The sequence below is a fragment of the Robiginitalea sp. SC105 genome, assembly GCF_014243345.1.
Classification (GTDB): domain Bacteria; phylum Bacteroidota; class Bacteroidia; order Flavobacteriales; family Flavobacteriaceae; genus Robiginitalea.
In genome coordinates, this window is the sequence record NZ_JACLZF010000001.1 from 1,031,430 (window position 1) to 1,089,100 (window position 57,671).

The window sequence follows — 57,671 nt, forward strand, 5'->3', positions numbered from 1 at the left end:
CTGCTGCTGCTATGTATTTCGAAAGGGCTTCTTTCCCGGCTAACAGGGTCCCGTTTCCGGTAGTTGTCAGGACATCTTCCGTTAAAAAGGAAAGCACGAGTTCGTTGTTATACGCCCTGAGCGCCTCATTGGATGCCTGCCTGATGTTCCGGATTTGTTGTTCGTGGTCCTGGGCAAATGTTTTTGAAACGGGTAGGGTTGATAGCAACATTATCAAACAAATAACAGCGGCGGGTTTCCTTGTATTTTTTTTCATTTGTTTCATAGCTTCTTTAGACTACCGTTCTCGTCCATTTCAAATAGATATGTTGTGCTTTCGATGTTTGTTCCCAAAGCCCATAGGGTGCAATATTTTATAAATATCTTATTCGTAAGCCGATATTGCTTCGTCAAGCATCGGAAGAATTTCCTGAATCTTCCTGGCCCCATTCTGCAAAGCTGCCAAGGTGCTTTCTGCGTTTTTGATGTTTAGTTTTAAACAGGTAAGAAAATATTGGTCGGACTTTAGTTGTTCATAATCGGCAGGTACGCCTCCTTCACTATAATTCCAATCGAGAAAATGGTTGCGGGCATAGGGAAGGAAAACGGTTAGGAACTCATAGTCGTCGTCTTCGGTGTCATCAATGATGTTTTTCGTGGAATTGGTGTAGTAGTATATCAATTCATTTCTGAGTTTCAGATTCTTTAATAGCTCCAATCCGAATTTTTTCATCAATTGATAGCCGTTGTCGAGAAAAACGATTCGTCTTGCGATCATTACCCTCCCAAGATGATACTCGAGAGAGTCATAAGGAATAGCTCTATTTTCCAATGCACGGATGACGGTGGACTGGATGTGGATATCGTCCAACTTTTTTATACGGGTATCGCGAATACTCAGACTATCGCTGATGAGGTTGCTGCGGATCTCCGTCAGTGCTTTCAAGATTTCTCCGTCCACTTTCCTTTGTTCGTTCCAATTATCTATTTGGAGGGCAATCAAAATCCCTATAACCACAAGTAAAATTTCCCCGAATGCGTAGAGCAAATATTTACTGAATTTATTCTCAGTGAGAAATCGTTGCCGGATTTTCCGAAAGAATCTGATCATTTAGTAATGGGTTGGTCAAAAAGGAGCATTGCGTCCCGGCACACACGAAGTCCCGGTTGAAAAACGTTTTTTGCTTGACTGAAAGTTAGCGAAAAGAACCGGGCCATGGCTGATGGATTCCAGCCCCTTTTTGACAACCGTTTTTAAAGACACCATCGCATAGACGGCAAACCAGAAAATCAGGCCTGAACAAGTCAGGAAATGCAGGCTGCGCAGCCGGATGATATCATATACAAAAAGCGAAATCCAAAGGATCAGCCAGATGATCGGGGCTACCACGGCGGCATCCGTCCCCGTATTCATGCCTACCCGGCTCAGCAGGGGCTCCATCATCAATAGGACCCCAACGAAGATGGCATGTTTGTGCAGTTCCGGTTTATTCCTTTGTGCATATCCAAGCGCAAGAAGCAGGATGAATACCGGAAAGAAGATCCGGTTGGCCTTACCGAAAAACGGCAGTTCAGCGTAGGAAACATCCATGTAGTTTAAATAGGCGATACTAACGACGACCAAAACCGCAATGCCAAAACCTAACAGGCCAAGTCTTTTATGGGCCTTTACATTCAATTTCCGGATGTGGTTGGTTTGGATCACGAGTATCGTATACCAGGAGAACATGATGAGCCCGTGGATGACTTTGAAGGGGTCGCTGTTGCTTTCCTGATGGATGTCGAAGAGGTAGTTGTCCGAAAACGCGATCAACCCCAGGGCGAGGATGGTCAGGCTTAAGACAAAAAAGTAATTTTTGGTAAATGCGTTGTTCCTTTTGGGTTTTCTGCTTTTTTTCATGGTTGGTGCAGCAGTCATATGGTTGATATTGGGTTCTTCATATATCAGGCTTTGGCGTTGCTTTCGTCATTGTGCGTTCATAAAGTCCCCGATCCCTTTTCTCAGATCTTCCCCTAAAGCAATGTGGTAACCGTATTGTTGGATAATGGATCGGGTAATCAGTTTACCCCGTTGGAACAGCGATAACATGGGCGGATTTTCAATGAATGACTTTTCAAAATCCATAGAAAAGTCCAGGATTTCCTGATCGGTGGCTGCATCGATTTCCTTACCGGCATAGGACAGGCTGAACACCAGATCGGAATACTCGTATAATTCCAGGATAGAGCCGTCTTTGGACATTTCGATTTCCATTTCCTCAATGGATTCATTGAGCTTTTTTTCAAGGCCCTTGATGCGCTGATAATTGGCCTGGTAGTTCTTTATTTTTTCTCTGATGGACTGGAATTGAGGGGATTCATAAATGGGGGATGCCAGTAACCTTTCAAATCCATTGCTGTTCATTTCAAAGGATTTCCAAAGCATGATTTCGGAATTTTCAAAAATCTCGCGGGCCGATAGATTTTTTCGTTCGTCCACAGCCTGCAGGATGAAGTCGGCTTTATCCAAAACGCGCTTTCTTTCCTGTATCAGCCGGGTCAGGTCCGATTTGTCCTGTTCCAGGTCCTCCATGGCAAATTGCAGGTTGCTTTCGAAGGTTCCTTTAGCAATTCTTTCGGAATTCCAGTTATCGATCTGAAGTGCGAGCAGGATCCCGATAATCACCAGGAATATTTCGCCAATGGCGTATTTCAAGTACTTTCCTGTTTTACCTTCCGAAAGGAGGTTTTGCCGGATGCGTCTGAAGAATTTTATCATCCTTTTTTCATTATGAGGTGGTTGTATGCATAACGCCCCCGGGGGAGTCGGTTCAGGAAGTTCTGGAATTGCTCCGATAAATCAAACTCCTTGTTGATTGCCGAGATGAAACTTCTTGCCTTCAGGACCTCGTCGGGTACTTCCAGCGCCTTTTGATCGTAGTAATAGTCAGATTCCAACTCCCAGAATGAGGCGGTTTTCGGGCCACCGGCATCGATGGATTCAAAAGTAGTTGTGGTCCCGTCCAACCCGCGGATGCAATCCTCGATGGCATCGCAGTCTTTCAGGCGCTCAAAGCCTTTGTCCCTGAACTCTTCCATTAGTCCCCTGGCCGTCGATGGCGGGATACGGATTTTCTGAACAATGGAATCTTTTTGGACCTCCTTTCGATTGGACTTCCAAACCCGATTGGTCAACACCCCCTGGTGCGTGGCATTATTTAATTCAATGAGTTCCAAAACCTGATAATCCGCAACCTGTACCCGATAAATCCGGCAATGTTTTTCGGAGTCAAATGGAGTCAGGCCTTGCTGGCCTTCAGGGCCAGCTTGCGCATATCCGCACTGGATCCCCAAAAACAGAAATAGTAGTATGTAACCGGTTCTTTTCAAATGTCCATCAAGGGTTATATCAGATTTTTGAAAGTGCCTGGTCAAAATCGGCTATAAGGTCCTCAATATTTTCGATCCCCACCGCACAGCGAATCAGGTTTTCGGGAATGCCCAGTTGCTTTCGTTCTTCTTCGGTGGCTTCCACATGGCTTGTGACCTTTGGCGGGCCGATCAGGGTGCTCACCGAGCCCAGGCTTGCTGCCAGATGGGCCAGTTCCAGGCCATTCAGGAATACCTTCACCTTGTCGAAACCGCCTTTAACGGAAAATGAAAGTACGCCCCCAAACCCTGTCATTTGCCCCGAGGCGATTTGGTGCCCGGGATGGGACGCCAGCCCCGGATAGAATACCTGTTCAATTTTAGGGTGCTTTTCCAGGTGCTGCGCCAGCTTCAGCGCATTTTCATTTTGCCGCAAAACCCTTAACTCCAGGGTTTGGATGCCCCTCAGCAACATATAGGCCGTATTTGCATGCAGGCTGGCCCCGTTGATTTCCCGGTAATGGAATATTTGCTGTACCAAAGCTTGCCTGCCGCAGACGACCCCTCCCATGGCATCGGAATGACCGCCGAGGTATTTTGTGGCACTGTGCAATACGATGTCGGCGCCAAGTTCCAGGGGGTGTTGGTTGATTGGGGTGGCAAACGTATTGTCTACAACAACCAGTGCCCCGGCTGCGTGGGCCGCTTTGATGAGCCGTTTTAAATCCAGTATTTTCAGGGTTGGGTTGGTGGGCGTTTCCAGGTAAAGCAATTTGCAGCCCTTTTTTACCTCGGCTTCGATTTCCTCGTGATTCGTGGTCTCGCAAAGGCTTACCTCCACGCCGTTTTTGGGAAGGAATTCCAGGAAAATGATACTGGTACCCCCGTAGGTGTCCCTGACAGAAACCACACGGTCTCCCTTGGCCAAAAAGGTGGACAGGGTGTTGCTGATCGCCGCCATCCCGGTTGAGAAGCTGGTGGCTGCTTCGGCATTTTCGAGGACCCGTACTTTTTCTTCGAAAACCGCCACGGTGGGATTGGTGTTCCTGCTATAGATGTGTCCTTCTTTTTTCCCAACGGCCACATCAAACCAATCATCCACATTGTCGTATCCGAAGGTTACGCTGTTTACGACCGGTACCTGGGTGGCTCCCTGGTAAAACAGTTCGTCCTGTCCGCCCCATACTGCATTTGTTCCCTGTTTCCTGTTGTTCATTTTGCAATCCTTCATCTGTTCGTTAATATATTTTTGATTATTCCCCGGAACATGGCCATCCCCGTTTCGATCAGTTCGTCCGGGAAGTCATAGTCGGCCTGATGCAGGGCAGGGGATTCCAACCCGGCCCCCAGGCCAAACATCGCCGCCTGGTATTTTTCAGAAAACCAGCCGAAGTCTTCCCCGAATTTAAAAGCTGCGCCTTTCTCAATGACTTCCAACTTGCAGGTGTCTGCCGCCTCCCGGATCGCCTGGTTGCAGAACCCGTCATTCACCACGGCGGGAAAATATTCAAACCAGTTTACTGAATAAGGCAATTGGTGTTTTGGGCAAACTTCCCGGAGGATGTGGTCCAGGTCCTCCTTTAACCGTTCCATTTTCGCTGAGGTTTTGGTCCGCAGGGTGTAATGGATCTCCCCGAACCCCGCAGAAATACCATAGGATTGCACACCCATGTTGGAATAGATGGGCACGCACAGCCGGAAATCTCCCCGGGAAGCATCATTGATATTCAGCCGGTCAATTTTTTGTGTCAGCTCCGCCATGCACAGTGCCGGATTCACCCCGTGTTCGGGCTCGGCAGAATGCGACTCGACCCCTTTGAGTCGGATAGCAACACTCTGGACGGTGGCAGAAAAACTGTCCTTAAGGGTTATAACCGAGTGGAGCGGCTGGCCCGGGATATTGTGCAAGGCAAAGATGTAATCGGGGTTCAGGCCGGTAAACCGGGCATCGTTCAGCACGCCCGGGGCACCGGCACCTGTTTCTTCGGCAGGTTGAAAAAGCAGGACCACTTTGCCGCTCCCAAAATCCTGGTCATTCAACCAGAATGCCAGCCCGGCCAGAATGGCCATATGGCCGTCGTGCCCGCATTTGTGGGAGACGCCCTCGTTGCGGGAACGGTGCTCAAAATCATTTGCCTCTTCAATGGGAAGCGCATCCAGTTCGCAGCGGATGACGATCGTGGGGCCGCTGGCTGAGTACGTATAAACAACGGCCAATCCGTTTCCCCCGATATTTTCAATGACCTCTGCGTTGTGGTGGGCTGCGATGAATTTCCTGATCCTTCCGGCTGTTTCTTTCTCATGACCCGACAGCTCCGGATACCTGTGGAGTTCCTTCCGGAGCACTTTTAATTTATCGATGGTCATTAGTTTACGTCTTCTGCTTGTTCTTGGGATGGTTAACTAAGGTCAGGTATATATGCATCGGAGGGAATAGGACGGTTAATCGTCATAGGTTTTAAAACCCTCCAGGTGTTTGGCAGCCTCTTCCAGATCCATGATCAGAAACCCAAATCCGACGCCGGGCTCCGTATTGTCCTTACCAATCTGGAAAGCCATGTATTTGCCATCGTCCGAAATCACGCCCTGGTTGGCCTTGTAGCCCTTATAGTCCCTGAAATGCGTCAACCGTTGCATTTCCCCGGACCCATCCAGTTTCAGCTTATACAGATCCAGCAGGGGCCAGGCATTGGTCTCGGAGGACCCGTGTTCGACCAGCGTATGCAACCCGTCGGGGAATATGCCTTCCGGCTCGTCGTAGCAGCAGGGGGAATTCGTGATCGTGCTGTAGGCTCCGGTTTCGCTGTCTACCATATAGACATCTGTATTATTTCCCTCGTTGATGGTATAAACCGCAAAGGTCACTTTTAAGTCTTCCGGCGGGACCAGGCTTTGTGTTTCCAGGCTTGCATGGCCCAGGGTAAAGGGCAGCTGCTTTGAATCAAATATCTCCCTTTGGTTATCCAGCCTGGGTACCCCGTCCTCATACACTATTTCGGCCATCAATAACTTGGCCCTGTTTTTACCCAGCTCGGGCAACTGCCGATCCCGGTGGGTCCAGGCAATCCGCATCCGGTTCCTGGAAACAGCCGGCCCTTCCGCACAGAGGGTATTCAAAGGGACCGGGGGCGTTTCACCGCTTTTATCCAGGACGTACAACCAGGTTAGGTCCCGTGCCTTATCCCTTTGGGCGTTGTCCGTCGGGTCAAACAGCTCCCTGGGGCCGGAGAGGAGGATATCCCCATTGGATAAATACATGGCCCGGGTAAAGCCGTAATGGTTGAAATGCCGGGTTTTCGGACGGACGATCCCGGTGGCCAGTTCCATTTCATAAACCTCGCCCATGGGTTTGTCCAAAAACAAAAGGAACCGGCCGTCATGCGACCAATCCGGGCGCTCCCCAAAACCGCTTACAAGTTTTATATAGGGGGGTAAATCATCGATGGGGCTGCCGATTTTTAAACCGGTTTCCGCATTTTCTGGAACTTGTCCGGAAGCAACTACGGGCTGTAGAAAAATGCATAAAAGGAGGAATCGCAGGTAGGGTATGGTTTTATTCATTGATGCAATAAAGTTAAATTTTAAAGGTGCGCCCCGGATATAGGTTCGTGTGAAATGGCCGCTGACGGATGAATATAGTGAATTGTGCACTTTGTACGCCGATTGATGGAGTTATCAAATCCGCAATTTTCGCGACGGGCTTTGCCGGTTCGGGTTCGCCATTGAGTTGTCCCGATAACCCGGTACCGGTTGCCAAGTACCTGAAAAAACCCCGCCATACAGGCGGGGTTTTCAAAATTGTGTTCGCAACCGAATCGGGTTTGATGTCCCAGGAGGTGTGCCCACCGGCAGGTCAGGAGCCAAATGGCGGGCCGCTGATGTTTTCCACCTTCCATACCTCACCGGCCAGGTTGACGATATAGGCGGTGTTGTCGATAATCTCCAGGGAGGTAGGCAGGTTTATGGGCGTGACGACCGTGCTGAATGTACCGTCCGCATTGGCGCGCATCAGGGAGCCGCTGTCTGCCGTGGCGGGGGTTCCGTCATCAGTTTCCGGATCGCCTTCCCAAATGCCCTGGGCAAGCCCGAACAGCGTCCGGCCGAGGCCCATTTCCACATCGACCAGCAAGGGTGCCCCGGTGGCCACGGTGCTCACCGATGCCCCGTCGGGCCCGAATGCCAGAATCCTACCGTCTTCCGGGAGGTGGGGCGCCATCCCGGCATGTGCCATATAGATAGTGTTCCCTGAAACGTCCAGCCCGGTCGGGACGATGTTGTCAAACGATTTCAGGATGCTGATCTCCCCGTCCAGGGTAACGTGCAGCATGCGGTTCAGGTGGCCATCGGTCACCAGGAACCCGCCCCGGTAGGCCTGGATGGAGTAGAGAACGCCTGTTTGCAGTATGATATCGAAGCCTGTGGGCTGATTGTCGAGATTGAACTGGCCGATATCGGCGATCACCGTAAAGCTTTCAGGCCCGTCCACCCTGTAGATGCCGTTGACCAACCCGGTGGGAAAGAGCGGATCGTCCACTATTGTGACCAGTACATAGGCCGTCCCTCCCAGGAAGGCGATGTCCCAGGCCCCGCCAATCCCGATGATCGTCGGGGGCAACCCGCTCGCATAGGTCGTTACATTTCCGGTTTTCGGGTCAATCCTGGAAATCCTGCTGTAGGGATCCCCCCCGTCCGAAACATTGTTCTCGGTAACGTAAAGCGCTCCGCCGGGCCCGACTGTGCTGCCTGCGGTGCCCTGAAGGCCAGACGCGAATAGTTCAGGGGTTCCCGGTTCCTGGATGTTTTTGCTCTTTAGCGAATACATCTCCTCCGGCCCGGGTGCCGTCAGTGCGGTATCCTTCTCGCAGCCGAGCAATAGGGTAGTAAGGAGGAGTCCAAGGGCCCAGAGCGTAATTTTTGCACGGCTATTGGTTGCGGGGTACAGTAATCCTGCATGCTTGTTCATAATGATGGTATTTAATTGGTTAGGGTTGAAATTTCCGGATATCCGGAATAAAAATTTTGGGGGATCACGAAAATTGCATTTTCGGAAGGGTCGCAGGGCAACTAACCTGAAAGGGTTGCAGCAATAAAGATTTCACCAGCCAGTTGGCATATTAATGGGATACCTAATATTAACGAATACCTGCCTGATAGACAATCATTTGGCGCCATATTGTACTAGTGGTCGGATTCCCTGTACGGATGGGGTATTTCATAGTACATTTAAAGCATCCCACCGGCTAGTAGTAGGCAGTAAACCAGTTGATTGCACCCGATTGTTGCGCACTGGACCGCCCGGGCGGGAAAGTCCGGTGCGTGCTAACCCTTTCAGTATTCCTGAACACCATGGATTGGTTCAGAGTTGTTTGTGTCTCAAAACCATCAGCGTAGTTGGGTCAGTCAAAATTTTCCGAGGTCACGATGGCGTCAACTTCAATCTCTATCAGCCAATCCGGGTTGATGAAACGGGACACCTGCATGACGGTATCCACAGGTTTAATGTCCCTGAAATAGGAGGCCCTGATTTCCGCAACGCTTTTCCAGTCTGCTATATTCACCAGTAACATCCGGGTCCTGACCACGTCGGCCATTCCCGAACCGGCCTTTTCCAGGGCGGTTTTGATGGTTTCCAGGCATTGCCTGGTTTGCAGGGAGATATCACCAATGCCCACGGTATTGCCGTTTTCATCCAAAGGGGCCGTGCCCCCGATGGTGATGTAGGGGCCGACACGCACCGCGCGGCTGAATCCGATAATCGATTCATAGGGACTTCCGCCCGATATTAAGACTCGTTTCATATTTCCATTGGATTATAAAAACCAGGACTAACCGTTGTTCAACCTTCTCATCCGCTCATTCTCCATTTTAAAAATGTTGCGGATTACCTCCCCGTTGGAGGGCGCTTCCAGGAGGGTTTCCGCATCCCACTGACTTCGCTCGGTGGCAAAAAAATCGCCGCCGTAAATGTGTAGGCCCCCGGTGAACCTGGGCAGCGGATTGGTTACCGAGTGGATGGCATTTGCGTCCAGGGTAGCTACATCCCCGGCAAATAAACAGCGCACATCATTGGCTGCCAGCCCCCGTTGGTCCCGTCCCCATAAAATATTGTCTTCACGGCCCGTGTAAATCCCAATATTCGCCCACATCAGGTGGTTGTGCGGCATCAGGTTCATCTGGGGGGTCCAGGTGGCCGCGAAAATGGTCAAATCCCTGGAGCGCAGAAAGACCTTCAGGCCGGCTTCCCGGGGTTCGCCGATAGCCTTCAACATGGCCGAAGGGTCGGACACCCCCCTTTTCAGGACTTCCTTTACCGCTTCCTGCGGGTTTGATTCTTTGCTGGCCGCAATACAGTCTTCGATAAACTTTTGCATTTGGATCAAGTCCCTTTCTGCAACCGGGATAATGCGCTCTCCATGGTCCAACGCATCTGTTGGCACCTCCGTTTTGGCCGAAGCCATGAAGGAAGGGAGCGCGGTCAATCCCAATCCCAGGCCCAAGGTCCTGATCATCCCTCTCCTGGACACGTCCGGGAGCCTTTCTTTTAAAGTTGCCATAGTACCTTCCTTTTAGTTTGACATCATTTTGCCATGCTGCTATTCCGTTTGGTGGTAGGCTTCGTAAAATCGTTCATTCAGCGGTTTCGCCTTTAACGATGCTTCGATGTGATCAAGATTTGCCAGTATGGCAAGGTCTTCTTGCAGCAATTCGTACAACGCATGTTCGCAGCTGTCCCAAATTTGTTCCAGTTGCGGCATGAGATCCAGTGATTTTTGGGTGAGCCTGACGTTTTGTTTTCGTTTGTCATCAGGATCAGTTTCTGAGGTCAAATAGCCCTTTGCCGTCATCTTTTTGAGCAGGACCACCATGGAGGGGTGGGTGTACCCCAACTGATCGGCCATTTCCACCATGGTAAGCGTTTCGTTCTCCTTCAATAATTTGAAAACCAGATGCCAGTTGGGCTCTACGTCCATGTCAATGAGTTTGAAGAACTTCCTCGTGTCGTGCATCATTTTGTCGCTAAGCCGCTTCAGCCGGTTATCCAGCGCCCTGTAGCCCAGCGCCTTTATAAAATCTTTGTCCATTTTTTGTCAGAAATCCTTATAAAACTAGCAAATAGTTAGTGAACTACGTAGTTAATTAAGTTAAATGTTGTATTCCGGTGGGAAGGATACTGGAATGCGGCCTGGCCGGCGTCCGTCAGTTTACTTATATATCAGGACAAGAAAGCATAGTGAATCGCTAATTCGCGCCGGGTAACGCTGAGGGATGGATTGGGGGCATCTACGTACGGGCCCCCATTCACGGACATCAAAATGGTTCCCTTTTTCAAATCCGATGGCATCCATCAGGTCTTTTCCCCAAATCCTGTAGGGAAGATCTTCTGTTACCAGGGTTCCGAGATCAATGATTTCACTTGGAGAACCCGGATTAACTTCTTCAACAGGGTTTTCCTGACAAGAAATAAATGCCACCAATAATAACGTTGCGCAACATTTCAACATAATTATTCGATTTCCTTGATCCACTGGCGCTATCCTGACCATTTACGATGGATTACCTGACTGCCAATTGAAAACCTGCAGGGGGTTACAAGACCTTATTGAGAAGCTTTGAGGGCCTGACCCAGGCCTGTTATTTTTTCATCGGCATCCAGGAAATTCCATTTAACCGTATCCCCGAACTGGCCCAGCATCCGGGTTTTGAACGATGTACCTATCCGTTCGGGCCAGTTGGAATGTTTCACGGTATACAACAGGAGCCCATCTTTGAATTCAATGTCCCCATATTCAGAAAACTGCCTCTTTGTATCGGTATTGGTATAGGACCAGATAAACTGGTCCATATTGATTATGGCGTGTCCTTCCACGGGAGGAAGATAGGTGTAAACCCCATTGGCGGAGGCCTTCTCCAGTTGTTCCGCGAGGTCACTGTTTCCCCATTCCCCGGAAATCATCCCGGCATCATCCCGTTCGCTTATGATCGTACTTTGCCATGTTATCGCATTATTCAGTGGCAGGTACCCCATAAATGGTGCCCTGTGCGTCCCTTTATGGGTTCGGATCCAGGCCTGCATCTTTCCGTTTTGCACTTTGTTTTCAACAGATACCTCAAGGTCCGGAAAAGCCGTCCTGAGGTTGGTGACAAAATCCTTTACTGCATCCGGGCCCATATTATTGTAGTCGGACGCAAAAAGGGAATCTGCAAAAGCAATGTTGCCCTGGTTCAGCAACTTGTCGTTCGATTCTTCCAGACTTAACCGGAAGTCTTTTCCTTCGGAACTTTTATCCTGATTATGACAACCGATAAACAGCATAAAAATGAACAGGTAATACGGTTTGCATTTCATTTCCCTGGGTTTAAGTTGTTATGAGTAAAGAAGTTACATAAGTTAGTTAAAAATCTTTTTGGTTCAGTTGCCTGAAGGAAATATTTGCAGATCGCTGAAACGGGCTTTCAACCTATCGAATTATAAGGGGTTTTGAGCGGCTTATAACTACGGATAAAGGATATAAGGGAAAAACAGTATCTTTAATAGGCTTACTAAAGGGTGACTTATAAGCGATTGGCTTACCAACACTTCCAATTAAGATCAAAAAATGGGAGATAACCAAAGACTAAGCACGATTGTCTTCGGCGACATTAAGGGGTATACGGCCCTGATGCAGGATGACGAGGCAAACGCCATGGCACTTCTCGGGATTTTCAAGGAACAACTGGAAGAATGTGTTCCAACCTATGGGGGAAAGATCGTCCAGTACTTCGGGGATGCCTGCCTGCTCTCGTTTGAAAGCACCAGCCAGGCGGTGCGGTGTACCCTGAAACTTCAGCCCGTATTCAGTAAAAAACAAGTACCTGTAAGGTTCGGCATCCACCTGGGCGAGGTGATTTTTACCGAAGACAATGTTTTCGGCGACGGGGTCAATGTGGCTTCCCGCATTGAATCCATGGGTGTTGCCGGGGGCATCCTGGTTTCCAAATCCGTAAGGGACCAGATTATCAATAAACCAGAATTCTCTCTCAAACCGATGGGCTCCTTCGACTTCAAGAACGTGGAGGAACCGCTCGAGGTCTTTGCCCTGACAAACGAAGGGATCGTTGTGCCCCGGCGGGAGGATCTTCAAGGCAAGTTCAAGCCTCCTAAACGCCGCCTCATCCGGCGGGAGGTGTTGCTGGCAGTAGCTGCCCTGCTGGTAGCGGTTTCCGGGATCTGGTTTTTGCGCCCCGACAGTCCCTCCCTGACCGAGGAGCAGCGCAACAGTTACCTGGCCATTCTCCCGTTTGAAAACGAAACCAACCAGGCCGGCCTTGACGGTTTTGGTCCCATGGTTTCCGGCTGGCTTACCTCGGAGCTGATGGAAACGGGAGAGGTGAAGATCGTGGGGGCCGATAAGCTGAAGGAGGTAGTGTCAGAGGCCGGAATTGCTCCCCCTGATATCGCAGCGCTTTTTGCCGAAAGCGGCATCGGGATACTGATCATCGGGAAATACTATATCCAGGATAACCAGCTCTTTGTGCAGGCAAACATCATGGATACCCAGACGGGCCTCATCGTGCACGCCCCCAGACCGATTATCCGCCCTCAAACACAAAAAAGTGATATCCTGGAAGAACTGTCTGAGGAAATTCTCGGATATTGGGAGGTTCGGGACCTGTCCCGGTTCCGGCAAAACCCGCCCCGTTTTGAAGCGTATCAGGAATATCAGGAGGGTCTGGAGGATTTTAATCAGGGACATAAGACAGGCGACGACAAATATTTTGCGATGTCGGAAGTGCATTTTCTGAAGGCCTTTGAATTGGATACCACCTTCCGGACCCCGCTGCTGAAACTCCATGTTGCTTATCACAACATGGGGCGTTACGGCGAAAAAGATTCCTTGTTTACTGTACTCGGGGAACTGAAGAGCCAAATGACCACCTGGGAGCGGAAAAACTATGAATTCGAATGGGAAAGGAATTATGGTGAGAATCTTGAGGCGGCACGAATAGCCGAAGAAATGTTCGAGATGGACCCGAGCGACGAAGTTTCATTTTCCAGGGCCATGGGGCAATATGTAAGAGCCAATTATCCCAGCAGGGCGCTTCAACTCCGAAATAAATGGGATTCCTTATACATCGGGCAGGCAGGCGATCAGTTACATTTTAGTGACGGGAGGGATGTACCGCTATATATGCTCAAGGAATTCGATTCCATTTATACCATGTATCAAAAGGACCTTCAAATCGTCAACGATCCCTGGAAAAACAGAATGTATGCCCAGGTACTGATTCAGACCGGTCGCTACGGGGAATTGCCGGAACGGATCCTGGCGGCCCCGGAACGAGGTCCGGTGGGAAAGCCTGCCCTTCTGTACCGGATTTGCAATACACTTATGCTTAAAGGGAAAGACAGCCTCGCCCGTATCTATGGAGGTCAGCTAAAGGATTTTGCCCTGGCCAACCGGGATAAAACTAATTATCTGCAATGGCTGGGAACAGCCGAGATGTTCATGGGAAACCATGAAGCAGCGGCACGGCATTTGGAATCTTACCGGGAAATTGATGATGATTCCGATATAATGGCGGATCTAATCCCCTGTTATGCCCGTATGGGAGCAACCGGAAAGATCGACAATTTGATTGAACATTACTGGGGTCCACGAATTAATGGTTTTTCTGCCTACTTACGCGCACTGGCCGAAACCATCCGGGGCAACCCCGACCAGGCACTTGAATATTTGGCAACTTCAATCCGGGAGGGATATGGTTTTGACGCATGGAGTTACGCCTATGATTACCATTTCAGGCCCCTGTTCGACGACCCCAGGTTCCAGCAGCTGGTGCGCCCCAAAGGCTAAGTATTTTTTGTTTAAATTTAAGTCAGTTCTCCCCACTAAGCTCAACCCCCTGGTCCCAGTCACCGATAGGTAACGGTGGGGCCTGGAAGGAATACTAAATCAACCAACAGTAATTGGCATTGGCCTTTACTGACCATAACCAATTGCCATAAAGACCATTCTGACAAATTTTGCCGTAGCCGTGCTGATCTTTTCAGGTTCATCTGTATGGACTCAGGAAAAGATCATTACAGGACAGGTACGGGATAATTTCAACCAGCCATTGCCGGGTGCCAATGTGGTTGTGCAGGGCACTGGCCGGGGGACGATAACGAATTTCGATGGGGATTATCAGATACAGGCAGCAGAGGGGGAAACCCTCGTATTCAGTTACGTGGGATTTAATTCAAGGCAAATCCAGGTGGCAGTGGCAACCACGTTAAACGTAACCTTGCTGCCCGGTTATAATCTTGACGAAGTCCTTTTGATTGGCTATGGAACGGCCACCCGCGCCCAGCTTACAGACAATATTGCCGTAATCAATTCGGATCAAATCGAAGAAATACCCGTCACTTCCCTGCAGGGAACCTTGGCCGGGAAGGCTGCCGGCGTGCAGATCGAACAGATTGGGGGAAGGGCTGAGAGTGGCTTCAGGATTCGCGTGCGGGGTGGTGCCACCATTTCAGGCAGCCAGGAACCACTCTATGTCCTGGACGGCATCCCCCTGCAAAAGGCTGATTTCAGCATCGAAGATTCGGCTTCCCCCATCAATGACCTTATTGCGTTGAACCCGGCTGACATCGAGTCTGTGGAGATTTTGAAAGATGCTTCTGCGGCGGCCATCTACGGGTCCCGGGCAACCAATGGCGTAGTGCTTATTAACACAAAGAGCGGCAGAAAAGGGGAGACTAGGTTTTCGCTTCAGACCGCTTACGGCTGGAGTGAGCCCACCAGTAAGCTCGATTGGCTGAACACCAAGGAATACGTGGAGCTGTATACGGAAGCTGCCCTGAATTCAGGATGGACGGAAGCCGAAATTGCTGCGTTCTTTAACAGCTACGCGAGGGATGAGGCCGACTGGAGGGAAGGAAGGGTCGATACGGACTGGGAGGACCTGGCCAGTGTATCCGGGAGTATTTACGACCTGAATTTCAGTGCGGCCGGAGGTGGCGACAAAACCACTTTTTACCTTTCGACAGGCTACAATAATACGCAGGGTATTGTGTTGGGAAATGCCATGGAACGCTACTCGCTAAGGGCCCGGATCGAGCACCAGGCGAAAGATTGGCTTACCCTGGGGGTAATTTCGAACCTCAGCAAAACACAGCTTTCCAGAGTCGAAAATGATCGCTTTTTCGGCAATCCCTATACCATGGTTTCACAAATCCCTTTCAGTCGTCCCTACGAAGAGGACGGGGTTACCCCGAATACAAATACCCTTGTCTACAATGCCCTGATGGATCAGTACAACGGGGAGTTTGAGACGAATATCTGGCGTGGTTTTGCCAAACTCCACTTAGAGGCTTATTTGGCCAGAAACCTGAATTTCCGTTCCGAATTCGGCTATGATTATACGGACCAGTTGGAGGAACGTTTTTGGGGAAGCCTTTCCCAGGCGGCAGCAGTGGATGGTTTCGGAGACGCCCTGGACGTTAAGGAGGAGAAGTACGTCCTGAACAATTATTTCGGCTATCGCTTTGATACGGAGGATTGGGATTTCGATGCCACCCTGGGTATGTCCTACGAGGAACTCCTGGTAAAGGGCCTCTATCTGGAGGGCCAGAACTTTCCTTCGGATCAACTTCGGAAACTGGACAGCGCCGGCGAAATAACAGGGGGTTATTCCAGCGAATGGCGGGCCAGCCTGGTGTCCTATTTTGCAAGGTTCAGCGCTACCTTACTAAACCGGTGGCTGTTTAAGGCCAGCCTGCGAATGGATGGATCTTCCCGCTTCGGGATGGATTCGCAATACGGAACCTTTCCGGCCGCTTCCCTGGGTTGGATAGCTTCCAATGAACCCTTTTTAAGGGATAGCAGGACGCTTTCCAACCTTAAATTGCGAGTGAGTTGGGGAATTACGGGCAATTCCAATACCAACCCTTTTGCCAGTAAAACGCAATTCGGTATCCGGACTTACAACCAGGAGCCGGGATTCGTGCTGGACCGGTTGGGAGATCCAGCCCTGAGCTGGGAGGAGACTTCCCAATATAATTTTGGGGCGGACTTCGGGCTCTTCGGAAATCGCCTGAACACCTCGCTGGACTATTACGTCAAATCCACCCGGGATCTGTTGTTTTCTACCCCTATCCCGGTTACCAATGGATGGTTCGAAACTGAGCGGAACACGGGAAAGATTCGCAATTCGGGTTTGGAGTGGACACTGGATAGTCAGAACATCATATCCGAAAATTTCACCTGGAATACCTCGTTCAACCTGGCCTTTAACCGCAACCGGGTCATTGCGCTTCCCAATGGTGCAGACATCACAAATATTTTGAGGCTGGTCAGGGAAGGAGAAGCTCTGGCCTCCTTCTATATGGTGGAATATGCAGGGGTGGATCCGGATAATGGGAATGCGCTGTTCTACCGGAACACGGTGCTCCCGGATGGCAGTCTGGACCGTTCCACCACCACAAACTGGAATGAGGCCAACCGCAGGGTTGTGGGCAACCCTTTTCCGGATGTGTTCGGCGGGATGACCCATAACCTTCGTTTCGGGGGAATTGACTTTTCTTTCACCCTTCAGGGTCAGTGGGGCGCGCAGATTTATAATCCACCTGGTAAATGGCAATCCTCAAATGCCAATGTTTTCAACAATCAAACCAGGGACCAGCTGAATCGCTGGCAGCAGCCCGGAGACATTACCAATGTTCCCCAGGCCCGGCTTTTCGGGGGGAATGGCAACCAGGAATCCACCCGCTATTTGCAAGACGCCGATTTTATACGGTTGCGCAATGCGACCCTGGGGTATACCCTGCCGGCAAGCGTTGCGGAAAAGGCAGGAATGGACCGCGTCCGGGTATATCTGACCGGGGTAAACCTGCTGACCTTTACGGACTTTACGGGCCGGGACCCGGAATCCACGGCGGATTTCCTTCAAGGCGCTTCGTTACTTACTGGTGCAACTTATAATTCGCCCCCCCCTGCAAGGACCATCACATTAGGCTTTAATATCGATTTTTAAGACGTTGATATGAAAATAAATCCGGTCTATATCTTTCTGTTTTTGTTTTTACTGGCCTGTAACGACAATCTGGATTTGGAACCCACGGATTCCCTGACTCCCGACGAACTGCTGTCCGACCCGGCCAACCTGGATAAACTGCTTTTGGGAGCATACGCCTATGCAGATGATGAACTCGCAGGAGGTTTCCAAACCGCGACAGAATTATTGGCCGATGAGGGCAACCTTGCCTATCAGGGTATTATTACGCCGCTCCAGGCGTTTCAAAGAAAGGAAATTAATGTGGACAATTCCTTTGTTTACGAATTCTGGAGTACGGCGTATATCGCAATCAACCTCTGCAATATTGTACTGGAAAGTCTGGATTTGGAAGAGGACCCTGTGAAAAGGGCATTTTTTGAAGGTGAGGCCAAATTCCTCAGGGGCTTATTATATTTTGAACTGGCCCGGAATTATGCGCTTCCATATGAACCGGGCGACCGCAATACCCAGCCCGGAGTTCCTCTGGTATTCAATGGGGTAACAGACCTAAGCGAATTGGAGTTTCCAGGCCGTAATCCCTTGGAGGAAGTTTATACGCAGGCCATCTCTGACCTGCAGGACGCTTATGAGCTCCTGCCTTCCAAAAATGGCTTTCGGGCAGATCGCTATACGGCCAGGGCCCTGCTGGCCCGGGTGTATCTGCAGCAGGCGAATTTCGAATCGGCCCGGGATGCCGCGCACGATGTGCTGGTGAACAGTGAACATGAACTGGCACCCAACCTGGCCGCAGCGTTTAACAATGAATCAGCGGGGGTTGAAGATATTTTAGCATGGCAGGTTACTCCCCAGGACGGGTATAATGGGTTTAATTTCTTCTGGGCGTCCAGTGATTTTGGAGGGCTTGCTCCTTCGGGTATCCTGGCCGTAGCAGATCCTTTTCTGGATCTTTTCAGTGGCCCGGATGATCGCGCATCTTTTTTTTATGAAAAGACAGGAAACCGGCTTTCCGCCAAGTGGCAGGCTCTATTTGCCAATGTGCCGTATATCCGGGTAGCCGAAATGCACTTGATCCGGTCCGAAGGAAATTTCCGTGAAGGTACGAGTCTGGGGCTGCCCCCCGAAGAGGAGATTAATATCCTCCGGGCGCGGTCCAATGCCGCGCCTTTAAGCGCGCTTACCCTCCAGGATATAGTGGATGAACGACGGAGGGAACTCGCCTTCGAAGGCCACCGTATACACGACGCTAAACGACTGAAGGAAGACATTGACGGTATTCCCTACAATGCGGATCGGCTCGTGATGCCTATTCCACAGTCAGAAATAGATGCAAATCCTAACCTTGAGCAAAATCCGGGATATGGCAATTAACACTTGTACACCCATGTTTTAACCTAACCCCGATATTCGGCTTTCCCAATCAAGAATATCCCATACACTGTATATCAGTCCTTGAGCTTTACACGGGCTTTTAGTTATCTGCAAACAAAAAACCATATAAACTATAAAAAAGCAGGAGAAGGTATTTCATGGATCTAATTTTACGTGCCGTTAACGTATGGATTAAATAGGCTTCAATGCATTATTATCCTTTTATGACCAGATCAATGAATGATCTAAAAGCAGAGGAGCGTCCTATAGGTTCTAATAGGAAATTGAAAAAGTTAACCGCCAAAGCCAGAATGGTAGCAGGGTGTTTCAGCTTTTTATATTTCCAGGCAGCTATTACTATTAAAATTATAATAAAGACACTTGTAAAATGAAATGGGGGCATGGCCGTGGGTTCGTCTATAAATCCACCCGGCCCATACCAGGCTATGAGGATTCCCCGGCTAAGTGCGGGCCAGATTATAAGGAAAACGGTAGAAATCATCCACCATGCATGATCTTCGAGTGATTTCCTGTGTATTATACCTTGTATTATCGCAAATAGGAAAGACAGCATCATGACAGTTTCGATTGCGATTACCCCGTAGAAAAACCACGGTTCGAAAGGACCAAACTGATCTGGAAATTGAGCGACAGTTTCGGCGAGCAAAATATTACGATGGTTCATGCTAAGCGCGGTGAACACTACGCCACCTGCAAGCAGGAATCCTATCATTCCGTTGGTCCTGTGTTTGTCCAAATATCCGTGAGTTGCCAAATAAGGTTGAACAATTAAGTAGAGATACCAGAATGTTCCTGTCCAGTAATGCACATGGACAGACCATGCCTTATTCGAAAAATCTCCCCAATAGTTCATAAATATGCCCAATTGCATAATAAGCATGGGAAGAATCATCCACAGATGTATTTGCCTATATTTTTCCATAATTATCAAGGTTTGACCATGCTAATTCAAAAATCAGGTTATTCAATAACCGATGTGCCTAAACAGTGCGCGAAATTAAATTTGAACCCGGCTTTTGAATTGATTATGAGGACAACTATTAGATAGGGATTTTTATTTGTAAATCAGGATATGGAAATTTAAAATCTTATCCTTAATGTAAGAAAATATGCTGATTTTACTGGGAACGTCTTATTTGTCTATTGATATCGTTCCTTTTTCTGGATGGCACCAATGAAGAATTTGCAGGGATTTTCAATTCAAAAAGGACAATGCTAAAACGTCAAAACTCCCGGTAAATACTGAGGGTTTCATCTTGCGTTCTGGACGGGAGGTAAACCATTAGGCTTCTATACAACGATAGCTACTGGTATGACAGTAATGGTAAGATGATTGAATTATAGTGTATGTGAATACACATAGGGAAACGTGTGTACGTAGTACCTGATTAGTGACCTGTTAGGATTATTGGGCGATTTTCGAAATTCCGAATTTCTTGATTTTTGATGCGAGTGTTGTCCTGGGTATTCCCAATAACTCAGCGGCTCCTCCCTCGCCGGAAATCCTCCAGTGGGTCATGTTCAAAGCTTTGATGATATTATTCTTCTCCAGCTTATTCATTTCATCCATAGTCAGTATCCCTTCATGCGTTGTCTCAGCATGCCCATCCTGGGAGGGTGATTTCTTTGGAAGCATACCTTCCAGGTCCGGATGTCCATTCCTGCCGATAATTATATAGCGCTCCACAATGTTCTGAAGTTCTCTGACATTCCCCGGCCAATGATAGTTCGACAGCCGGGCAAGGTCCGATTCGGAGAACGGGTCTTTGGAGACCGCCCTGTTCTTTGCGAATTTTTTAAAGAAGGCGCTGGCCAGCAATTCGATATCCTTCCCTCGTTCCCTGAGTGGTGGGATATGAATGGGAAACACATTCAGGCGGTAAAAAAGATCTTCCCTGAATTTTCCTTCCTCAATGGATTTCTTAAGGTTACGGTGGGTTGCGGCCACAATGCGGACATCCACTTTCCTGGTTTCCGAACTCCCCACAGGCTCGAATGAACCTTCCTGCAGGACCCGTAACAGCTTAGCCTGCAGGGCAAGGGGCAATTCTCCGATTTCGTCAAGAAACAGGGTGCTTTTATCCGCGAGGGAAAACCTTCCTTCCCGGGTGGATACGGCCCCTGTGAAAGCCCCCTTGACGTGGCCGAATAATTCACTTTCAATAAGTTCGGCCGGAAGCGCAGCGCAGTTAAGGGTAATCATTGGTCTGCCATGGCGGTTGCTGGCCTGGTGGACTGCCCGGGCAAACAGCTCCTTGCCGGTTCCCGTTTCCCCCTGGATAAGGACATTGGCATCTGTGGGACCTACCTGGTGAACCTGGCTGACGCATTCCTTTATGGCCCTTGAATTACCAATGATATAATTGAATTCGTGCTCATGGACCTTCTCCTTAAGCACGGAAGATTCCACCCGTAGCGTCTGGATTTCTAACTTGTCAAGCAGCTGATCCTTGATGCTTCGGATATATAAGACAAAATAGATCCGATCATCGGATTCGTATTGGGACAGGTTTGCCTCAGCCGGAAAGGATTCCCCGTCGATTTTCAGGCAGGTAAGTGTATCCTTGAGTCGCAGGGAACGTAACTCATCATTCAATACAAGATCTCCGGGAAGGATGGTGTTTATCAATTTATAGGACTCTATGTCCAACATCTGCTTAAGGTGCTTTCCGATAATTTGACCGGATGCGTAGCCAAACAGTCCATGGGCCGCCAGATTAGCCTGGGTTATCCGGAAGCTGGAATCAAATTCAATAATCGCATCCGAGGTCCCGTTGACCAGCCTTTTTAATTTGGATTCACTCTCCGATATTTTACGTTGTGCGATCACCCGCCTCAATTCAGCTGCAGCCCTGGAAGCAAAAATTTTAAATATGGCAAACGCCTCTGGAATCTCAGGCATCGGTTTATTGTCCAGCATCGCCAGGTGACCAATTACACGGTCGTCCGTATCGCGCAGCGAAAGTCCCATATAGCTCACTGCTCCCATGGGTTTTAAATCGGGATCATTCGGATATAGCTCAATAACATTGTTGGAAATATGACAAATCTGATGGGTCTGTAATACCGGTTCGCAGGGGGTGTTTTCTATGCGATAGGTGTATTGGTCCACGTGTGCCCCGTCCAGCCAGAAGGCAAGCGCATTCAATTTGTTCTCTTCCGGCCATAACTCCGTGATCCAAACACCGTAGACATCCAGAACCGCCGCCAGGTGTTGTACCAGGGATTTAAAGAATTCATCACCGGTATATGCAGAAGTGGTTTCAATGATTTGTTTCAGGGCGATTAACCCAGGCACTTTCTTCTTTTGGTTCATCGGACTTGGATTAATGCAATGACGAAAATAAGGTACCCAAAATTTTGCAAATGGCGATATATCGTCATGTAATTAATCTATCTAAATCACGCAAGACGCACTTAGTCAGGAAGTTATAAAATTGGCACGTCCCATGCACATAGACAACCACTAAAAATCTCTAAAACTATAATCATGGAAACAATGGAAAAAAAAGTAAACGGATTTAAGTCCCTCGACATCATGAACACCCTGGATGCCATAAAAGGCAACCCCGATATTGGAAAGTTCAGGTTCAGGGTCAGGAATAAGTGGATAAGCGGGGGTCACAACCGCAGCACCATTAAGGAATTCTTTGGAGGCTGTGCGGAGGACACCTCACGTGAAAAACCTTTTGTGTTTGACAACAGTGAACCTCCGATCCTTTTGGGAAACAATGAGGGGGCCAACCCGGTTGAATTTATCCTGCACGGCCTGGCCGGCTGCATGACAACCACGATGATGTTGCATGCCGCGGCCCGGGATATTTCAGTTGACAGCGTCGAGTCTTCTTTGGAAGGCGATTTGGATGTCAATGGTTTTCTGGGACTGGACAGGACCGTGAGGAACGGGTATCAGGGGATCAGGGTTTCCTTTAAGATAGAGGGAGATCTTACCGATGAGGAAAGACAAATGCTGATATCGTTTGCGCATCAATCCCCTGTTTTTGATATCGTAACAAACAAAGTACCCGTAACCGTTCATCTTAATCCCTGAATTGGAGTCATGGAAACTGTAAAGAAGACCCCCCAAGTGAATAAAAGGGAACTTGAAGACCAAATAAAGGCTGTATACACACATGTTGCCACAGATCCGAATGCTTCCTACCATTTTGAGACAGGAGGAGAACTGGCACTGGAACTTGGATACCCCTCTGAGTATATCGATCGTATTCCTGAACCGTCACTTGCCTCTTTTGCCGGGGTGGGTTACCACTTCGATTTAGCCGATCTACGGCAGGGAGAAAGGGTCCTGGATCTCGGAAGTGGTTCCGGCACGGATGTTTTCTATGCCAGACAGGCAATAGGTCCGTCAGGAATGGCTTATGGCCTGGAGATGACCGATGCACAATTGAATAAGGCAGAAAACATCAGAAATTCAGGACAGTACAGGAATGTCCGTTTTTTGAAAGGCTACATTGAAGAGATTCCCATGACGGATGCTGCAATGGATGTGGTGATTTCAAACGGGGTTATAAATCTTTCAAGCGAGAAGTGGAAGGTGTTTCAGGAAGCATACCGGGTCCTTCGCGATGGGGGGAGATTGGCCATCTCGGATATTGTGGGAACCAGATCATTCCCGACCGAAATAACCTGTAACCCTTCGCTGTGGGCTGCCTGTGTGGCAGGAGCCGTACCAAGGGAGGAGTACCTGGATTTGATCCGGTCAGCTGGGTTTCGGATCCTTGGATTGAAGAGTAATGACTATAGTTTTGTATCCGAAAGGGCCCTAAGCACCACTAAGAATTATGGTATCTTCAGTATTTCTGTTCTCGCCGTTAAGGAAGGAGCAAGTTAAGCGGCCGGACGATCTGTTTCCCCGGCCGCATGGCTATTTTGAATTCATTCAATCCATTTGCAAACAAAAAACCCCTCGCACGTTCGTGCGGGGGGTTTTGCTTTTCAGTGGTCTGGACGGAAAGTAAACTATTATACCACTAAACAACTACAGGTGCTTGTATGGCATTAAAAGTAAGATGATTGAATTATTATGTATGTCAGAGCACGTAAGGAAACGTATAAACGTCGTACCTGAATTGTTACCTGGTATACTATTTTGGTCCTAGTACATCAACGCAGAAAGATTGCGTTCTATACAGATTGGGGAAATGCCAGGTTTAATAATTTCTTTTATAAATACCTTTTCCAGAGGTGGTATAAAGTACCTCGGCATTCCCTTCGATTATTCCAAAATTGACCAGATCTTCCAAACCTGTACTGTATTCACTCCAAATACTGTCGTTTATTCCTAGTTTGTAGATTCCCTCACCCAAAGTGCCACAGATAATTGAGCCATCTGAAGTTTTGCATAATGACGTTACGGTTAGATAACTATCTTCTCCTTTCAACCCTCCATTAAATTCTCTCCATGTTAAACCATCATCAGTAGATCTACGAACACCTTGAGCATATCCTCCAGCATAAATTGAATTATCGATTTCAAGAAAAGACCACACATAAGATTCCTCATCTACCTTATCCCATGTTTTACCATGATCGATTGATCTTAATGTTCCGTTTGTAGTCCCGACTAGTAATGTCCCGCTTGATAATTTTATCGCTGTTCGGAATCGACTATTATCAAATGGACCTACATCATATTTTATCCAATCCGCTCCATTATTATTGGAATAATAGATTCCGTCTCTTTGGGCGCAAGCGATAAGAAGATTATCGTCTACCGCATATAGAAATATCATTTCAGTTTTCAAATCGGAAATAGATTCCCAGGTTCTGCCATTATCAGTTGATTTTGAAATCACACCATTTTCAGCTAATAGGATGTTGCCATTTGATAATTTAACCAGACCCCCTAATCCATCATTTATTTGTTCCCATTGACTGACGGGCAGCTTTGCTCGCCAAATGCCAGATTCGCCGCTAGTGATTAAATAGCTTTTATTTTCTATAACCTGAAAGACATTCCAGTTTTCGATCTCTTTACCTGTTTGCTGCCAGCTCTCTCCTCTATCTGGAGATATGAAAATGGATAACACATTACTTCCTGCTACTAATTGTTGACTTTTCGTGGCTCTTATGAGTCGAAGCTGTAGTTCATTTAATCCTGCCGGATGCCATGTTTCTCCTAAGTCCTCAGACTTAAAAACACCCCGGTCCCCAATTTTTATTTGATAACCCGTACTCACATAAAGAGTGTTTTCAATAAAAGTTAAATCACTCACTTTTGTGTTTTCAGAAAGACCGTTGTCAGATTTATCCCATGTTAACCCATCATCTGTGGATTTATATATTCCTCCACCGGTTCTTCTGGCCGCATCTTGTGGATCCCCAACTGAAGCAAAAAGAACATCTTTTAATTCAACAACCGCTGATACAGGTATGGAATCTGGTAATCCCTTCACATTATCTGACCATGACACCCCATTATCGGTGGATCGATGAAAATTAAATTCTCCGGTCCCAGAGGCAAAAACTAGGTTAGGTTTCGGATTAAACACCCCTTTTATATTTTCTGCAGTAATGGAAGTTTGTTCCCATGTGTCTCCATCATCTTCGGAGATAAAAACTCCGGCTTTAGCATCTTTGGAAGCTCCTTCGCTTATAAATGTTGCGGAAGCAAAAATTTTACCTTCTTCAGTTTGAATAATATTAAAGATGTATACATTGTCTTTAAAACCAATACTTTTCCAAGTATTACCCTTATCTGTAGATTTGAAAATTCCGCCACGATACGTGCCCACCAATATGGATCCATTATGAGTCACCATAATTTCTTCCGGCATCCCATCAAAATCCATCAATTCCCAGGATTTACCCTGATCGGTTGATTTGTATAATTCAGAAGTTCCGACATAGTATGTTCCGTCTGTCGATTCAGCGAAACATCTTATTTGTGCCGATATGGGAGAAGGCAGTTTAACCCATGCAACATCTCGGTGCTTTTCTTGACACCCGAAAACCAGGCATCCAAAAAGTAAAATGATTAATATTTTCTCCAAATCATTATTCATCCTAAATAAAGTTTGTTATCCGTACTTGCTCAATACGGCTTCCAGTGTCCCATCCCTGTTGACTTCATATCCTGCTATGGATTGCCCGTTTTCTATAAATCTTAGTTTTAGTTCCTGATTATACCAGGTCACTTTGTTGCCAACATTAACAACTCCACATAATATAATCGCGAAAAGGCAGGCATATTTTCTTCAAAAAGTAGAAGCAAGGGTTTTCATTCAAGATAAGAAAGGTGCTATTTCTGCGAGTACCTCAGTTGTAATCTTTATGAGATTGAATTTCTTCATTGCTCAATCGCAGGAATTTACAGGCGTTCGTATAAAAAATCTTCTGCTTCTGACTGGGATCCAAAAAAGGCGCTTCCTGTATGGTCTCAATAGCCACTTCAATGGTTTCAGGCCAGACCATTTGATCCGAGCCCCACATTATCCGTTCTTCGAAACCGGCATTTATCAGTCTTTCGAGTTGCGAATAAAAATGCGCCCTGGGAAAACCCCAGTTGTTTTGGGAGATATCCACGTACAATTGAGGGTGCGAATAGAGCATGGCGATCATTTCATCCACAAGCGGTGAAGCAAAATGCATCACATACACGCGGAGCTTCGGATATTTTATGAGTACCTCATCCAGCTGAAAGGGGCTTCCCAGTGAAACACGATAGGCCGAAGGTGACGAACCTCCCAATAGGTGGGCGCCACCGGGCGGTCCTTCCCCCAAATGAACGCCAACGGGAATATCCAGCTGCTCTGCCAAAGACCAAATGGAATCATAGGCTTTGTCATTAAGTGTTTTGCCATGGTATTGGGCACCATTTTCGGCAAATACCTGCAGCTTCCCTGCTTCGTGGAATTTTTTATAATCGGATAGTGTATACCGGGCCGATTTTTCCGAGGTAAAAGAGAGCGCCGGAATAATTCGTTTCGGGGACTTTTCATGCCATTCGCCCACCCGTTCCGGTGTTCCGAAGGTAACAGCGTAGACATTATGCTTGTCAAGCATTTCCAGTGTTTCCGTGGTTAATGCCTCATTGGATTCGGAAGAGGGTACCTGAATGTCGCAACGTATAACGCTATCCATGGTAAGTGCTTTTTCCGGATCCCATCCCGGTAAAATTACCTTTCCTCTATTCACGCATATGGGCCCGCCCCCTCCATAGTCTTCAAGGAAATCGGCATGTAGGTGCATGTCGATAATCGGACCTTCATACCGCCCGGTAGACGATTTGTCTTCAGGCTTTGTGTTGTCCTTCGTTTGACATGCGGCAAACAGCAGGATAAAAAGTATAATAGGATAAGGTCTTATCATATTGCTCAATTGACCCGGACTTGGACGCTTGAAAGGGGGTGCTTAAAGGTTCTTCTTTGATTGAAAGGTAGCAAAATCGCCGCCGATTTTATTGCCTACAAAGAAAATATCCCGACAATACACGGATAATCAGGCTTCTAAAATGCATGTTCTGCGGTTTGAACGGGAAGCAAACCATAATGCTTCTATACACCTACAAGTACTTGTATGCTAGTTAAAGAAAGATAATTGCTTCACCAGGTATTGAGGTACATCTGAAGCCAGAAGTTGTCTTAAATCCTAGCGATATACCTAAATATGGAATTATAGGCTATTCTGTATAGGCCAAAAAGTGATAAGAAAGATGTAACCAATATTTTAATGGAGGGTTAACTCCTCTTTCTATTGCCTTTTAGATGTCGAGATGGTTACGGCAAATCAAAATAGTCCCACAAGCCCTTCCAGGATTTTGGATCCGAAATCCGATGCAAAGAATTTGCCCGGGAGGCGGAAGAATTCGATGACGAATATTCCGAGCAGCAATACGGTACTCAGCCATTTCCAGGATTTGAAATACAGCACGTCGAATACCACCAGGGCTGCCAGCGGCCCCAGATGGAATCCGTAATAGGCCCATACGTTTATCTCCAGGTTCCAGAAGCTAAGGATAATCCGGGGCACGGCGGCAATAGTCAACAATACCATACCGGCCAGCATGAGACGTTTGTGCACGTAAGGCTTCCTGCGCTGGATAAAAGCCAGGACCACCAATACGATCCCCATACCAATTTCAAAGAGGTTGCGCCCGGTATCCGGGAGGGAATTTGCCCCTTGTGCTGCCTTGTACAGTACAATGTAATATCCGGAAGCCCATAAAACGAGCAATACGACCAGGGTGATTTGTCCCAGTTTACGGTGCCAGGAGGTATTACCTGTGGCTACAAATCCGGTTTGTACCAAATACAGCAGCACCCAAAAGCTGTAAGAGACACCATGAATTTTGATGTAAAGCGGGGTCGGTGTAAGGGATTCGCTGAAGTAGAAACTATCTGCAAAACCTCCGAGGACCATGAACAGGAACCAGAAACCGCTGAGCAGGAAAAAGGCCTTTTCCGGGTCTTTTTTAAGCCGCTGCAGGTCCCAACGCAACGGGGGACGTGCACTTACTTTCTTTTCCATCGAGCGGCTTTTCTAAATATTATGAATAGCAGAAACAGGGCTATCCCTAGTACAACTGAGGATAAGATAAACCGCTGCATGGATATACCCTGGGCGCTACCGCCGGGTTCCAAGACCACGACACTAGCCATAGCGATCTTGAATTCTCCGGAATATGCCTTCCATACCTCTACCAACTCCATGACAAAACCGCTGGTCTCAGTAATTTTATAACTCATCACATAGCTGGAATCGATTTGCGCCAGGGGATAGAACTCAATGGCATATTCGGTAGGTGGGATCTGCCATCTGGCTATCATGTTCCTGATCGGATCGGCGCCGACCAGGCCTTCCTTCGGAAAAACGGCATCCTCGGCGAACAGATCTGCATAGGCCACGGTCCGGCCCTGATATACCTGGGCGTGCGCCTCGGTGATTTTTTGTTGCAAGACAGCTTCCACGGCTACTTGGTCGGTCTGGGAACGGGCAATGCCCGATAGCATCAGGCTGGAGATCAATAGCAGAGTTGCCGGCTGTAATAGACGGATTACAGGCTTCATTTCTGGTTGGTTTAAGCCCATAAGGTACAAACCACAAGGAAAACCGAAAGGATGGGAGTAGAAAAAGCCTTGTTTTAGTCATAATAGGGATGGGTTTTTTGGGTAAGTAAACCATTATACTTACATACAACTACAGGTACTTGTATGGCATTGAAAGTAAGATGATTTAATCAATTTGTATTTGAGCACACGCAGGGAAACGTGTGCACGTTGTAACTGAATTGTTACCTGGTATAAATTGATGGATCAGCTAAGTAACTCTAAGAGCCTTTACCGGAGTTTCAATTCCTTTTCCACCATGGGTGGCTTTTTACTCATCCGATTTAAAATCATGGCACCATTACATTTTAGTGCTGCGTACAGAAGTAGATTGGCAATTACGTTATAAGTTAAAGACAATCAGCCAAATACTTGAAATTTTTATTGGCTCCGGGGCCTCGGAAAGTTGCTTTATTGCCATTTATAGGTTATATTCTCATCGGCCCAAAGGTTGCGCTCGGTATCTCACCCTTTAAAATCTTATACGAAGAAACCGTCTTAGGGCATTCGCTATATAGGCATCAGATTGATTGGAGGTTTATAAAAACGGATTTACAGAAGTACGTAATTATAAACCATAACCAATCGATTATGAGGCATTCCATCATTATTTGTATCGTTTTCACCGTTTCCCTGCTCTTTTGCAATTGCAGTAACGTAGATGTCATTCTTCCGGAAGACGGATTGAACCGGGCCGGATCGGAGATTGACAGCACAAGCCTCACCTTTGACCTGGACGAGGGTGAATTCGGATTTTTTCTGGATGTTCGGGAAATCTTCAGAAAAGGGTATAGTCCGAAAGAAGCTATCATTTCATTTCCCGGGTATCCGCAATTCGACACAGTCCAACCCATTGACCCCTGGACAACGCTTGCATCATTTTCGGTGGAGGTGGATTCACTCAACGAGATGGAAAAGGAAGCATTTGAAAATGGGATTGACACGGAAGTCCTGATCCAGGAGGATGGGGAGGAACTCGTATTTTTTCAGCAAAATTTGATATTCGACCAAACCTTCCGTACAATTTGGTTGAATACTGGGAAAGAACCTATAGGAGATCCGCAACTGGATGTACGGGAAAACCAGCCGTATCTGATCACGGTAGACGGGGAGGAGGGACTCCTGCGGAGAGGGGAGAACTTTGCTCTGGATGATCCCGACTATAATTGGTACGGTTCTCACTATGTTCAGAACCAGCCACTTGAGGCGCAAGTCGAGGACAACCGCAAGTTTTACTTCGTCCGCATTACCGAAAACCAATATAAGATCCGATATGGGGAAGCCATTTTAGACCCAAACCTGGATGAGAATTTTGATGCGGGCTGGTGGGGTTTGCACAATAGTGACACCAATGATGACGGGGCATACTACATTACCAGTGAAACGCTGGATAATTCAAGCACCTTTGAACTGGTAAAAGATACAGCGGGATGGTTTCAATTGCGGTTCGTGGACCCGCCGGATCCGAATACCCAGGAATCCGCATGGATCCCTTATTTGGGTTTCGATTCAAACAAGACGAGCCTGATCCTGGCCCGTGAAGGGGATGAAGATTACCGGGATTTCAGATTCAAGCTGCTTACCGAGGTGAACTGGGAATTCGAAGATCTGGGAATCGAATATTTGCCCCCGATATTTGGTCCTGTGAGTCTGGATTTTGCATTCCGGTCCGTGCTCACCAATTGCTCTTCCGCTACCCTCACGGAGGAAGTGGGTCGGGTGGTCACCAAGACTCGTACCACGAGTTTCACCCTTACCGAGGGGATATCGCTTTTTTCGAGCTCCACCAGTTCCGTGGAATCCAGTATCGAAGTGGGTGCTGAGACATCTTTGGGAAGCGATTTGTATGGAGGCGAGGTCACCGGAAGTGTTACGGCGGGCGTTACACTAGGATTTGAAGTAACCACGAGCTTAACTCTGGACCGGGAACGGGAAATTACGGAAGAAGAATCCGTTTCTGAAGAGGTGTCGCGCAAACGCACCATTGAACTGCCCCCATTTACGGTAGTGGAAATCTACGACGCCGTGCGCACCATCAAAGATATTTATATCCCTTATGTCCTGAAATACCGGCTAACCGGCACCAATGCAGAGGATGGCCGGGTGCTGACAGGTGATGAAATAGCACACAATTTGGAGAACAACAATTTCAGCGGGCTGATCAACACGGTCAATGATACCGAGGTTCTGTTCACCCTTAAGGGCAGGGCACAAATGAACTCCATATTCGAATCTTCATCTGGAGCCAAGGAGATCCTAAATGGGTGCACGGATTGATTCAGCATTAGGTTGATTCAGAAGAACTTATTGAAAGTTGCCTAAAAAGAAAAAGCCTTATATTCTGCTGATTATCAGACTTATAAAATGCATGTTCTGCGGTCTGGACGGAAAGTAAACTATTATACCACTAAACAACTACAGGTGCTTGTATGGCATTGAAAGTAAGATGATTTAATCAATTTGTATTTGGATACTTTTAAGGAAAAGTGTGCACGTTGTAACTGAATTGTGACCTGATATGAATACTATCAGACTCGCGGGATAAAGGGAATATCAATTACGCAGTTTATCGGGCCAAAATGGCGCATATACTTTAAGAAAGCCGGGTTTTTCGGGTTTCTTAACTTCTTCTCATATTCCTTTCGTAAAATGCTCATTCTTTACTTAGAGGCCCCATCCGAAGGTTACTAAGTGAGTAGCGATCCACCTCTTTCAGAATGGAAACAAATTGAACGGCTGCGTTTTCGATTAATTTGGCTCCGCGTTCAGCGTCTGCATCGAGTGCGTTTCCAACTACACCAGCCGGGTTGAGATCCTGTGATTGCCAGGCAATTCGGGTAGGGCCGGTAGCACTCAGATGCTGATAATCCCCTTCAAGGCTTTTCATTGAAGGCTCAAAATTTTGGGCCTTGCTCATATCCACCAGATCAGGATGCAAGTACAGCATTACGGAAGTCTCTGCACTTCCTCCGTGAACGCCATATTTATTCTCGTCTTCTGGAAAAAGGTCAGTGGGATACAAGGAAAATTGATTCACTACCACCACGAGCATATCGAGCCGTACACGAAGGTCGCGGGCTACTATATCCATTATCGGCGGTTGTCCACCGTGTGAGTTATAGAGAACTAGTTTCCGGATACCGACCCGGTGGACGGATTCTGCGATCTCGGTCCATAACCGGCGCAATGTCTCCGGTTCCAAGGTTAGCGTACCGGGAAAATCGCTGTGTTCGTTGGACTTTCCAACCGGAAGCATCGGGAGGACTGTAACGGGAAGTCCAACGGGCTTTAGTTTCAGCATCCTTTCTGTAACTGCTTTGTTGGCACAGGCGTCGGCGCAAACCGGCAGGTGAGGGCCGTGTTGCTCGATGGCCGCGACCGGCAGAATAGCGATAACGCTTTCAGTATTGAGGACTGCAAAGTCCTCAGTCGTCATGTCCTGCCAGTAATCCCGGGGGACACCTTGGCCGTTTAAGGTCAACAGGGATGCAATAAAAAAAAGGGAAGTGGCCAAAGATGCACAGTTACTGAATTTGATCATGATATAAGGCTTTCGATACTTTATTGGCTCGATTAAATGCAGTGCTCATGTGATATGCCTGTTAAGTATACAAATCAGGTTGGCCTTACTCGTCCTGATCAATTATAGCAGCAACATATCAATCATGTTATCCCCTGTAACTTACTCCAGGCCATCATATACAAAAACAACGGGCCTGACGATCATGCCATCTCCATTTTCGATATTTAAGGGTTGGCCAACAAAGAGCATATTTTCCTTGCCAAGTAGTTTGTCGACATTAAACAGTTGTTCGAACAGGGGAATCCCTCTGCTAAGAAATTCATAATGAATGGGTGCCAGCCGCTGAAGGGGCGTTCCGGAATTGATTTCGGTCTGATCGTCATCACTTTCAACATTCAACGAGTCGGTCCCAAAGGCTTTAACAGGGAGATTCGCCAGATATTCGGCCGCTTCCCGGGTTAGCGCTATACGGCGCGGCAATTCATCCTTTCCGGGCAGGGAGTACCCGGTATAGATCAGTACGATATCACCCGGCCGGATGTCGTGTTTCTTAACCTCAGTTAAAGAAACCGTTCGTCCGAAAGGGAAGCCACTGGCGTCAATGACCTTTAACGGACCGATAAAATCATCGGCCGTATACCGGTCTATCCCACCTTCCTGATTTACATGTCTCGGGGTATCTACATGAGGTCCCCCATGGTTGAAAATGGTCAGGTAGGAATTATAGACCGAAACGGATCCGTCCGGAAATTCAAATTTGTTATGGATCGTCTTAAAGGAGTTGGATTCGCTGAATCCATATTTTTCCATAAATCCACCCCAGACGCGTTCCGGGAGGTCTTCTGTTACCAGGGCGCCCAGATCAACAATTTCCGATGGCTCAGGCCACCGTTCATCAGTTGCATGCGATGTGCATCCAAAAGCCAGAACACTTAAAACAATGGTGCAAAAACTTTTCATGAAGCCACTAAAAGGCACTGTATGTTCCGGGAAAGGTCTGGTTGACAATAAATACATTTTCTGGTAGCTCATAGCTTAAACTTCATCCGCCTTCTAACCCGGCAAAGGCAGGTCCGAATTCCAGATCGCATGGGTCATTACCCAGCCACTCACAGCCTCCTTCCGGAACAACCCGATAAATTTGCCTTTATCCATCAGATCCCCATTGGGCAAATTGTAAGTGAAATCGCCCCTGACGGCTGCCAATCCCTGATTCCCCATAATGTCAAACCCGGAAAAGTTTACGCGCCCTTCGGGAAAATCCTCCACATAGGAGCGGATATCCTCAGCCCCGGTGAGTGTTTCACCATTGGGGATCATATAATTTGAAGTTTCATGCGCTGCGATATAAGGTTCCCTGTCTCCCTTATTCCAGGCTTCCTGCATTTCGGGCCAATGATTTTGAAAATACGCGACATCTGCTTCAGTCAGCGTGTTCGCCTGAGCATTAATTGTTTTCATGATGGCAATGATTTTAATTGGTTGGGAAATGAAGATGATGGAAGTAAATGACAAACCAATTACTACAGGTGTATGACACGCCTGGAGAAGAGCTGTAAAAAGGTAATAAATATTTCGATACGATACTGAAAAACAGAACCTTAAAATTGGTTTGGGAAGTTACGATAGGGAGAATTAATTAGATTTCCAGTTTAAATTTTAGTGGTTTTGCATGGCGTCACAATGAATTAGAGCCATTGTTAGCTAAAGTTTTTTTGATTTGCAATTTGCATAATTTCTTTATCCTCTTTAAACAGGGATAAAACCCATGAGGGAGGAACTTTTATATCTGTTGCCCCGGCTTCTTTCATAATATCAGTTAGGGCAGTGGGGATATCTCTTTTCCAAATCAGGGCTCTTGTAACCCCAACAGCTTTGACTGCATCGTCTTGTTCAAAATAATGAACATGATACACCCATTTGTCGTCCATCCCAACGCTTTCCAATACCACGTCAAATTTCGACCATATCTTTAATGGCTTTCTATATATGATCTTTTGCGAGCCTAATGTTGGAGCGAGACCTCCTTTGATAATAGCCTTAAATAGTTTTGACCGGGCAATTAATTCCCAACGTAAGAAGTCCATATATATAGGGTATTTTGATGCCGTCATCACACGTAAACCATCACAATCAAAGGGACCAACCCCAAAAGTTCGTCTTATGGTCTGGTCATATTCCACTTTACTTTGAAAGTTTCTGAGAACCAATATTTTAATAATGGTGTACCAATAATAAATCATAAGTATTACAAAATTATAGCCAGTCCAGCCATTTGATATGACCATTATTACTCTCCTTTAAGGAGAATTTATAATTCAAAATTAAAAGTAGATTTTTTCTTTTCAGCTAATAGAATGTAATATAAGATTATGATAATGAAATACTTAGAAAAGATTACTGCTGATTTTGTTACCTAAAAACAAAAAATCTTGAGAATCTACGGATTATCAGGATTTTACAATGCATGTTCTGTGGTCTGGACGGGAAGTAAACGATTAAGCTTCTTCACAACTACCGGTATTTCTACAGTGCTAAATCCAATATTTGATCCATCTGTATTTGGATTCACTTAAGGAAACGTGTGCACGTTGTACCTGAAATGTTACCTGTTGTATTCAATTTTGGAATCTCTCTTTGACTATGGAATGACCATGCTACGACAAGGCATCATAGTTATTGGCAGAATCTGGAAACAGTAATTAAATGTCGGTGAATAAATCCGTAAATTACCCGAAAACACCAACCAATGATACCACTGGCAACACTCATATCAGTCTTCCTATTGGCCTTTCTGATCGCCAAGGTATTTAAGTTGCGACTGTCTGCTCGGGGAGCCGGCCGTATAGCAATGGCGGCAATGTTAGTATTTACTGCATACGTCCACTTTGTCTATACAAAGGGGATGGCCCTTATGATCCCGGATTTCCTTCCGTACCGTGAAGCAGGCGTGCTGGCTACGGGCATTCTGGAACTAGTATTTATAATTGGCCTGCTGCTGCCACGCACTTATAAAGTTACCGGTATAGCCCTGATCATATACCTAATACTGGTGATACCTGCCCATGTACATGCGGCCATTGAGCATATTGATTTCCGAACTGCGGAAGCCACGGGCCACGGTTTGGAGTTCCTATGGTTCCGCATCCCGCTGCAATTTTTCTTTATTGCCTGGGTATACTGGAGTTGCCGCAAGAAGTAGCAGTACTAATAAATCTTTTAATTCCCTGTATATCCAAGATATGCAGAAATATATCCCGCGCCAGCAATCTGGACGGGATTGCTTTTCCGGCACCCGCCGGAAAAGTGGCCCATTGTCGCCTCACCGGAGTCGAACGGGATTGCTTTCTCGCTGGGCTCAAAAGCGGCCCTGGGGGTGGGCCTGCTGTAAATCAAAACCCTTCCGCCGGCTGGCGCCGCCGTTGGTTTTTTTCATTTGTTCGCTCCCCTGAGCAAGCTCGGGAGCTCCCAAATGAAAAAACCCCTCGCACGTTCGTGCGAAGGGCTTTGCTTTTCAGCGGTCTGGACGGGACTCGAACCCGCGACCCCCTGCGTGACAGGCAGGTATTCTAACCAACTGAACTACCAGACCAATTTTCCAACCCTTGCGGGTACCAGCAACAGCTGGTTTATGCGGAAATTGTCAGTGCTTTTGTTCAAAAGCGTGGGCAAATATAAGGTACTATTTCAATCCGGCAAACAAAAAGGCCAATTTTAGAGAAATGGTAAAGTCCGGATCCTTTTGCCGGGCGCGTCAATCCGTGAAACCATCCGGGCCAAACGATTCATTCCCTTCGGAAACCTTGTGGTTGGTCATTCCGTTTTCGTCCAGGGACAGTTCAAAGGAGTCCCCGTAGATGGAGCTGTAAGTGATTTTATATCGGACAGCGTTCATTTTCCGGTAAATCAGCCGGGCAAGTTCGATATTTTCCGACAAGTCCAGAATGACAACCTCCTCCCCGGCCATGATAATGGATTTGCTGAGTCTGCGGTTATCCTTGTAGGTGGGGATGCTATCTGGGATATTGAAGGCAGAAAAGAGTTCCTCCCAGTCGCGTACCGGCTTCCCATCGAGTGAAACCTGCACGTCGTCAATGGTGGCAGGGCCCACCCCTCCGTTGTTCACATGGATCTGAAATACGATGAGTTCCCCGGACTCCGGATCAAACGCCCAATTGGTTCCCATTTGCAGGATCGGGCGGACGGAGGCGCGCGCCTGAATATCCATGAGTTCGCTCTGCCTGTTCATGACCCGGGTTTGTGCGATGGAAACAACGAGTGCGCAGACACTGATCAATGTGACGCCCAGCGCAATGATATTCTGAGGGTCCTTCCAAAATTTTTTCATGCAGCAGCGGTGTTAGAAAAACCTTTGCCAGGCCCCTGTTCAAGAGAGCGGGCCGGTGCATCTAAAGTATGAAAAATCGCAATTCGAGCCGCCCTATCCGGCAACCCGCTGGCGCTCGGTGAGGAAGGTGTTGAGCACACGGGCAAAAGGGTCTGCCACGTCCACCCCGGTGTACTTGATGTCGTACTGCCCGCAGATCAGCTGGATGGAGCGGACATAGGTGTCCAGGGCCTCCCGGTAGGAGTCGCGGATGGACCCGGGGTAGAGGTCCACGTGCCGGCCAGTCTCCACGTCCAGGAACCGCTTGGGGGTGTTTTCGAAGTCAAAGTCGAGTTCGGTGGCCTTGTCGGTGAGGTGGAAGAGGATCACCTCGTGTTTGTTGTATTTCAGGTGGCGCAGGGCTTCGAAGAGCTGTTCGTCTGCCACGCTGTCCTGGAAGAGGTCCGAAAAAAGGACCACCAGGCTGCGGCGTTTGAGCTTCTCGGCGATGAGGTGGAGGTGGGTGTGCAGCTCGGTACCTTCGCCCCGCCGGTTGGCGGCGCCCAGTTCGCTGAGGGTGGCCAGCAGCATCTGGTAATGCCGCTCGCTGCCCTTTTCCGGGGCGTAGTATTCGTAGGTGTCGGAGAACAGGCTCAGGCCCACCGCGTCCCGTTGTTTTTTCAGCAGTTCCATCAGGGCGGCGGCCGCCAGGACGGCGAAGCCCATCTTGTGGAGGTGGCCCAGGTCCAGCTTTTTGATTTCCGGGTAGTACATGGAGGCCGAACTGTCCAGGATCAGGTGGCAGCGGAGGTTGGTCTCCTCCTCGTACCGTTTGGTGTAGAGCTTGTCAGTTTTGGCAAAGAGCTTCCAGTCGATGTGCTTGGTGCTCTCCCCCGTATTGTAGATTTTGTGTTCGGCAAATTCGGCGGAGTACCCGTGGAAGGGACTCTTGTGGATGCCGCTGATATACCCTTCCACCACCTGCCGCGCCAGCAGGCCCAGGTTTTCGAAAAGGGGAGCATTGTGGAGTTCCGATCTGAGGTCCATGGGTTAAAGATACAAAGCACCGGGAGATGCAACACACAAGGAAATGCCAAATGCCCCTCCCGGCAGGTAGGAGGGCCCTTTTGGCAGGGGGGCGGGCCCGGGGAGGCGGCGTTTACGCTGTGACCAACGGGCATAAAAAAATCCCCCGGGCCGCAAGGCGAGGGGGATTCCTTAAGTTGTTACCGGCAGGGCTGCTTACAGCAGGGCGTCGATTGCCTCTGCGTAAACCTTTTTGGGGCTCACGCCTACCTGGCGGTTTACGATTTCCCCGTCTTTGAAAACCAGCACGGTCGGGATGTTCCGCACGCCGTATTTGGCGGCAAACTGCTGGTGGACGTCCACATCCACCTTCCCTACCACGGCCTTGCCGTCGTATTCCTGGCTGAGTTCTTCTATGATCGGGCCGACCATCCGGCAGGGGCCGCACCAGGCTGCCCAGAAGTCCACTACTACCGGTTTGTCGCTCTTGAGTACTACCTCGTCGAAGGTAGCGTCTGTTATTTCTAATGCCATTGTCGCTTCAATTTTGATTACTGCAAAGTTAGTCAATTATTTGGCCGTTCCCTTACACGGCCGGTATTCGTTTTGTCGATGTCCCGATTGATGCAACCTATTTGCCTTCCAGAGGGTTAGCCTCAACAAAACCCTTCGCCGCACTTCGGGCATCCCCGGACTCAGTTCAGTTTGTAATGCACTTCCCGGTCCCGCAGGGAATTGAGCAGTTCCGAGCTGATATGCACCTTCTGCTTCCGGCTGGAGAGCTGCACCTTGATGGCCTCGTCCATCTCGTAGACCACGAAATTCAGCGGGTGCTGCCCCTTGTACGAGCGGAGCATGTCCTTGAGCTCCCGGATGCGCTTTTCGTGCAGCTGGCCAATATCCAGCTGGATGGTCAGCTTTTTGGCATAGGCCTCCATCACGTCCTGCAGCAGCAGGACCTGGTTGTACTGCAGGCGGGGTTCGCCTTTCTTGCCCGTATCCCGGTTGACCCAGCCCTCCCTCACGAAGACCTTGAGGTAAATAAAGGCGTTGATGGTCAGGAAGTGCCTGAACTTCAGGTATTCCTCCCCGAATATCTTGAATTCAAACGCATCCGAATAGTCCTCCAGGGTGAAGATGGCCCACCCCTTGCCGTTTTTAGATATCCGGTGCTGTACGTCGGTGATCACCCCGGCCAGGCTGAGCTCGCGGTTGAGGTAGGGGGAGAGGTCGTTCAGGGCGTAGATTTCCGCATTGCAGAAGGCCTGGATTTCCGTCTTGAAATCGTCCAGGGGATGGCCGGAGATGTAGATGCCCACCACCTCCTTTTCCCGCTTCAGGGTCTCCATGGTGCCCCATTCCTCGCAGGGCGGGATTTCGGGCTCGGCGATCTGTACCTCGCTGCTGCCGCCGAACAGGCTCACCTGGGAGGAGTTCTCGCTCTCCTGGAAGCGGGCGCCAAAGCGGATTACCTTTTCCAGGAAGCTTACCCCGTCCGTGCCTGCGTCGAAGAACTGCGCCCTGTGGGCATTGCCCAGGGAATCGAAGCCGCCGGCCAGCGCCAGGTTTTCAAAGGCTTTTTTATTGGCCGCCCGCAGGTCGATGCGCTTGGCCAGGTCAAAGATAGACTCGTAGGGCCCGTCCGCCTTGCGGTTTTCCACGATGGTCTCCACGGCGGAACGCCCCACCCCCTTGATGGCGCCCATGCCAAAGCGCACCTGGTTGTCCTTGTTGACGGCAAACTTGTAATAGGATTCGTTGACATCCGGGCCCAATACGTCCAGGCCCATCCGACGGCATTCCTCCATAAAGAAGGTCACCTGCTTGATGTCGTTCATGTTGTTGGACAGCACGGCGGCCATGTATTCGGCCGGGTAGTGTGCCTTCAGGTAGGCCGTCTGGTAGGCGATGTACGCATAGCAGGTGGAGTGGCTCTTGTTGAAGGCGTAGGAGGCAAAGGCTTCCCAGTCCTTCCAGATCTTCTCCAGCACCGCCCGGGGGTGCCCTTTGGCCTCGCCCCCGTCCAGGAACTTGGGCTGGAGTTTCTGCAGGAGGGCAAAGATCTTTTTCCCCATCGCCTTCCGCAGCACGTCGGCCTCGCCCTTGGTAAAACCGGCGAGTTTCTGGGAAAGCAGCATCACCTGCTCCTGGTAGACGGTGATCCCGTAGGTCTCCTTCAGGTATTCCTCCATTTCAGGGAGGTCGTAGGTAATCTCCTCCTCCCCGTGCTTGCGTGCGATAAAACTCGGGATGTACTCCATGGGCCCGGGCCGGTAGAGGGCGTTCATGGCGATCAGGTCGTCGAAGACCGTGGGCTTGAGGTCCTTCAGGTGCTTCTGCATTCCCGGGGATTCGTACTGGAAGATGCCCACGGTCTCCCCCCGCTGGAAGAGCTCGTAGGTTTCCGGGTCGTCCAGGGGGAAGTCGTCCGGGACGAGCTCGATCCCCTGACGGGCCCTGACGATCTTTACGGTGTCCTTGATGAGCGTCAGCGTCTTGAGCCCCAGGAAGTCCATTTTCAGCAGGCCGGCGCTCTCTACCACGGAGTTGTCGAACTGGGTGACGTAGAGGTCCGAGTCCTTGGCGGTGGCCACAGGTACGAAGTTGGTGATGTCGTCCGGCGTGATGATGACCCCGCAGGCGTGGATCCCCGTATTCCGGAGCGATCCTTCCAGCACCCGGGCCATGTTGACGGTCCGGGCCTCCAGGTCTTCCCCTTCGGAAAGGTTGAGCAGTTCGTTCACCTTCACCAGGTCGTCCGACCGGAATTTCTTTTTGAGTTCCGCCTCGTCCTGTCCAAAGATCTTGGCGAGCTTGGACATGTTCGGGATGAGCTTGGCGATGCGGTCCGCGTCATTCAGGGGCAGGTCCAGCACCCGGGCGGTGTCCCGGATGGAGGATTTGGCCGCCATGGTGCCGTAGGTGATGATCTGGGCTACCTGGTTGGCGCCGTACTTGCCGATCACGTAGTCCATGACCCTGGAGCGCCCCTCGTCGTCGAAGTCGATATCGATATCCGGCATGGATACCCGGTCCGGGTTGAGGAACCGCTCAAACAGCAGGTCGTACTTAAGCGGGTCGATGTTGGTGATCCCCAGGCAGTAGGCGACCACGGAACCGGCTGCCGACCCCCGTCCGGGGCCAACGGATACATCCATGTTCCGGGCCTCCCGTATAAAGTCCTCCACAATCAGGAAATACCCGGGGTACCCCGAGTTTTCGATGGTGGATAATTCAAAGTCGATGCGCTCCCGCATGGCGTCCGTCAGTTCGCCGTAGCGCCGTTCCGCGCCCTTGTAGGTGATGTGCCGCAGGTAGGCATTTTCGCCCCGCTTTCCGCCATCGGCCTGGTCTTCGGCTACCTTGAATTCCTCCGGGATCTCGAATTTCGGGAGGAGGACATCCCGGGCCAGGTCAAAGGGGGTGATCTTTTCGATGACTTCCCCGATGGTCTGGATGCTCTCCGGCAGGTCCCGGAAAAGCTCCTTCATTTCGTCGGCAGACTTGAAGTAGTACTCCTGGTTGGGCAGGCCAAACCGGTAGCCGCGCCCCCTGCCGATGGGGGTCGCCTGTTTCTCGCCCTCCTTGACGCAGAGCAGGATGTCGTGGGCCTCTGCATCCTCCTTTTTCCGGTAATACGTATTGTTGGTAGCCACCAGGGACACCCCGTGCTTCCGGGCCAGGGGTACCAGGCTCTGGTTGGCCCGGTCCTCGTCCTCCTGCCCGTGCCGCATGACCTCCACGTAGAGGTCCTCCCCGAATTGCTCCTTCCACCAGAGCAGCGCCTCTTCGGCCTGCTGCTCCCCCTGGTTCAGTATTTTGGAGGGCACTTCCCCGTACAGGTTCCCGGTCAGGACGATCAGGTCTTCCTTGTAGCGCTCCACCACTTCTCGGTCGATCCGGGGGACGTAGTAGAAGCCCTCCGTGTAGGCAATGGAGGACATCTTGGCCAGGTTGTGGTAGCCCTTCTTGTTCTTTGCCAGCATGACCACCTGGTACCCGTAATCCTTGACCGATTTGTTGTTGCGGTCCTCGCAGACAAAAAACTCGCAGCCGATAATGGGGACGAGTTCCCGCTTACCCGCAGCCCGGTCTTCTTCGGAAAGGTTGCTGTTGTAGGCCTTCACCTCCCGCACAAAGTGGAAGGCGCCCATCATGTTGGCGTGGTCGGTCAGCGCAACGGCGGGCATGCGGTACTCGGCTGCTGCCGACACCAGGTCCCGGATGCCCATGGTCGATTGCAGGACCGAGAACTGGCTGTGGTTGTGCAGGTGGGCAAAATCCACTTCCTCCAGGGCCCTGGCGTTTTCGCGGATCTCGGCCCGGGTCAGGCCGGGGTCTTCGCTGGCAGTGGCCTCGGCCAGCTTCCGGGAGGCCTCCTTCAGGTTCGTATGGGCAATGCCCACCGGGGCAACCGGGCCCGGGTTTACCCGGTCAAATGCCTCGAAATACCCGGGGGCCACGCCGAGTTCCTCCGGGCTGAATTTGCGCCTGCGAACCAGTTCCAGGAAGCACCGGGTGGTCGCCTCCACGTCGGCCGTGGCGTTGTGGGCCTCCTCGAAGGGTTCCCCGAAGAGGTGCAGGTGCAATTCGGTGAGGGTGGGCAGCTTGAATTTCCCGCCCCGTCCCCCCGGCAACTGGCAGAGGGCTGCGGTCGTTTCCGTACAGGTATCCAGGACCGGGAAGCCGGCGAGCGGGTTTTCGCCCCCGGCCCGGTAGAACTCGGCCCCCATCACGTTGATGTCGAAGCCGACGTTCTGCCCGACCAGGAAACGGGTTTGCGACAGGGCCCTGCGCAGTTCCCCCAGCACTTCGTCCAGGGGGAGCCCCTCTTGCAGGGCCAGGTCGGTGGAAATACCGTGGATCTGTTCGGCGTCGTAGGGGATGTTGAACCCATCGGGCTGCACCAGGGCGTCGTACTGGTCAACCAGCCTGCCTTCCCCGTCGTGGAGCTGCCAGGCGATCTGTATGCAGCGGGGCCAGTTGTCGGTATCGCTGACAGGTGCGTCCCAGCGTTTGGGGAGTCCGGTGGTTTCGGTGTCAAAAATCAGGTACATGGGCAGGTCCAGGGATCAGGAGGATAAAATTATACAAATGGTACGGGCTGGAAAAACCTAGTTTTTATGAGTTATCAACGATGCTTCCTGTATGTAACCATGGCAACCGGGATCTGATTGTTTGCTCCTAAATATAGCAAACCCGGCGCATTGGCCGGGATTGCAATTAACTTAAAACGTATTTGTCAGGGTCGTTTCAGGAAACTACCTGTTCATACATCTTGGAAGTGTTGAGGGCTGCCTGTATGGCATTGCGCTGGTTCCTGAGGAGCTGCTCCGTGGATGGCGGCAGTACGTTCTCCTTGTTGCCGAGGATTTCATCATACCGCTCCAGGGTGGCCTTTTCGCCGCGCTCCACTTCTTCCAGGATGCGTTCGGTTTCATTGCCGGTGAGGGTACTGGTCAAATTCATCCAGGTCCTGTGCAGGTCCCCTTTGACGCTGCCTCCCTTATCGGGCAACTCGCCGAATTCGCGGATTTCGGCCTTCAGTTCGTGTCCGAACATGTTGCGCTGTTTTACCTTATCGTTTAAAAATTGTTTGACGGCAGGCACTTCCACCTTGTCGGCGGCCAGCTTATAGCCCTTTTCCGCATCGTATGTCTTTTCGAGTAAATCGTTTAACTGATTCGAAATTTTTTCTGTGTACTTCATGGTCTATCTTCATTTTAGTGGTTACAAGTAGTTGCCGGCTTTCAGCAACACACCCATAGTATACATTCCAAAATGCTAAATATCAAATAATTAGCATTTTTTATAATCCCCTTAACATCTTTTGGGAAGGCAAGGAGGGGCCCCGGGGTCCAAATTTTTGGTTTCTAGGCTGGGCACAACGGGAAAATGATTTATATTTGCACCCGCTTAAGGCAGAAATGCCAATGGGCTGAACAGCGCCAAAAGCTGTAAACAGGATTAATAACCGGGGTCGGGCACCCCAAAATTTAATGTGATATGCCAGTAAGAATCAGACTTCAGAGACACGGTAAAAAGGGAAAACCTTTTTACTGGATTGTAGCAGCCGATGTACGTGCCAAACGCGACGGCCGCTTTCTTGAAAAACTCGGGATCTACAACCCGAACACCAACCCCGCCACCATCGAGATCGATATGGACCAGTCCGTTCAGTGGCTGAACAACGGGGCACAACCCAGCGAAACAGCACGCCGTATCCTCTCCTACAAAGGGGTACTCATGAAACACCACCTGATGGGAGGCGTCCGCAAGGGAGCCCTCAGCGAGGAAGAGGCCGAGAAGAAATTCCAGGCATGGCTGGATGAAAAGGCACAAAAAGTAACCCAGAAAACCGAAGGCCTGGAGAAAGCCCGGGAAGAGGCTCGTGCCAAGGCACTGGAAGCCGAAAGGGAAGCCAATGAGAAACGCAAGGCTGCGGCCGTAGAAGAGGAAGCTCCCGAGGCTGCCGAAGCCGAAGCGACTGCCGAAACACCCGAAACCCCCGAAGCGGTAAGTGCCGAGGCGGAGGTGGAAGCCGTAGAGGAAGCCCCCGAGCCGAAGGCCGAAGTAGCCGAAGCCGAAGCGCCTGCCGCTGAGGAAGCCAAGGAAGAGAAGAAGGAGGCTGCCGCTGAAGAAGCCAAAGAAGAGAAGCCCGCCGCTGCCGCTGAAGAGGCTGATAAAAAGCCCGCTGCGGATAGCGAGGAGAAATAAGCCGGATGGCCATGCGCAAGGAGGACTGCTTTTACCTTGGTAAGATTGTCTCCCTCCATGGTTTCAAAGGCGAATTGCTGGCGAAGTTAGATACTGACGAGCCGCATTTATACGAAAATCTGGAATCGGTGTTTGTTTCCCTGGGGAACAACCTGGTTCCATTTTTTTTGCGGCAATGCCGCCTGCATAAGTCCCGGTTGCTGCGGCTGCGTTTTGAGGATATCGATTCCGAGGCTGCTGCCACCCGGCTGCTGGGGGCACCCCTCTACCTGCCGCTTCAGATGCTGCCCGCCCTGGAGGGAAACAAATTCTACTACCACGAAGTCATTGGTTTCCGGCTCCACGATTCCCGGTTCGGGGATGTGGGTGAGATACGCGCGGTAAACGACCAGGGCGCCCAGGCGCTGTTCGTGGCCGACAAGGACGGGCGCGAAGTGCTGATCCCGGTCAGCGATGATTTCATCGAAAAAGTGGATCGCAAAGGGCGCACCATCCATATCCGGACCCCCGAGGGCCTGATCGAACTGTACCTGGGCTAGCGTTGCCGCTCCAATAGCCGGCGCTGCCCCCACCCGAATCATCCGTTTTCTAGCTCAAAGCCTCCCGGCAGAAATCCAGGCATTTCCTGACTTCGGTGATGGCATTTGAGCCTTCCGGGATATCGTATTCGAGTTCGATGGTCCCCGGGAATTCGTACTGGTTGTTTTTCATGAGTTGCAGGGCTTCCCGGATGGGCGTGTCCCCGCTGCCCCAAACCACATTCCCCTTGCCGTTTGCCGGTTTTTGGCGGTCCTTGAGGTGCATGCTCCGTATGCGGTAGAACTTGTCGCGCATAATCGCCAGGGGTTCGGCATTGCCGGCTGCCACATAGTGCCCGAGGTCCAGGTTCAGTGCATTGAAGGTCGATTGTTTCAGGGCCGTATCCCAGAAGGTGGGGGTTTGCTGCTCGTGCCCGTGATAGGCCACGAAGATGCCGTGTTTGGCACCCATCTTCCCCAGTTTCAGGGTATGGGCGTCATTGTCCGGGTGCTCCAGGGTCACATGGCTGGCACCCAGGGCCTTCGCCGCACGGATCCCCCAGTCGATCTCCGCGTCCGTATTGTCCATGCCAAAGGCGCGGGGCTTGAAGGCGTAGATGGAAACCCCGGCATCCGCATACATCTGGCGGAGTTTCTGGAAGGGTTCCATGGAGGTTTGTTCCCTCCAGGCGGCCACCTCCTTGTTGTAGGCTTCGCTCTGGGCCTGCAGGTCGGCGAATTCCCGCTGCTGGTCCGCGGTGAGTTCCCCGTCGCGCTGGGCCCTGCGCAGTCCGAAGTACCGGCGGAAGTCCACCGGGTTTTCGGGTTTCCCGGCGAAGGACTCGGCAGGGTCCCCCATCAGTTCAACGGCGTTGATACCACAGTCTTTTACATATTGCAGGGTCGCCTCGGCGCTTTGGTCTGGCATGCTGCGGAAGGAATAGGTAATGACCCCCAGCTGTACCCCGTTGATCACTGAGGCGGAAAGCCCCGGGCTTTTGATCAGTGCCGGCCCGGCAAACAGGCGGGAGCCGCCCAGGCCGATCCCGGCGCCTGCCAGTGCGGCCGTGCCGATAAATTTGCGGCGCGATACGCCTTGCTTTTCATTTTTCATCTCGTTTCAGGTTTAGGGTTGTTTTTTTGCATGTTACCCTGTTGTCCGTACAGCCGCATTCGCCGCATGGACCAGGGGATGCCCGGTTCATCCGGGGTGTCGGTCAATTCCAGGCGCAGGGCGCGGAGTCGGGTAGGGGGTATTTTGAAGGCCACTTCCAGGCTGTCGGGGCGCACCCGCGTAATTTCCCGCCAGGTCTGGCCGTCGTCGGAGGCCTGCACGCTGAGTTCCCTGGGGTAGGCGGCCGGTTTTTTGGCTGCTGCCCAGACCGTGCCGTTGGCCGGGGCATCGAACTGGATTTCGTAAAGGGAAACCGGGTCCGGGAAGTCGATGCGGTACCACATGCCTTCCTGCTGGTCCACCCCGGTGGTCCATCCGCCGAAGTCGAATGCGGCCGCTGGGCTGGCGGATCCCCCGATCACCACGGGCTGGGTATGGCTGGCGGCCATCTTCCAGCTGGGGTCCGGTTTGAGCTCCCTGGGGATGGAGGCGAGGAGCTCGGGGTACTCGTAGGGTCCCCGGTTCCCGGTGTCCTCCCGGAATTCCGCGACCTCTTCCGCGGTTACCAGGGAGGCGCCATTGCCCATTTCCCTCCGGATAAACGAGGTGATGTCCGCGATCCACTGGTCCGTTTGCTCCCGGTTGCCCACCATGATCCCCCCGGCGTAATCCTTTCCGTCAATGCTACCCTGCAACCCGTGGAGGATGGCCCCCAGGGCATAGCGGGGGTGGTCCTGTACCCGGATCGACGAGGCCAGTGGCGGGGCCATCAGCCGGCCGTTGCCGGCGGGTTTTCCCAGGCCCCCGGCCCCGTGGCACTGGATGCACAATTCGTTATAGATCACGGCACCCCGCTCCAGGGAAGCGATTTGTTCGGTGTCCAGGTCCCGGTGGCTGTTGCCCCCGGCCCCTTCCTGCAGCCCCTCGAGGATCTGGGTACCTACCAGTTGGATGCCGCGTTGGTCCGAGGATTCGAGGGCATTGGAAACGCGTGCCTCCAGGCTGTCCAATTCCAGGTAGCTTGAGCTGAGCATGGCCTGCAGGGCCACGTCGGTATCTGCGTCCTGCATCAAGCCGGCATACAGGGCTTCCAGGGAGGTTGCCCCCGCTTTGACAAGGCCCTCACCGGCACGCAGGGCCTGTATCCGGATCCTCGGGTTGTCATCCGCAGCCAGTCGCCTGACCTGTTCCTCCTTTAACAGGCCCAGCCCTTCCAGGCACCAGAGCGCATGGATCCGGGCGTTGGGGTTGGCATCGGACCAAAGGACACCCTGCAGTTCCGGGCCCAGGGATTTATCCCCGGAAAGGACGATCAGCTGCTGGGCCTTGTCCCGCCACCAGCCATTGGGATGCCCCAGGTAGGCAACCAGTTCGGCGGGTTCCTTATCGAGCATGTCCGGGCGGGTGCGGTCGCGCTCCAGGCTGTCGTGGGTGATCCGCCAGATCCGGCCCAGGCCCACCACCTTGTCCAGCTGGTACTGTTCGATCTTGGCCCGCAGGTAGGACCCGGGCTGCACCCACTGGCCTTCCTGTATGATGCCCCGGTACATGTCGGTGACATAGAGCGTCCCGTCCGGCGCCGTGGTCAGGTCCACAGGCCGGAAAAGCGGGTCCAGGCTGCGCAGGAATTCGGATTTTTCGGGCTGGTAGGCGTTGTGCAGGGTCGTGAGCCCTTCCTGCACCTCCGGGTGGATGCGGCGAACGATTCGGGCTACCGGTTCCCCGTAAAAAAGTTCCCCGTAGAGTTCCCGGGGGAGCCGGTCCCCGCGATAGATGTCGTTGCCTGCCGCCCCGGTTACCCGGTTGAGGGAGCCGTCGGGTTTGCGCACGTGGTCCATGCCCCCCTGCATATCGGCCACCCCGACGGGCGCCCCCCAGGGGACTTCAAAGCCCTCGGCCAGTTCGCCGGGCACCTCAAAATTCCCGTAGTGGATGGGGAACTGGAAATAGGAGGGGACGCCGGAGGCACCGCCCAGGAACCACAGCTTCCCGTCATCGTCGTGGGTCAGGCCCCACTGGGCCCGGTTGTACCCGGTAGGTTCGCGGATGACGCCTGCTGCCGTCTCCCGGACACGGAACGCATTGACCGTACTGTAGAGCCAGTTGTCCATCCCGTAATACATAAAGGCCTGCTGGTGTTCCACATTCCCAGCCCGGCCATACCGGTTGGTAAACAGTTCCTTTCGGTCTGCCTTCCCGTCCCCGTCCGTATCCGTATACCGGTAGACATTGTCCTGGTTGCTTTCCATGGCGAGGATGCAGTCCTTCCCATAGGGCAGGACAAACCTCGGGAAGACCAGGCTGTCCACAAAGACGGTCCCCCTGTCGTATATCCCGTCGTCGTCCGTATCCTCCCAGCGCGAAATCCGGCTTACCGGGTCGAGTTCCCCGTCCGAATCGGCCGTGAGCATATAGGTCCGGAGTTCCAGTACGTACATCCGTCCGTTCCCGTCAAAGGCGATGGCCCCCGGCTGCTCGATTTCCGGTTCGGTCAGGACGGGCTCCATCCGGTATCCCGGGGGCAGGAGGAACTTTTTGGCGGATTCTTCGGGATAGAGGGGCCTGACCGGGGTCTTGGGCTCCAGGTCGATGCCGGCCCACTTCGCATCGGCTGTATCCGCATCGGCGGGCAGGGGGATGCGGGGAAGGGAATCGGAAAAACTGCCGATTACCCGGTCCACGGGATGTTGCTTTTTCTCCGAGCAGGCCGATAAAAAGGCCAGGACAGCCAGGGACGCCGCAAGGATCCGGCCGTTGGTACGCAATGGCATAGTGTCGTTTAGTTTGTCCCGGGCACCATCCGGTGCCCGGGGATTGAATGGAAATTAAGTACTTTGTACTGATAATTCAAAGATTTAACAAATTGCCTGTACGTTACCGACTTAAATGGTCCCTGCTCCCGGCCAGTGCCCTGCGCCACATGCGTGGGGTCAGGCTCCTGGCAGGTATTTGCCTGATGGCCTTTTTGTCCTGGGGTGTGTCTTCCTGTGGGGATACCTCCCGGGAAGTAGCAGCGGGGGAGCAACCGCCGGGCAGGCCCCCGAATATCGTGATCGTTTTCACGGACGACCAGGGATATGCCGATGTGGGGGTCTATGGCGCCGGGGATATTCCCACCCCCAACCTGGATGGCCTGGCCGCAGAAGGGTTGCTGCTGAGCAATTTTTATGCGGCCCAGCCGGTTTGCTCCGCCTCGCGGGCCGGGTTGCTCACGGGTTGCTACCCCAACCGGATCGGCATCCATAACGCCCTGATGCCCGACAGCCCCATCGGCCTGAACCCTGAGGAGGAAACCCTGGCGGAACTCCTGAAACAACAGGGGTACCGCACGGGCATCTTCGGGAAATGGCACCTGGGCGACCAACCCGAATTCCTGCCCACCCAACATGGTTTCGACGAATTTTTTGGCATTCCCTATTCCAACGATATGTGGCCCCTCCACCCCCAGCAGGGCCCTGTATTCGATTTTGGCCCGCTGCCGCTCTATGAACAGGAGCGCGTCATCGACACCCTTGAGGACCAGACGCTGCTGACCCGCCGGATCACCGAGCGCAGCGTATCCTTTATCGAACGCAACAAGGACCAGCCTTTCTTCCTGTACGTGCCCCACCCGCAGCCCCATGTCCCCCTCTTTGTTTCGGAAGCCTTCCGTGGCAAATCCGGCCGGGGCCTTTACGGGGATGTCATCATGGAGATCGACTGGTCGGTGGGGGAGATCCTGGAAGCGCTGGATGCGAATGGCCTGACCGATAATACCTGGGTGATCTTTACTTCCGACAACGGGCCATGGCTGGCCTACGGCAACCACGCCGGCAGCGCGGACCCGCTTCGGGAAGGCAAGGGTACCAACTGGGAGGGCGGGGTACGCGAGCCTTGCATCATGCGCTTCCCGGGCCGTTTGCCCGCCGGGCAGGTAGTGGAGGCGCCCCTGATGGCCATTGACCTGCTGCCCACCATCCTGTCGGTAACCGGCGGCCCGGAACCCGAACTCCCGATCGACGGCAGGAATGCCTGGGAGCTGCTTACCGGGCAGACCGACCAGAGCCCGCAGGACGCGTACTTTTTCTATTACCGGGTCAATGAACTGCAGGCCGTGCGGGACGGCGACTGGAAACTGGTGCTGCCGCACAATTACCGGACCATGGAGGGGCAGGAGCCCGGGGCGGATGGCCTTCCCGGCTCCTACCGCTATGTGGACGTGGAGACGCCCGAATTGTATAACCTGCGGGACGACCCTTCCGAAACCCGGGACCTGGCCGCACAGCACCCGGAGGTGGTTGCGGCCCTTGAAGTGAAGGCAGACTCCATCCGCAACCGGCTGGGGGACTCCCTCACAGGAGCGGAAGGTTCCGGGAACCGGCCCCCGGGGCGCATCCCTTCGGAAGATGCACCGGATTAAACCCCATGCCCATGTCTTCGGATTTCCGTTTTAAACAATTCAATGTAGCCCAAGAGGGCGCTGCCATGAAGGTGGGTACCGACGGGGTGTTGCTCGGCGCCTGGGCACCTCTGCCCGACCGGCCCGCCCTGGTCCTGGATATCGGCAGCGGGGGCGGCCTGATCGCCCTGATGCTGGCCCAACGCTCCGGGGAGGGCCAGATCGATGCCGTGGAACCCGACCCGGGGGCCTTTGAGCAATGTGTTCATAATTTTGAGGCGTCCCCCTGGGCCGACCGGCTGTTCTGTTACCACTGCACCCTGCAGGAATTTGCAAGCGAAATCGACGACCGGTACGACGCCATTGTCTCCAACCCGCCCTTCCACCCGGAACAGGTAGGTAGTGAAAACCCGATGCGGGACCGGGCAAGGCGGCAGGAATTTTTGCCCTTTGAGGCCCTGCTGGAGGGGGTAGCGCAGCTGCTGTCGGACGAGGGGGTCTTTTCAGTAGTCCTTCCGCAGGCGGAGGAGGGGCGCTTTGTGCAGCTGGCGGGGCAGGTCGGATTGATCCCCGTGAAAATCCTGAGGGTAAGGGGAAGGGCCGGCCGGCCGTTGAAGCGGAGCCTGATCGCCTTTACCCGGCAGGAGGGCCCGTCCGATCGGAACCCGGCCGGGCCTCCGGATACCGGGGAACTCATCATCGAGGAGGCGCGCCACCAGTACACGGAAGCCTATAAAAACCTCACCCGGGAATTCTATTTAAAAATGTAACGACTGCGGGCCAAATTGTTAGTTTTAGCTACCTTTGGGCGAACCGAATTAAGCACGCATGAAGCCCGATTTATTTGAAGCCCCTGATTACTATTTCCTGGACGATTTACTCAGCGAAGAACACAAACTGGTCCGCGATGCGGCCCGAAGCTGGGTCAAGCGTTCCGTATCCCCCATCATCGAGGAGTACGCCCAAAAAGCGGAGTTCCCGGACCAAATCCTGGACGGCCTGGCCGAGATCGGTGCCTTCGGTCCCTACATCCCCGAGGAGTACGGCGGGGCGGGCCTGGACCAGATCAGCTATGGGCTTATCATGCAGGAAATCGAGCGGGGCGACAGCGGGGTGAGGTCCACGGCTTCCGTGCAGTCTTCCCTGGTGATGTACCCGATTTACGCATACGGTAATGAGGCGCAACGGAAAAAGTACCTCCCCAAACTCGCTTCGGGCGAACTGATGGGTTGTTTTGGCCTGACCGAACCCGACCACGGGTCAAACCCGGGGGGCATGGTATCGAATTTCAAGGATGCCGGCGACCATTTTGTGCTGAACGGTGCCAAACTGTGGATATCCAACGCCCCTTTTGCTGACATCGCCATTGTCTGGGCCAAGGATGAGTCGGGACGTATCCACGGCCTGATCGTGGAGCGGGGCATGGAAGGGTTTACCACCCCGGAAACGCACAACAAATGGTCCCTGCGCGCGTCGGCAACCGGGGAACTGATCTTCGACAATGTCAAGGTGCCCAAGGAAAACCTCCTCGAGGGCAAATCCGGCCTGGGGGCACCCCTGGGATGCCTGGATTCCGCCCGTTACGGCATCGCCTGGGGGGCCATCGGCGCCGCCATGGATTGCTATGATACCGCCCTGCGCTACGCCAAGGAGCGGGTGCAGTTCGACAAACCGATTGCAGGCACCCAGCTGCAGCAGAAAAAACTGGCCGAGATGATTACCGAGATCACCAAGGCGCAATTAATGGCCTTCCGCCTCGGGCAGCTTCGGAACGAAGGACGCGCCACCACGGCCCAGATCTCCATGGCCAAGCGGAACAATGTGGATATGGCCCTGAACATCGCCCGGGAGGCCCGGCAGGTGCTCGGCGGCATGGGGATTACGGGGGAATACAGCATCATGCGCCACATGATGAACCTGGAATCGGTGATCACCTACGAGGGGACCCACGACATCCACCTGCTCATTACCGGCGCGGACATCACAGGTATTAGCGCCTTTAAATAGGTTGGTAAAGCCCGGGCCGTTAGAAATGCGATTCCTCTTGCGTTCAACCCGGGAAGGCTACACCGTATTTCGAGAAGGCCACCCCGTTTTTGGGGATCAGCTTGTTTTCCAGATCGTCGTCAATTCTTCCATCCGGCCGGCAGCCAGCCGGGCAAGCCCCAGGAGGTTTTTTGCCCGCAGCAGGTTCTGGCCCTCAAAGGCGGTTTTGTAATACCGGTCTCCCAAAAAGTAGTCCGCCAGGGCACGGACCCCGTGCAGCAAGGGCATGAGGACCAGGCCGTAGGGCAGGCTGTTCCGCTCCCCTTCCTGCAGGGCCAGGCCACAGGAGGCAAACCCCGCACAGAACGCCCGGTAGTTCTCCAGGTCGATATCCAGTTCGCCCGGGTCCGGATGGTCCTCCGGCAGGGGGGTCACCACGGACCGGACCGCATCCCCGAAATCGTAGACGAGGTAACCGGGCATCAGCGTGTCCAGGTCGATCAGGCAAAGGGCCCGTGAAGTCGCCTGTTCAAATAATACGTTGCTGAGTTTGGGGTCGTTGTGGCAGATGCGCAGGGGAAGCTCATCCAGGTTTGCCTGCCGCAGGAATTCCGACAATTCGCGACCCAGGGCGAGGAGTTCCCCTCCTTCCTGTACCCGCTCAGGCAATCCGCTATGCGCTGCCTCCCCGAGTTGACCCATGCGCAGGCCCAGGTCGTGGAATCCCGGGAGGACGGGCTCGAGCAAATCGGCGGGTGTCCCCTCAAGTAACTTATGGAAGCGGCCCAGGATGCGCCCGGCCTCCCGGGAAATGCCCGGTGCGCCGGCAACGGAAAGGGTGAAGGACCCCTCGATAAAGCGGTAGACCCGCCAGGAATGTCCTCCCGGGCCGGTTGCCCAGGAAGCTCCCTCCGGGGTCCGGACGAGTTCAGGAGGGTGGTAGCCTTCCCCCCTCAGGCGGGGGAGTACCTCTTCCAGGTTATGCATCAGCAGCCCCGGGTCGGGGAAGACCTCCGTATTGATCCGCTGCAGGATATACCCCGGTTCGCCCGGCAGGACTACCTTGTAGGTGTCGTTGATGTAGCCATCGGAAATGGGCTGCAGGGAGGCATCCCCGGTGGGGATCCCAAAAAGGGAAAGGGCCGCAACGGGATCGGAAGCCTTCATAAAACCCGGTTTTGTTTCACCCCCAGAGCGGGCTGGGGTAGCGGCCCTCCCGGCTCAGCCCGGATAATGCCGCAACGGCTTTTTCCTTGTCGGCTGCATAGGTGACCCCGAACCAGGGGCTGTTCGCAGGGATTACTTCCACCTGTGCGGCATCCTTGCTGAGCATGTCCTGGATAACGAAGGGGATGTAGATCTCCCCTTTGGAGGGATCCTCGCTTTCCAGCAGGAATTCACGGAAATCCGCTTCGATCTGCGGGAAGATGGAAGGCTGGCAAACCCAGAAATTCATGCTCACCAGTTCCTCCCCGCCAAAGGTCAGCCCGGTGTCGGCATCGCGGATCCGGCCATCGACCTCCTCGATCTCCGTGCGTTCGTCCACAGACCGGAGGTACCGGCCTTCCCGGCTGCAGACCCCCCGGGAAACGGAACCGTGGGGGGAAAGCGTATCCCGGAGCGTGTATGCCACGATCCCATAGGTGTTGCCCCCTTCGTTTTCCTTCATAAAGGCTGCAGCCTGCTCATAGGCGGGTTGCCCGTAATAGTCGTCGGCATTGATCACCGCAAACGGGCCATCGATGACCTTCCGGGCCGTCCAGACGGCATGGGCCGTCCCCCAGGGTTTCGGGCGTTCCCCTTCGAAGGTTACCCCGTCGGGCAAATCGGTGAGTTCCTGGGCCAGTACGTCCAGGGTGACCTGGCCGGGTAACCGGCTGCCGAGGTACTCCTTCAAAAAATCCACGTTGTCTTTCTGGGTGATGACCACAATGTGGTTGAACCCATTGGCGATGGCATCATAGATGCTGAATTCCATCAGGAATTCGCCCTCCGGCCCCAGGTCGTCGAATTGTTTGAGCTTTCCATATCGGCTGCCGCGTCCCGCAGCCATGAGTAATAATGTCATTGCGGCTTTTTATTTGCTTGCCAAAAATACTATTTTGAGCGGGAACCGGGACGGCAAACCCATTAATTCATAAATTTCCCGGTCCGTAACCAACACCTTTTACACATGGGATCCAGAAGAACTTTTATCCGTAATTCGGCCTGCGCGGCCACTGCCATCAGCCTTTCCCCTTCCGGGATGCTGGCTTTTACCCCATCCGCACCTGCAGGCACCCTGCGGGTGGGACTGATCGGGGCGGGCCTAAGGGGCACCAACCACCTGAACAACCTCCTCCAACGCGAGGATGTGCAGGTAACGGCCATCTGCGATACGGACCCCGGACGCATAGACCTCGCACTGAAACTGGTCCGGGAGGCGGGGAAGGGAAAACCCGCCACGTTCGGGGAGCACGAACACTCCTACAGGGACCTGCTCGGGCTGGAGTCCGTGGATGCGGTGATTATTGCGACCCCGTGGCTTTGGCATACCCCGATGGCCGTCGATGCCATGAAAGCGGGAAAGTATACGGGCCTGGAGGTATCTGCCGCCACCACCCTGGAGGAATGCTGGGATCTGGTCAATACGCATGAGGAAACCGGAACCCACCTGATGCTGCTGGAAAACGTCAATTACCGTCGGGATATCCTGGCCGTGCTGAACATGGTGCGCCAGGAGGTGTTCGGCGAGCTGGTGCACTTTCGCTGCGGCTACCAGCACGACCTGCGGGAAGTCAAATTCAACAATGGGCAGCAGCCCTACGGCGGGGGCGTGGAATTCGGGGAAAAGGCCATTTCCGAGGCGCGCTGGCGGACGCTGCATTCCCTGAAGCGCAATGCCGATGTCTACCCGACCCATGGGCTGGGGCCTGTCGCAGCCATGGCGGACATCAACCGGGGCAATCGCCTGGTGAGCCTGACTTCCAGTGCCAGCAAGGGCATTGGCCTGCACAACCATATTGTGGCCCAGGGCGGGCCGGACCACCCGAACGCCTCCCTGAAATTCAAACAGGGGGACGTGATTACCACCACCCTGACCACCGCCAGGGGCGAGACCATCATCGTCACCCACGACTGCAACCTCCCCAGGCCCTATTCCCTTGGTTTCCGCGTACAGGGCGCCAATGGCCTCTGGGAAGTGGACGGGGACCGGATCTACATTGAGGGAAAATCCGAGCCGCATCGCTGGGATGCCGCGGGCCCGTGGCTGGAACAGTACGACCACCCACTCTGGAAGAAATACGGGGAGTATGCCACAGGTTCCGGACATGGCGGGATGGACTTCTTTGTCCTCCACGCCTTTGTGCAATCCGCCCTTTTGGGGGAAGCGCCGCCGATCGATGCGTACGACGCAGCTGCATGGAGTTCGGTAACCCCCCTCTCCGAGCAGTCGATTGCCGGGCAGGGCGAGCCACAGGACATCCCGGATTTTACGCGTGGAAAGTGGATCCGACGGGAAGCCTACGACTGGATAAAGGACACCTATTAATTCTGCGGGCCTTTTCTTCAGGCAGCCAGCCATTTTAATGCAGCAGCAGTCCGGGAACCCGTGCGAGCCGGCCTTTTGCGGACCGGCTGACAATTGTCATATTTTCCACAGGGGTCACCGCTTAGATTTGTATGAAATATCTTGGCGTATGTGCACCCTGATTAAAAAATACAATGTTCCTGGCCCGCGATATACCAGTTACCCCACCGTGCCCTATTGGGATCGGTCGGGATTTTCGGGCGATAGCTGGAAAGCCTCTGTAAAAAGGAGTTTTGACCAAAGCAACGAAACCAGCGGCATCAGCCTGTACATCCACCTGCCATTCTGCGAGAGCCTGTGTACCTTCTGTGGCTGCATGAAACGGATCACCAAACGGCACGACGTGGAAGGACCCTACATTCGGGCCCTGCTCAGGGAATGGCAGCTGTACCTGGAACTATTTGACAAGCGCCCGGTTATCCGTACACTCCACCTGGGCGGCGGCACCCCCACCTTTTTTTCTCCGGAAAACCTCGGGATGCTGATCCGGGGAATCCTGCGTTTTGCAGACCGGGCCGAAGACTGGGAATTCAGCTTTGAAGGGCACCCGGGCAATACGACCCGCGAACATCTGGAGGTGCTGTATGACCTGGGTTTCCGCCGGGTATCCTACGGGGTGCAGGATTACAATGAAACGGTGCAGGAAGCCATCAACCGGAAACAGACATTTTCCCAGGTAGCTGAGATCACCCGCCTTTCGCGGGAAATCGGGTATACCTCGGTGGGACACGACATTATCTACGGCCTGCCGAAGCAGCGGGAGGAACATGTGAGGCAAACCCTTGAAAAAACCCTGGAGATCCGGCCGGACCGGATCGCATTCTACAGTTATGCCCATGTCCCGTGGATGAAGGGCAACGGGCAACGGGGATTCAAGGATTCGGACCTTCCCGGGGCTGCCGAAAAAATTCGGCAGTTTGAACTGGGGGAGGAAATCCTCGGTGCGGCAGGATATGCATCCGTGGGGATGGACCATTACGCCCTGGAGTCCGATGTACTTTTCCGGGCGATGCACGCCGGCAGGTTGCACAGGAACTTCATGGGGTATACGGAAACAGCCACCCAACTGACCATTGGCCTGGGGGTTTCCAGCATCAGCGACAGCTGGGATGCCTTTGCCCAGAACGTCAAGAGCGTGGAAGAGTATGAACACCTGGTTTCCTGCGGTATTTTCCCGCTGATGCGCGGCCACCAGCTTACCCGGGTAGACCGGCAGATACGCAGGCATATCCTGGACCTGATGTGCAGGTTCGAAACGCAGTGGGACCAGGGGCTGCCGGAAGAAATCCGTTCCGGTATCTGCAGGCGGCTGACCCAGCCGGAGGCTGATGGCCTGGTGGAGTTACTCCCCGGAAGCCTCCGGATAACGCACAAGGGAAGGAGGTTTATGCGGAACATTTGCATGGCTTTTGACCTTCGCCTACACCAAAAGGCTCCGGAAACGCGTTTATTCTCTATGACCGTTTAATCAAACCCAACAACATGAAAACAATCATTGTACCTGTAGACTTTTCCCATCAATCCGAAAATGCCCTCAAGCTGGCAGCAAAACTGGCCGGGGAAAACAAGGGGGAAATCATCGTACTGCATATGCTCGAGCTGAATTATGCCATGATCTCCTCGGCAGAATCCTTCCATCCGGAGCAAATGGTCCTGATGATCAAGGGGGCGGAAAAGCGCCTGGGAGAATTCCTGGACAAACCCTACCTGAAGGATGTAAAAATCACCCCGGTAATCAAGCATTACAA

The 57,671-nt window shown here is 51.9% G+C and carries 47 protein-coding genes and 1 tRNA gene (2 of these 48 cut by a window edge); 15 read left to right on the plus strand and 33 right to left on the minus strand.

All coding sequences use genetic code 11. From position 1 onward, the window contains the following. The 13 genes from H7F20_RS04585 to H7F20_RS04645 all read right to left on the minus strand — a co-directional run. Positions 1–256 carry the 5' portion of a DUF4440 domain-containing protein gene (locus tag H7F20_RS04585; RefSeq protein WP_221898686.1) on the minus strand. The gene continues 206 nt to the left of window position 1, outside the view, so 256 of the gene's 462 nt are visible here — the first part of the coding sequence; its start codon is at positions 254–256; the stop codon falls past the left edge of the window. A 108-nt stretch (positions 257–364) separates the two neighbouring features. Continuing rightward, entirely contained in the window at positions 365–1,027 is a 663-nt protein-coding gene (locus H7F20_RS04590) for a DUF6090 family protein (RefSeq protein WP_185784938.1), read from the minus strand. 78 nt (positions 1,028–1,105) lie between these two features. Continuing rightward, a complete protein-coding gene (locus H7F20_RS04595; protein WP_185784939.1) occupies positions 1,106–1,879 on the minus strand; it encodes a hypothetical protein in 774 nt (257 codons plus the stop codon). 66 nt (positions 1,880–1,945) lie between these two features. Then, positions 1,946–2,737, minus strand: coding sequence for a hypothetical protein (locus H7F20_RS04600; protein WP_185784940.1), 792 nt, complete (start codon positions 2,735–2,737; stop codon positions 1,946–1,948). Beyond that, complete coding sequence (locus H7F20_RS04605) at positions 2,734–3,057, minus strand: hypothetical protein (RefSeq protein WP_185784941.1); 324 nt, start codon at positions 3,055–3,057, stop codon at positions 2,734–2,736. Before H7F20_RS04605 ends, H7F20_RS04600 begins: the two co-directional genes overlap by 4 nt. A 310-nt stretch (positions 3,058–3,367) precedes the next feature. Then, a complete protein-coding gene (locus H7F20_RS04610) occupies positions 3,368–4,558 on the minus strand; it encodes a cystathionine gamma-synthase family protein (RefSeq protein WP_185784942.1) in 1,191 nt (396 codons plus the stop codon). Continuing rightward, positions 4,555–5,694, minus strand: coding sequence for an amidohydrolase (locus H7F20_RS04615; protein WP_185784943.1), 1,140 nt, complete (start codon positions 5,692–5,694; stop codon positions 4,555–4,557). Before H7F20_RS04615 ends, H7F20_RS04610 begins: the two co-directional genes overlap by 4 nt. Positions 5,695–5,769: 75 nt before the next feature. After that, the gene (locus H7F20_RS04620) at positions 5,770–6,672 is read right to left on the minus strand and encodes a hypothetical protein (protein WP_185784944.1); all 903 of its coding nucleotides are present in this window, start codon (positions 6,670–6,672) and stop codon (positions 5,770–5,772) included. A gap of 508 nt (positions 6,673–7,180) precedes the next feature. Further along, positions 7,181–8,290, minus strand: a complete 1,110-nt coding sequence (locus H7F20_RS04625) for a ScyD/ScyE family protein (RefSeq protein WP_185784945.1) — start codon at positions 8,288–8,290, stop codon at positions 7,181–7,183. Positions 8,291–8,723: 433 nt separating this feature from the next. Further along, positions 8,724–9,125, minus strand: coding sequence for a RidA family protein (locus tag H7F20_RS04630; RefSeq protein ID WP_185784946.1), 402 nt, complete (start codon positions 9,123–9,125; stop codon positions 8,724–8,726). Between the two features lie 27 nt (positions 9,126–9,152). Next, the gene (locus H7F20_RS04635) at positions 9,153–9,881 is read right to left on the minus strand and encodes a hypothetical protein (RefSeq protein WP_185784947.1); all 729 of its coding nucleotides are present in this window, start codon (positions 9,879–9,881) and stop codon (positions 9,153–9,155) included. Between the two features lie 39 nt (positions 9,882–9,920). Continuing rightward, the gene (locus tag H7F20_RS04640; protein ID WP_185784948.1) at positions 9,921–10,409 is read right to left on the minus strand and encodes a MarR family winged helix-turn-helix transcriptional regulator; all 489 of its coding nucleotides are present in this window, start codon (positions 10,407–10,409) and stop codon (positions 9,921–9,923) included. 515 nt (positions 10,410–10,924) lie between these two features. Continuing rightward, entirely contained in the window at positions 10,925–11,674 is a 750-nt protein-coding gene (locus H7F20_RS04645) for an ester cyclase (RefSeq protein ID WP_185784949.1), read from the minus strand. A gap of 250 nt (positions 11,675–11,924) precedes the next feature. Here H7F20_RS04645 and H7F20_RS04650 point away from each other — a divergent pair, with 250 nt between their 5' ends. From H7F20_RS04650 to H7F20_RS04660, 3 genes are all read left to right on the plus strand, one after another. After that, entirely contained in the window at positions 11,925–14,162 is a 2,238-nt protein-coding gene (locus H7F20_RS04650; protein ID WP_185784950.1) for an adenylate/guanylate cyclase domain-containing protein, read from the plus strand. Between the two features lie 181 nt (positions 14,163–14,343). Next, on the plus strand, positions 14,344–17,325 hold the full coding sequence (locus tag H7F20_RS04655) for a SusC/RagA family TonB-linked outer membrane protein (RefSeq protein WP_370588474.1): 2,982 nt from the start codon (positions 14,344–14,346) through the stop codon (positions 17,323–17,325). 9 nt (positions 17,326–17,334) lie between these two features. Next, positions 17,335–18,675, plus strand: a complete 1,341-nt coding sequence (locus H7F20_RS04660; RefSeq protein ID WP_185784951.1) for a RagB/SusD family nutrient uptake outer membrane protein — start codon at positions 17,335–17,337, stop codon at positions 18,673–18,675. A gap of 214 nt (positions 18,676–18,889) precedes the next feature. Here the strand turns inward: H7F20_RS04660 and H7F20_RS04665 are convergent, their stop codons facing one another. Together H7F20_RS04665 and H7F20_RS04670 are read right to left on the minus strand one after the other, a co-directional pair. After that, positions 18,890–19,618, minus strand: a complete 729-nt coding sequence (locus tag H7F20_RS04665) for a hypothetical protein (protein ID WP_185784952.1) — start codon at positions 19,616–19,618, stop codon at positions 18,890–18,892. Between the two features lie 483 nt (positions 19,619–20,101). Then, on the minus strand, positions 20,102–22,012 hold the full coding sequence (locus tag H7F20_RS04670; RefSeq protein WP_185784953.1) for a sigma 54-interacting transcriptional regulator: 1,911 nt from the start codon (positions 22,010–22,012) through the stop codon (positions 20,102–20,104). A 174-nt stretch (positions 22,013–22,186) separates the two neighbouring features. Between H7F20_RS04670 and H7F20_RS04675 the strand changes: the two genes are divergently transcribed. Further along, complete coding sequence (locus H7F20_RS04675; RefSeq protein ID WP_185784954.1) at positions 22,187–22,747, plus strand: OsmC family protein; 561 nt, start codon at positions 22,187–22,189, stop codon at positions 22,745–22,747. Between the two features lie 9 nt (positions 22,748–22,756). After that, on the plus strand, positions 22,757–23,548 hold the full coding sequence (locus tag H7F20_RS04680; RefSeq protein ID WP_185784955.1) for a methyltransferase domain-containing protein: 792 nt from the start codon (positions 22,757–22,759) through the stop codon (positions 23,546–23,548). Between the two features lie 319 nt (positions 23,549–23,867). On the opposite strand, the gene H7F20_RS04685 is transcribed toward H7F20_RS04680, so the two are convergent. The 4 genes from H7F20_RS04685 to H7F20_RS04700 form a co-directional block, all read right to left on the minus strand. After that, on the minus strand, positions 23,868–25,721 hold the full coding sequence (locus H7F20_RS04685; RefSeq protein ID WP_185784956.1) for a hypothetical protein: 1,854 nt from the start codon (positions 25,719–25,721) through the stop codon (positions 23,868–23,870). Positions 25,722–25,974: 253 nt separating this feature from the next. Then, positions 25,975–27,027 carry an amidohydrolase family protein gene (locus tag H7F20_RS04690; protein ID WP_185784957.1) on the minus strand — a complete coding sequence of 351 codons (1,053 nt, stop codon included), beginning with the start codon at positions 27,025–27,027 and terminating at the stop codon, positions 25,975–25,977. A 417-nt stretch (positions 27,028–27,444) separates the two neighbouring features. Further along, the gene (locus tag H7F20_RS04695) at positions 27,445–28,185 is read right to left on the minus strand and encodes a hypothetical protein (RefSeq protein WP_185784958.1); all 741 of its coding nucleotides are present in this window, start codon (positions 28,183–28,185) and stop codon (positions 27,445–27,447) included. Continuing rightward, on the minus strand, positions 28,170–28,724 hold the full coding sequence (locus tag H7F20_RS04700) for a hypothetical protein (protein ID WP_185784959.1): 555 nt from the start codon (positions 28,722–28,724) through the stop codon (positions 28,170–28,172). The genes H7F20_RS04695 and H7F20_RS04700 overlap by 16 nt, the downstream gene beginning before the upstream one ends. Before the next feature lie 630 nt (positions 28,725–29,354). Here H7F20_RS04700 and H7F20_RS04705 point away from each other — a divergent pair. Beyond that, positions 29,355–31,040: a hypothetical protein gene (locus tag H7F20_RS04705; RefSeq protein WP_185784960.1), complete on the plus strand. Its 1,686-nt coding sequence runs from the start codon at positions 29,355–29,357 to the stop codon at positions 31,038–31,040. A gap of 376 nt (positions 31,041–31,416) precedes the next feature. Here the strand turns inward: H7F20_RS04705 and H7F20_RS04710 are convergent, their stop codons facing one another. The 4 genes from H7F20_RS04710 to H7F20_RS04725 all read right to left on the minus strand — a co-directional run bounded on the left by H7F20_RS04710 (position 31,417) and on the right by H7F20_RS04725 (position 34,574). After that, positions 31,417–32,304: a creatininase family protein gene (locus H7F20_RS04710; protein ID WP_185784961.1), complete on the minus strand. Its 888-nt coding sequence runs from the start codon at positions 32,302–32,304 to the stop codon at positions 31,417–31,419. A gap of 141 nt (positions 32,305–32,445) precedes the next feature. Beyond that, positions 32,446–33,318 carry a cyclase family protein gene (locus tag H7F20_RS04715; RefSeq protein WP_185784962.1) on the minus strand — a complete coding sequence of 291 codons (873 nt, stop codon included), beginning with the start codon at positions 33,316–33,318 and terminating at the stop codon, positions 32,446–32,448. A gap of 21 nt (positions 33,319–33,339) precedes the next feature. After that, complete coding sequence (locus H7F20_RS04720; protein ID WP_185784963.1) at positions 33,340–33,747, minus strand: nuclear transport factor 2 family protein; 408 nt, start codon at positions 33,745–33,747, stop codon at positions 33,340–33,342. 239 nt (positions 33,748–33,986) lie between these two features. Then, a complete protein-coding gene (locus tag H7F20_RS04725) occupies positions 33,987–34,574 on the minus strand; it encodes a thioesterase family protein (RefSeq protein WP_370588475.1) in 588 nt (195 codons plus the stop codon). A gap of 461 nt (positions 34,575–35,035) precedes the next feature. Between H7F20_RS04725 and H7F20_RS04730 the strand changes: the two genes are divergently transcribed. Then, positions 35,036–35,488, plus strand: a complete 453-nt coding sequence (locus H7F20_RS04730; protein WP_185784964.1) for a hypothetical protein — start codon at positions 35,036–35,038, stop codon at positions 35,486–35,488. A 316-nt stretch (positions 35,489–35,804) separates the two neighbouring features. Here the strand turns inward: H7F20_RS04730 and H7F20_RS04735 are convergent. The 6 genes from H7F20_RS04735 to H7F20_RS04760 all read right to left on the minus strand — a co-directional run bounded on the left by H7F20_RS04735 (position 35,805) and on the right by H7F20_RS04760 (position 43,348). After that, positions 35,805–35,878 (minus strand) — tRNA-Asp (locus tag H7F20_RS04735). Between the two features lie 162 nt (positions 35,879–36,040). Then, entirely contained in the window at positions 36,041–36,634 is a 594-nt protein-coding gene (locus tag H7F20_RS04740) for a hypothetical protein (RefSeq protein WP_185784965.1), read from the minus strand. Between the two features lie 93 nt (positions 36,635–36,727). Beyond that, on the minus strand, positions 36,728–37,660 hold the full coding sequence (locus H7F20_RS04745; RefSeq protein ID WP_185784966.1) for a DUF58 domain-containing protein: 933 nt from the start codon (positions 37,658–37,660) through the stop codon (positions 36,728–36,730). Positions 37,661–37,855: 195 nt separating this feature from the next. After that, positions 37,856–38,173 (minus strand): thioredoxin, encoded by a 318-nt coding sequence (gene trxA, locus H7F20_RS04750; protein WP_185784967.1) that lies wholly within the window; start codon positions 38,171–38,173, stop codon positions 37,856–37,858. Positions 38,174–38,334: 161 nt separating this feature from the next. Further along, positions 38,335–42,696: a DNA polymerase III subunit alpha gene (dnaE, locus tag H7F20_RS04755; protein ID WP_185784968.1), complete on the minus strand. Its 4,362-nt coding sequence runs from the start codon at positions 42,694–42,696 to the stop codon at positions 38,335–38,337. Between the two features lie 196 nt (positions 42,697–42,892). Next, positions 42,893–43,348, minus strand: a complete 456-nt coding sequence (locus H7F20_RS04760) for a PA2169 family four-helix-bundle protein (protein WP_185784969.1) — start codon at positions 43,346–43,348, stop codon at positions 42,893–42,895. A 297-nt stretch (positions 43,349–43,645) separates the two neighbouring features. On the opposite strand from H7F20_RS04760, the gene H7F20_RS04765 reads away from it, so the two are divergent. Both H7F20_RS04765 and rimM read left to right on the plus strand, forming a co-directional pair. Next, positions 43,646–44,356: a 30S ribosomal protein S16 gene (locus H7F20_RS04765; protein WP_185784970.1), complete on the plus strand. Its 711-nt coding sequence runs from the start codon at positions 43,646–43,648 to the stop codon at positions 44,354–44,356. 11 nt (positions 44,357–44,367) lie between these two features. Next, positions 44,368–44,895 (plus strand): ribosome maturation factor RimM, encoded by a 528-nt coding sequence (gene rimM / locus H7F20_RS04770; protein ID WP_185784971.1) that lies wholly within the window; start codon positions 44,368–44,370, stop codon positions 44,893–44,895. Positions 44,896–44,944: 49 nt separating this feature from the next. On the opposite strand, the gene H7F20_RS04775 is transcribed toward rimM, so the two are convergent. Beyond that, positions 44,945–45,988, minus strand: a complete 1,044-nt coding sequence (locus tag H7F20_RS04775) for a sugar phosphate isomerase/epimerase (protein ID WP_185784972.1) — start codon at positions 45,986–45,988, stop codon at positions 44,945–44,947. Then, the gene (locus tag H7F20_RS04780; RefSeq protein WP_185784973.1) at positions 45,985–48,759 is read right to left on the minus strand and encodes a discoidin domain-containing protein; all 2,775 of its coding nucleotides are present in this window, start codon (positions 48,757–48,759) and stop codon (positions 45,985–45,987) included. Before H7F20_RS04780 ends, H7F20_RS04775 begins: the two co-directional genes overlap by 4 nt. Before the next feature lie 92 nt (positions 48,760–48,851). Here H7F20_RS04780 and H7F20_RS04785 point away from each other — a divergent pair, with 92 nt between their 5' ends. Genes H7F20_RS04785 through H7F20_RS04795 form a run of 3 tightly spaced genes read left to right on the plus strand, consistent with a single transcriptional unit; the run spans position 48,852 to position 52,373 of the window. Continuing rightward, on the plus strand, positions 48,852–50,387 hold the full coding sequence (locus tag H7F20_RS04785) for a sulfatase (RefSeq protein ID WP_255443986.1): 1,536 nt from the start codon (positions 48,852–48,854) through the stop codon (positions 50,385–50,387). 11 nt (positions 50,388–50,398) lie between these two features. After that, a complete protein-coding gene (locus H7F20_RS04790) occupies positions 50,399–51,136 on the plus strand; it encodes a tRNA1(Val) (adenine(37)-N6)-methyltransferase (protein WP_185784974.1) in 738 nt (245 codons plus the stop codon). Between the two features lie 58 nt (positions 51,137–51,194). After that, entirely contained in the window at positions 51,195–52,373 is a 1,179-nt protein-coding gene (locus tag H7F20_RS04795; protein ID WP_185784975.1) for an acyl-CoA dehydrogenase family protein, read from the plus strand. 96 nt (positions 52,374–52,469) lie between these two features. Here H7F20_RS04795 and H7F20_RS04800 read toward each other — a convergent pair whose 3' ends face one another. Both H7F20_RS04800 and H7F20_RS04805 read right to left on the minus strand, forming a co-directional pair. Beyond that, on the minus strand, positions 52,470–53,519 hold the full coding sequence (locus H7F20_RS04800; RefSeq protein ID WP_185784976.1) for a phosphotransferase enzyme family protein: 1,050 nt from the start codon (positions 53,517–53,519) through the stop codon (positions 52,470–52,472). A gap of 16 nt (positions 53,520–53,535) precedes the next feature. Further along, positions 53,536–54,420 carry a sugar phosphate nucleotidyltransferase gene (locus H7F20_RS04805; RefSeq protein ID WP_185784977.1) on the minus strand — a complete coding sequence of 295 codons (885 nt, stop codon included), beginning with the start codon at positions 54,418–54,420 and terminating at the stop codon, positions 53,536–53,538. A gap of 105 nt (positions 54,421–54,525) precedes the next feature. Between H7F20_RS04805 and H7F20_RS04810 the strand changes: the two genes are divergently transcribed. From H7F20_RS04810 to H7F20_RS04820, 3 genes are all read left to right on the plus strand, one after another. Continuing rightward, positions 54,526–55,884: a Gfo/Idh/MocA family protein gene (locus H7F20_RS04810; protein WP_185784978.1), complete on the plus strand. Its 1,359-nt coding sequence runs from the start codon at positions 54,526–54,528 to the stop codon at positions 55,882–55,884. Between the two features lie 148 nt (positions 55,885–56,032). Beyond that, positions 56,033–57,391: an oxygen-independent coproporphyrinogen III oxidase gene (gene hemN / locus H7F20_RS04815; protein WP_185784979.1), complete on the plus strand. Its 1,359-nt coding sequence runs from the start codon at positions 56,033–56,035 to the stop codon at positions 57,389–57,391. 14 nt (positions 57,392–57,405) lie between these two features. Continuing rightward, positions 57,406–57,671 carry the 5' portion of a universal stress protein gene (locus H7F20_RS04820; RefSeq protein ID WP_185784980.1) on the plus strand. 556 nt of this gene lie beyond the right edge of the window, so 266 of the gene's 822 nt are visible here — the first part of the coding sequence; it begins with the start codon at positions 57,406–57,408; the stop codon falls past the right edge of the window.

What these genes read in the sequence shown, in the direction of transcription:
- H7F20_RS04775 (WP_185784972.1), bottom strand. Translation starts at nt 45,988, where the DNA reads ATGAAAAATGAAAAGCAAGGCGTATCGCGCCGCAAATTTATCGGCACG.
- H7F20_RS04765 (WP_185784970.1), top strand. Translation starts at nt 43,646, where the DNA reads ATGCCAGTAAGAATCAGACTTCAGAGACACGGTAAAAAGGGAAAACCT.
- H7F20_RS04790 (WP_185784974.1), top strand. Translation starts at nt 50,399, where the DNA reads ATGTCTTCGGATTTCCGTTTTAAACAATTCAATGTAGCCCAAGAGGGC.
- H7F20_RS04640 (WP_185784948.1), bottom strand. Translation starts at nt 10,409, where the DNA reads ATGGACAAAGATTTTATAAAGGCGCTGGGCTACAGGGCGCTGGATAAC.
- dnaE (WP_185784968.1), bottom strand. Translation starts at nt 42,696, where the DNA reads ATGTACCTGATTTTTGACACCGAAACCACCGGACTCCCCAAACGCTGG.
- H7F20_RS04690 (WP_185784957.1), bottom strand. Translation starts at nt 27,027, where the DNA reads ATGATAAGACCTTATCCTATTATACTTTTTATCCTGCTGTTTGCCGCA.
- H7F20_RS04725 (WP_370588475.1), bottom strand. Translation starts at nt 34,574, where the DNA reads ATGGTCATATCAAATGGCTGGACTGGCTATAATTTTGTAATACTTATG.
- H7F20_RS04740 (WP_185784965.1), bottom strand. Translation starts at nt 36,634, where the DNA reads ATGAAAAAATTTTGGAAGGACCCTCAGAATATCATTGCGCTGGGCGTC.
- H7F20_RS04745 (WP_185784966.1), bottom strand. Translation starts at nt 37,660, where the DNA reads ATGGACCTCAGATCGGAACTCCACAATGCTCCCCTTTTCGAAAACCTG.
- H7F20_RS04705 (WP_185784960.1), top strand. Translation starts at nt 29,355, where the DNA reads ATGAGGCATTCCATCATTATTTGTATCGTTTTCACCGTTTCCCTGCTC.
- H7F20_RS04670 (WP_185784953.1), bottom strand. Translation starts at nt 22,012, where the DNA reads ATGAACCAAAAGAAGAAAGTGCCTGGGTTAATCGCCCTGAAACAAATC.
- H7F20_RS04615 (WP_185784943.1), bottom strand. Translation starts at nt 5,694, where the DNA reads ATGACCATCGATAAATTAAAAGTGCTCCGGAAGGAACTCCACAGGTAT.
- H7F20_RS04700 (WP_185784959.1), bottom strand. Translation starts at nt 28,724, where the DNA reads ATGAAGCCTGTAATCCGTCTATTACAGCCGGCAACTCTGCTATTGATC.
- H7F20_RS04625 (WP_185784945.1), bottom strand. Translation starts at nt 8,290, where the DNA reads ATGAACAAGCATGCAGGATTACTGTACCCCGCAACCAATAGCCGTGCA.
- H7F20_RS04605 (WP_185784941.1), bottom strand. Translation starts at nt 3,057, where the DNA reads ATGGAAGAGTTCAGGGACAAAGGCTTTGAGCGCCTGAAAGACTGCGAT.
- H7F20_RS04650 (WP_185784950.1), top strand. Translation starts at nt 11,925, where the DNA reads ATGGGAGATAACCAAAGACTAAGCACGATTGTCTTCGGCGACATTAAG.
- H7F20_RS04710 (WP_185784961.1), bottom strand. Translation starts at nt 32,304, where the DNA reads ATGATCAAATTCAGTAACTGTGCATCTTTGGCCACTTCCCTTTTTTTT.
- H7F20_RS04800 (WP_185784976.1), bottom strand. Translation starts at nt 53,519, where the DNA reads ATGAAGGCTTCCGATCCCGTTGCGGCCCTTTCCCTTTTTGGGATCCCC.
- H7F20_RS04805 (WP_185784977.1), bottom strand. Translation starts at nt 54,420, where the DNA reads ATGACATTATTACTCATGGCTGCGGGACGCGGCAGCCGATATGGAAAG.
- H7F20_RS04675 (WP_185784954.1), top strand. Translation starts at nt 22,187, where the DNA reads ATGGAAACAATGGAAAAAAAAGTAAACGGATTTAAGTCCCTCGACATC.
- H7F20_RS04795 (WP_185784975.1), top strand. Translation starts at nt 51,195, where the DNA reads ATGAAGCCCGATTTATTTGAAGCCCCTGATTACTATTTCCTGGACGAT.
- H7F20_RS04600 (WP_185784940.1), bottom strand. Translation starts at nt 2,737, where the DNA reads ATGATAAAATTCTTCAGACGCATCCGGCAAAACCTCCTTTCGGAAGGT.
- H7F20_RS04780 (WP_185784973.1), bottom strand. Translation starts at nt 48,759, where the DNA reads ATGCCATTGCGTACCAACGGCCGGATCCTTGCGGCGTCCCTGGCTGTC.
- H7F20_RS04665 (WP_185784952.1), bottom strand. Translation starts at nt 19,618, where the DNA reads ATGGAAAAATATAGGCAAATACATCTGTGGATGATTCTTCCCATGCTT.
- H7F20_RS04720 (WP_185784963.1), bottom strand. Translation starts at nt 33,747, where the DNA reads ATGAAAACAATTAATGCTCAGGCGAACACGCTGACTGAAGCAGATGTC.
- H7F20_RS04760 (WP_185784969.1), bottom strand. Translation starts at nt 43,348, where the DNA reads ATGAAGTACACAGAAAAAATTTCGAATCAGTTAAACGATTTACTCGAA.
- H7F20_RS04715 (WP_185784962.1), bottom strand. Translation starts at nt 33,318, where the DNA reads ATGAGCTACCAGAAAATGTATTTATTGTCAACCAGACCTTTCCCGGAA.
- trxA (WP_185784967.1), bottom strand. Translation starts at nt 38,173, where the DNA reads ATGGCATTAGAAATAACAGACGCTACCTTCGACGAGGTAGTACTCAAG.
- H7F20_RS04685 (WP_185784956.1), bottom strand. Translation starts at nt 25,721, where the DNA reads ATGAATAATGATTTGGAGAAAATATTAATCATTTTACTTTTTGGATGC.
- H7F20_RS04635 (WP_185784947.1), bottom strand. Translation starts at nt 9,881, where the DNA reads ATGGCAACTTTAAAAGAAAGGCTCCCGGACGTGTCCAGGAGAGGGATG.
- H7F20_RS04630 (WP_185784946.1), bottom strand. Translation starts at nt 9,125, where the DNA reads ATGAAACGAGTCTTAATATCGGGCGGAAGTCCCTATGAATCGATTATC.
- H7F20_RS04610 (WP_185784942.1), bottom strand. Translation starts at nt 4,558, where the DNA reads ATGAAGGATTGCAAAATGAACAACAGGAAACAGGGAACAAATGCAGTA.
- H7F20_RS04660 (WP_185784951.1), top strand. Translation starts at nt 17,335, where the DNA reads ATGAAAATAAATCCGGTCTATATCTTTCTGTTTTTGTTTTTACTGGCC.
- rimM (WP_185784971.1), top strand. Translation starts at nt 44,368, where the DNA reads ATGCGCAAGGAGGACTGCTTTTACCTTGGTAAGATTGTCTCCCTCCAT.
- H7F20_RS04680 (WP_185784955.1), top strand. Translation starts at nt 22,757, where the DNA reads ATGGAAACTGTAAAGAAGACCCCCCAAGTGAATAAAAGGGAACTTGAA.
- H7F20_RS04695 (WP_185784958.1), bottom strand. Translation starts at nt 28,185, where the DNA reads ATGGAAAAGAAAGTAAGTGCACGTCCCCCGTTGCGTTGGGACCTGCAG.
- hemN (WP_185784979.1), top strand. Translation starts at nt 56,033, where the DNA reads ATGTGCACCCTGATTAAAAAATACAATGTTCCTGGCCCGCGATATACC.
- H7F20_RS04810 (WP_185784978.1), top strand. Translation starts at nt 54,526, where the DNA reads ATGGGATCCAGAAGAACTTTTATCCGTAATTCGGCCTGCGCGGCCACT.
- H7F20_RS04620 (WP_185784944.1), bottom strand. Translation starts at nt 6,672, where the DNA reads ATGGGCGAGGTTTATGAAATGGAACTGGCCACCGGGATCGTCCGTCCG.
- H7F20_RS04595 (WP_185784939.1), bottom strand. Translation starts at nt 1,879, where the DNA reads ATGAAAAAAAGCAGAAAACCCAAAAGGAACAACGCATTTACCAAAAAT.
- H7F20_RS04645 (WP_185784949.1), bottom strand. Translation starts at nt 11,674, where the DNA reads ATGAAATGCAAACCGTATTACCTGTTCATTTTTATGCTGTTTATCGGT.
- H7F20_RS04730 (WP_185784964.1), top strand. Translation starts at nt 35,036, where the DNA reads ATGATACCACTGGCAACACTCATATCAGTCTTCCTATTGGCCTTTCTG.